The 57,233-nt window shown below is 64.8% G+C and carries 46 protein-coding genes (2 of these 46 only partly in view); 29 read left to right on the plus strand and 17 right to left on the minus strand.

Annotation, left to right across the window (positions count from 1 at the left end):
- Positions 1-28 carry the 5' portion of an MFS transporter gene (locus tag ACA097_RS24880; protein WP_371366632.1) on the minus strand. The gene continues 1,337 nt to the left of window position 1, outside the view, so the window shows 28 of its 1,365 coding nt (coding positions 1-28); the start codon lies at positions 26-28; the stop codon falls past the left edge of the window.
- Between the two features lie 268 nt (positions 29-296).
- On the opposite strand from ACA097_RS24880, the gene ACA097_RS24885 reads away from it, so the two are divergent.
- From ACA097_RS24885 to ACA097_RS24910, 6 genes are all read left to right on the plus strand, one after another.
- Positions 297-1,178 carry a LysR substrate-binding domain-containing protein gene (locus tag ACA097_RS24885; protein ID WP_371370572.1) on the plus strand — a complete coding sequence of 294 codons (882 nt, stop codon included), beginning with the start codon at positions 297-299 and terminating at the stop codon, positions 1,176-1,178.
- A gap of 306 nt (positions 1,179-1,484) precedes the next feature.
- Positions 1,485-2,942, plus strand: a complete 1,458-nt coding sequence (locus ACA097_RS24890) for a flavin-containing monooxygenase (RefSeq protein ID WP_371366634.1) — start codon at positions 1,485-1,487, stop codon at positions 2,940-2,942.
- A 101-nt stretch (positions 2,943-3,043) separates the two neighbouring features.
- The gene (locus ACA097_RS24895; protein WP_371366636.1) at positions 3,044-3,838 is read left to right on the plus strand and encodes an alpha/beta hydrolase; all 795 of its coding nucleotides are present in this window, start codon (positions 3,044-3,046) and stop codon (positions 3,836-3,838) included.
- 72 nt (positions 3,839-3,910) lie between these two features.
- Complete coding sequence (locus tag ACA097_RS24900; RefSeq protein WP_371366638.1) at positions 3,911-4,762, plus strand: SDR family NAD(P)-dependent oxidoreductase; 852 nt, start codon at positions 3,911-3,913, stop codon at positions 4,760-4,762.
- Positions 4,763-4,819: 57 nt separating this feature from the next.
- Positions 4,820-5,575, plus strand: a complete 756-nt coding sequence (locus ACA097_RS24905) for a hypothetical protein (RefSeq protein ID WP_371366640.1) — start codon at positions 4,820-4,822, stop codon at positions 5,573-5,575.
- A 275-nt stretch (positions 5,576-5,850) separates the two neighbouring features.
- On the plus strand, positions 5,851-6,489 hold the full coding sequence (locus ACA097_RS24910; protein ID WP_371366642.1) for a LuxR C-terminal-related transcriptional regulator: 639 nt from the start codon (positions 5,851-5,853) through the stop codon (positions 6,487-6,489).
- A 24-nt stretch (positions 6,490-6,513) separates the two neighbouring features.
- On the opposite strand, the gene ACA097_RS24915 is transcribed toward ACA097_RS24910, so the two are convergent.
- The 4 genes from ACA097_RS24915 to ACA097_RS24930 all read right to left on the minus strand — a co-directional run bounded on the left by ACA097_RS24915 (position 6,514) and on the right by ACA097_RS24930 (position 9,017).
- Positions 6,514-7,566 (minus strand): AraC family transcriptional regulator, encoded by a 1,053-nt coding sequence (locus ACA097_RS24915; RefSeq protein WP_371366644.1) that lies wholly within the window; start codon positions 7,564-7,566, stop codon positions 6,514-6,516.
- Positions 7,567-7,718: 152 nt separating this feature from the next.
- Positions 7,719-8,195 (minus strand): hypothetical protein, encoded by a 477-nt coding sequence (locus ACA097_RS24920; RefSeq protein WP_371366646.1) that lies wholly within the window; start codon positions 8,193-8,195, stop codon positions 7,719-7,721.
- The gene (locus ACA097_RS24925; protein ID WP_371366648.1) at positions 8,195-8,596 is read right to left on the minus strand and encodes a hypothetical protein; all 402 of its coding nucleotides are present in this window, start codon (positions 8,594-8,596) and stop codon (positions 8,195-8,197) included. The genes ACA097_RS24920 and ACA097_RS24925 overlap by 1 nt, the downstream gene beginning before the upstream one ends.
- 43 nt (positions 8,597-8,639) lie before the next feature.
- The gene (locus ACA097_RS24930) at positions 8,640-9,017 is read right to left on the minus strand and encodes a transcriptional regulator (RefSeq protein ID WP_371366650.1); all 378 of its coding nucleotides are present in this window, start codon (positions 9,015-9,017) and stop codon (positions 8,640-8,642) included.
- A gap of 1,316 nt (positions 9,018-10,333) precedes the next feature.
- Between ACA097_RS24930 and ACA097_RS24935 the strand changes: the two genes are divergently transcribed.
- The 6 genes from ACA097_RS24935 (at position 10,334) to ACA097_RS24960 (ending at position 16,139) form a co-directional block, all read left to right on the plus strand.
- The gene (locus ACA097_RS24935) at positions 10,334-10,795 is read left to right on the plus strand and encodes a fimbria/pilus outer membrane usher protein (RefSeq protein ID WP_371366653.1); all 462 of its coding nucleotides are present in this window, start codon (positions 10,334-10,336) and stop codon (positions 10,793-10,795) included.
- The gene (locus ACA097_RS24940) at positions 10,789-10,914 is read left to right on the plus strand and encodes a hypothetical protein (protein ID WP_371366655.1); all 126 of its coding nucleotides are present in this window, start codon (positions 10,789-10,791) and stop codon (positions 10,912-10,914) included. Before ACA097_RS24935 ends, ACA097_RS24940 begins: the two co-directional genes overlap by 7 nt.
- 147 nt (positions 10,915-11,061) lie before the next feature.
- Entirely contained in the window at positions 11,062-11,568 is a 507-nt protein-coding gene (locus ACA097_RS24945) for an outer membrane beta-barrel protein (RefSeq protein ID WP_371366657.1), read from the plus strand.
- Between the two features lie 304 nt (positions 11,569-11,872).
- Positions 11,873-12,688 (plus strand): EAL domain-containing protein, encoded by an 816-nt coding sequence (locus ACA097_RS24950; protein WP_371366659.1) that lies wholly within the window; start codon positions 11,873-11,875, stop codon positions 12,686-12,688.
- 41 nt (positions 12,689-12,729) lie between these two features.
- The gene (locus ACA097_RS24955) at positions 12,730-13,353 is read left to right on the plus strand and encodes a hypothetical protein (RefSeq protein WP_371370573.1); all 624 of its coding nucleotides are present in this window, start codon (positions 12,730-12,732) and stop codon (positions 13,351-13,353) included.
- A 413-nt stretch (positions 13,354-13,766) separates the two neighbouring features.
- On the plus strand, positions 13,767-16,139 hold the full coding sequence (locus ACA097_RS24960; protein ID WP_371366661.1) for an autotransporter outer membrane beta-barrel domain-containing protein: 2,373 nt from the start codon (positions 13,767-13,769) through the stop codon (positions 16,137-16,139).
- Between the two features lie 355 nt (positions 16,140-16,494).
- On the opposite strand, the gene ACA097_RS24965 is transcribed toward ACA097_RS24960, so the two are convergent.
- The 4 genes from ACA097_RS24965 to ACA097_RS24980 all read right to left on the minus strand — a co-directional run bounded on the left by ACA097_RS24965 (position 16,495) and on the right by ACA097_RS24980 (position 22,667).
- Entirely contained in the window at positions 16,495-17,889 is a 1,395-nt protein-coding gene (locus ACA097_RS24965) for a DUF1254 domain-containing protein (protein WP_371366663.1), read from the minus strand.
- Positions 17,890-17,921: 32 nt separating this feature from the next.
- Positions 17,922-19,376 carry a DUF1254 domain-containing protein gene (locus ACA097_RS24970; RefSeq protein WP_371366665.1) on the minus strand — a complete coding sequence of 485 codons (1,455 nt, stop codon included), beginning with the start codon at positions 19,374-19,376 and terminating at the stop codon, positions 17,922-17,924.
- 132 nt (positions 19,377-19,508) lie between these two features.
- Positions 19,509-20,876 (minus strand): DUF1329 domain-containing protein, encoded by a 1,368-nt coding sequence (locus ACA097_RS24975; protein ID WP_371366667.1) that lies wholly within the window; start codon positions 20,874-20,876, stop codon positions 19,509-19,511.
- A 15-nt stretch (positions 20,877-20,891) separates the two neighbouring features.
- The gene (locus ACA097_RS24980; protein WP_371366669.1) at positions 20,892-22,667 is read right to left on the minus strand and encodes a DUF1302 domain-containing protein; all 1,776 of its coding nucleotides are present in this window, start codon (positions 22,665-22,667) and stop codon (positions 20,892-20,894) included.
- Between the two features lie 393 nt (positions 22,668-23,060).
- On the opposite strand from ACA097_RS24980, the gene ACA097_RS24985 reads away from it, so the two are divergent.
- Complete coding sequence (locus ACA097_RS24985; protein WP_371366671.1) at positions 23,061-24,113, plus strand: helix-turn-helix transcriptional regulator; 1,053 nt, start codon at positions 23,061-23,063, stop codon at positions 24,111-24,113.
- Positions 24,114-24,212: 99 nt separating this feature from the next.
- Here the strand turns inward: ACA097_RS24985 and ACA097_RS24990 are convergent.
- Together ACA097_RS24990 and ACA097_RS24995 are read right to left on the minus strand one after the other, a co-directional pair.
- Positions 24,213-25,354, minus strand: a protein-coding gene (locus tag ACA097_RS24990; RefSeq protein WP_371365441.1) for an IS3 family transposase whose coding sequence is annotated in 2 segments (ribosomal slippage) — positions 24,213-25,102 and positions 25,102-25,354 — 1,143 coding nt in all. Because the reading frame shifts where the segments join, the coding sequence is not laid out codon by codon here.
- Positions 25,355-25,627: 273 nt separating this feature from the next.
- Positions 25,628-26,494 carry a LysR substrate-binding domain-containing protein gene (locus tag ACA097_RS24995; RefSeq protein WP_371366673.1) on the minus strand — a complete coding sequence of 289 codons (867 nt, stop codon included), beginning with the start codon at positions 26,492-26,494 and terminating at the stop codon, positions 25,628-25,630.
- A 144-nt stretch (positions 26,495-26,638) separates the two neighbouring features.
- Between ACA097_RS24995 and ACA097_RS25000 the strand changes: the two genes are divergently transcribed.
- The 7 genes from ACA097_RS25000 (at position 26,639) to ACA097_RS25030 (ending at position 35,100) form a co-directional block, all read left to right on the plus strand.
- Positions 26,639-27,754, plus strand: coding sequence for a 2-aminoethylphosphonate--pyruvate transaminase (locus ACA097_RS25000; RefSeq protein WP_371366675.1), 1,116 nt, complete (start codon positions 26,639-26,641; stop codon positions 27,752-27,754).
- A gap of 52 nt (positions 27,755-27,806) precedes the next feature.
- Positions 27,807-28,634: a phosphonoacetaldehyde hydrolase gene (gene phnX, locus ACA097_RS25005; protein ID WP_371366677.1), complete on the plus strand. Its 828-nt coding sequence runs from the start codon at positions 27,807-27,809 to the stop codon at positions 28,632-28,634.
- A gap of 257 nt (positions 28,635-28,891) precedes the next feature.
- Positions 28,892-30,550 carry an acyl-CoA synthetase gene (locus ACA097_RS25010; RefSeq protein WP_371366679.1) on the plus strand — a complete coding sequence of 553 codons (1,659 nt, stop codon included), beginning with the start codon at positions 28,892-28,894 and terminating at the stop codon, positions 30,548-30,550.
- A gap of 18 nt (positions 30,551-30,568) precedes the next feature.
- A complete protein-coding gene (locus ACA097_RS25015) occupies positions 30,569-31,339 on the plus strand; it encodes a 3-hydroxyacyl-CoA dehydrogenase (RefSeq protein WP_371366681.1) in 771 nt (256 codons plus the stop codon).
- A 13-nt stretch (positions 31,340-31,352) separates the two neighbouring features.
- A complete protein-coding gene (locus ACA097_RS25020; RefSeq protein ID WP_371366683.1) occupies positions 31,353-32,537 on the plus strand; it encodes an acetyl-CoA C-acyltransferase in 1,185 nt (394 codons plus the stop codon).
- Positions 32,538-32,547: 10 nt separating this feature from the next.
- Positions 32,548-33,675, plus strand: a complete 1,128-nt coding sequence (locus tag ACA097_RS25025) for an acyl-CoA dehydrogenase family protein (protein ID WP_371366685.1) — start codon at positions 32,548-32,550, stop codon at positions 33,673-33,675.
- Between the two features lie 447 nt (positions 33,676-34,122).
- Positions 34,123-35,100, plus strand: coding sequence for an IS110 family transposase (locus ACA097_RS25030; protein ID WP_371366687.1), 978 nt, complete (start codon positions 34,123-34,125; stop codon positions 35,098-35,100).
- 93 nt (positions 35,101-35,193) lie between these two features.
- On the opposite strand, the gene ACA097_RS25035 is transcribed toward ACA097_RS25030, so the two are convergent.
- Positions 35,194-36,132 carry a LysR family transcriptional regulator gene (locus ACA097_RS25035; RefSeq protein ID WP_160287455.1) on the minus strand — a complete coding sequence of 313 codons (939 nt, stop codon included), beginning with the start codon at positions 36,130-36,132 and terminating at the stop codon, positions 35,194-35,196.
- 168 nt (positions 36,133-36,300) lie between these two features.
- On the opposite strand from ACA097_RS25035, the gene ACA097_RS25040 reads away from it, so the two are divergent.
- Entirely contained in the window at positions 36,301-37,530 is a 1,230-nt protein-coding gene (locus ACA097_RS25040; protein WP_160287454.1) for an acyl-CoA dehydrogenase, read from the plus strand.
- Positions 37,531-37,591: 61 nt separating this feature from the next.
- On the opposite strand, the gene ACA097_RS25045 is transcribed toward ACA097_RS25040, so the two are convergent.
- The 3 genes from ACA097_RS25045 to ACA097_RS25055 form a co-directional block, all read right to left on the minus strand.
- Positions 37,592-37,774 (minus strand): hypothetical protein, encoded by a 183-nt coding sequence (locus ACA097_RS25045; RefSeq protein WP_160287453.1) that lies wholly within the window; start codon positions 37,772-37,774, stop codon positions 37,592-37,594.
- Positions 37,743-38,783, minus strand: a complete 1,041-nt coding sequence (locus tag ACA097_RS25050; protein WP_043253055.1) for a TerC family protein — start codon at positions 38,781-38,783, stop codon at positions 37,743-37,745. The genes ACA097_RS25045 and ACA097_RS25050 overlap by 32 nt, the downstream gene beginning before the upstream one ends.
- A 214-nt stretch (positions 38,784-38,997) precedes the next feature.
- Positions 38,998-40,380, minus strand: coding sequence for a phosphate ABC transporter substrate-binding/OmpA family protein (locus ACA097_RS25055; protein ID WP_371366691.1), 1,383 nt, complete (start codon positions 40,378-40,380; stop codon positions 38,998-39,000).
- A gap of 219 nt (positions 40,381-40,599) precedes the next feature.
- Between ACA097_RS25055 and ACA097_RS25060 the strand changes: the two genes are divergently transcribed.
- The gene (locus ACA097_RS25060; RefSeq protein WP_371366693.1) at positions 40,600-44,196 is read left to right on the plus strand and encodes an ATP-binding protein; all 3,597 of its coding nucleotides are present in this window, start codon (positions 40,600-40,602) and stop codon (positions 44,194-44,196) included.
- Here ACA097_RS25060 and xthA read toward each other — a convergent pair whose 3' ends face one another.
- Positions 44,197-45,009: an exodeoxyribonuclease III gene (xthA, locus tag ACA097_RS25065; RefSeq protein ID WP_160287450.1), complete on the minus strand. Its 813-nt coding sequence runs from the start codon at positions 45,007-45,009 to the stop codon at positions 44,197-44,199.
- A gap of 144 nt (positions 45,010-45,153) precedes the next feature.
- Here xthA and ACA097_RS25070 point away from each other — a divergent pair, with 144 nt between their 5' ends.
- The 4 genes from ACA097_RS25070 (at position 45,154) to mgtA (ending at position 54,081) form a co-directional block, all read left to right on the plus strand.
- Positions 45,154-45,810: an N-acetyltransferase gene (locus tag ACA097_RS25070; RefSeq protein ID WP_043253051.1), complete on the plus strand. Its 657-nt coding sequence runs from the start codon at positions 45,154-45,156 to the stop codon at positions 45,808-45,810.
- Between the two features lie 73 nt (positions 45,811-45,883).
- On the plus strand, positions 45,884-47,617 hold the full coding sequence (locus ACA097_RS25075) for an autotransporter assembly complex family protein (protein WP_371366696.1): 1,734 nt from the start codon (positions 45,884-45,886) through the stop codon (positions 47,615-47,617).
- Entirely contained in the window at positions 47,614-51,279 is a 3,666-nt protein-coding gene (locus tag ACA097_RS25080) for a translocation/assembly module TamB domain-containing protein (RefSeq protein ID WP_371366698.1), read from the plus strand. Before ACA097_RS25075 ends, ACA097_RS25080 begins: the two co-directional genes overlap by 4 nt.
- Positions 51,280-51,378: 99 nt before the next feature.
- Positions 51,379-54,081, plus strand: a complete 2,703-nt coding sequence (gene mgtA, locus ACA097_RS25085; RefSeq protein ID WP_371366700.1) for a magnesium-translocating P-type ATPase — start codon at positions 51,379-51,381, stop codon at positions 54,079-54,081.
- A 108-nt stretch (positions 54,082-54,189) separates the two neighbouring features.
- Here the strand turns inward: mgtA and ACA097_RS25090 are convergent, their stop codons facing one another.
- Positions 54,190-54,651: a thermonuclease family protein gene (locus ACA097_RS25090; RefSeq protein WP_371366702.1), complete on the minus strand. Its 462-nt coding sequence runs from the start codon at positions 54,649-54,651 to the stop codon at positions 54,190-54,192.
- Positions 54,652-54,830: 179 nt separating this feature from the next.
- On the opposite strand from ACA097_RS25090, the gene tpx reads away from it, so the two are divergent.
- From tpx to ACA097_RS25105, 3 genes are all read left to right on the plus strand, one after another.
- Positions 54,831-55,331, plus strand: coding sequence for a thiol peroxidase (tpx, locus tag ACA097_RS25095; RefSeq protein WP_371366704.1), 501 nt, complete (start codon positions 54,831-54,833; stop codon positions 55,329-55,331).
- 301 nt (positions 55,332-55,632) lie between these two features.
- Positions 55,633-56,940: an MdtA/MuxA family multidrug efflux RND transporter periplasmic adaptor subunit gene (locus ACA097_RS25100; RefSeq protein ID WP_371370574.1), complete on the plus strand. Its 1,308-nt coding sequence runs from the start codon at positions 55,633-55,635 to the stop codon at positions 56,938-56,940.
- Positions 56,937-57,233, plus strand: partial view of an MdtB/MuxB family multidrug efflux RND transporter permease subunit gene (locus ACA097_RS25105; RefSeq protein ID WP_160287446.1) — the 5' end (the start) only. The gene runs 2,829 nt beyond the window's last position; the window shows 297 of its 3,126 coding nt (coding positions 1-297); it begins with the start codon at positions 56,937-56,939; its stop codon lies beyond the right edge, outside the window. Before ACA097_RS25100 ends, ACA097_RS25105 begins: the two co-directional genes overlap by 4 nt.

Here is a 57,233-nt window from a genome sequence, read left to right on the forward strand (position 1 = left end):
CGGCGGCCGTGCCGGGGGTATGGGACATGCTCTGACCTCTGTTGTTGTGGGTATGTGCCGGCAGTCAGTCGTTGATTTTTTATTGTTGTGATGGACGCGCCGTCCCATGGGGGCGCGGGTCAGGAGTGGACGAAGGTGAGGTCCGCGGCCAAGGGTGGCGGCGCGGTGAAACAGATGGAAGCAATTTCGAATAAATAAATGAAATCGATTTATCAGATTTTAAAAATAAGTCTGACTTGTAAGTCATGCGGGCCGATGGAATAGTCGTCAGCCACGCCCTCGACCCGGTCCGCGCCATGCAGGTTTCCCATTCGCAGCTCAAGGCTTTCCACGCCGTCGCGGTGCACGGCAGCTTCACCCGCGCCGCCGAGCGCCTGTTCCTCACCCAGCCGGCGGTGTCCGACCAGGTGCGCAAGCTGGAAGAGCGCTACGGCGTGCTGCTGTTCCACCGCAACAAGCGCTCGGTGCGCCTCACCGAACTGGGCGAGCGGCTGCTGGCGGTGACTCAGCGGCTGTTCGTCGTCGAGGCCGAAGCGCAGGAATTGCTGGAGTCCTCCAGCAGCCTGCAGACCGGCAGCCTGACCCTGGCGGTGGATGCCCCGGTGCACGTGCTGCCGCAGGTCGCGCGCTTCTGCCAGCGCTACCCGGGCATCCGCGTGCGCATCGAAACCGGCAACACCGACGAATGCCTGCAGCGCCTGTTCGACTACCAGGCCGACCTGGCGCTGCTCGGCCGCCCACCGAGCGACGAGCGCCTGCTGTCGATCACGTTGCGCAGCGACCCGATAGTGGTTTTCGTCTCGCGCAATCACCCCTGGGCCGCACGCGAATCCATCCGCCTCGCCGACCTCGACGACGCCCCGCTGGTCCTGCGCGAACAGGGCTCGGTGACCCGCCAGATGCTCGAAGCGGAAATGCAGCGCGCCGGCCTGAACATTCGCCCGGCCATCGAGGTGGAAGGCCGCGAGGCGTCGCGCGAGGCGGTGGTGGCGGGCATTGGCGTGGGCGTGGTGTCCTCCGCCGAATTCGGCGCCGACAGCCGCGTGCACGCCTTGCCGATAGTCGACTGCGACTGGCGCATGAGCGAAACGCTGGTGTGCCTGCGCGAACAGAGCACGCGGCGGATGGTGGCGACTTTCCTGGAACTGGTGAATGAGGATCTGGACGCCGCAGACTGATGCGCGGAGCGGATCTCATCCGCGAAAATCCCCGCACCGATCTCCTCGTAGGGCGCATAACCGCGTTCGCGGTTATGCGCCGTCTGGCCCGAAAACGGCGGATAACCCCTTCGGGGTTATTCGCCCTACGGGTTCGGCATTCGTGCCATGCCGTTCGCGAGCAAGCTCGCTCCTACGAAGATTAAATGCACGACCTCATCAGGCCTTGGCGCACCCTGCCGTGTTGTTGGCGCGTGATGTCAAATATTGCTTGAGCCATGAAGAGATACTCCCGCTCACAACAGCAATAAGAGCGGGAAGTACCCCATGCATCAGCACTTTGACGTCTTGATCATCGGCGCAGGACTATCGGGCATAGGCACGGCCTGCCGGATGGCGAAGGAGATGCCTCACGCGCGGATCGCCATCATCGAACGGCGCAAGGCGATCGGCGGGACGTGGGACCTGTTCCGCTACCCCGGCATTCGCTCCGATTCCGACATGTTCAGCTTCGGTTACGCCTTCCGCCCGTGGAACGAGCTGAAGGTGCTCGCCGATGGCCCTTCGATTCGTCGCTACATCACCGATACCGCCCGCGAGCATGGCATCGACCAGAAGGTTCGCTTCGGCCTGAAGACGACCCGGGCGTCCTGGTCCAGCGAGCGGCAGCGCTGGTCGGTCGAATGTCGCGAGGAGGAGAGCGGTGCGCTCGTCGAGTTCAGCTGCAACTACCTGGTGAGTTGCACGGGCTACTACGACTACGATCAGGGCTTCCTGCCCAGCTTCCCGGGCGAAGAGCGCTTCCAGGGCCAGCGCGTCCATCCGCAGCACTGGCCGGAAGGGCTGGACTACAGCGGCAAGCGTGTCGTGGTGATCGGCAGTGGGGCGACCGCCGTGACCCTGGTACCGGCGATGGCCAACAGCGCCGCGCACGTCACCATGCTGCAGCGTTCTCCCAGCTACATCTTCTCCGTTCCGGGCTATGACAAGCTTTCGGCCGTTTTGCGGCGCTTCCTGCCGAACGCCCTGGTTTACGGCCTGGCGCGCAAGCGCAACATCGTCCTGCAGCGCTTCATCTACAAGGCCTCGAAACGCTGGCCCGATCTTGCCCGCTCGTGGCTGCTGTCCGGCGTGCGCAAGCAGTTGGGCAAGGACTTCGACATGCGCCACTTCACGCCGAAGTACCAGCCCTGGGATGAGCGCATCTGCGCCGTGCCGGATGCCGACCTGTTCAAGGCGCTGCGCGAAGGCAGGGCCTCCGTGGTCACGGACACCATCGAGTCCTTCACCGAGAACGGCATCAAGCTCCGCTCGGGCCAGGACCTGCAGGCCGACATCATCGTCACCGCCACCGGGCTGAACTTGAAGACCTGCGGCGGCATGGACCTGCTGGTGGACGGCGAGCCGCGAGCGCTGAACAAGCTGATGACCTACAAGGGCTCGCTGCTGCAGGACGTGCCGAACATGGGCTTCGTCTTCGGCTACACCAATGCGCCCTGGACGCTCAAGGCTGACATGACGGCGAGCTATCTCTGTCGCCTGCTCAACTACATGCGCGCGCGCAACCTCGGAGTGGTCACGCCCAGGGCTCCGGCGGGGGAAATGCAGGAGCAGGAAACCGTCCTCGGCTCGTTGCAGTCGGGCTACATCAGACGCGGCGAGTCGACCCTGCCGCGCCAGGGTCGCAGCTCGCCGTGGCGCGTCCTGCATGACTTCGAGCGAGATCAGCGGCTGCTGCTGGGCGAGCCGGTCGAAGACGCCGCCCTGGAATTCAAGAGCGCCTAGCGCCCGCTCGCACCCGTCACAGGTAACGCCTTCCCCTGTGCCCCCGCATGTACTTGGGGCACAGGGGACGCCATTGTCCGATCGACTTTCTGGTAGTCCCCATGAGCGTGAAGCCCGATATCGTTTTCATCCACGGAATGTGGTCCCGCCCCACCGTCTGGGCCCAATGGCTGTCGTTCTTCCAGCGGCTTGGGTACAACTGCCACGCCATCGAACTCCCCGGTCACGACGCCTATGTCTCGGATAGCCTGCTGCGGGGCAAGTCGATCCAGCACTACGTCGATGCCGTGGCCTCGCTTGCGATGCGCCTGCCGCGGCCGGTTCTGGTCGGCCATTCGCTGGGCGGGCTCATCGGGCAACGGGTGGCGCAACAGACGGATGTTGCCGGCCTGGTCATGATCAACAGTGCAGCGCCCGGGCAGGTATTTCCGCTGCGGCCGTCGATGTTGCCCGGGCTCATCCGTCACTTCAGCAAATGGGCGCTCTGGCGCGGAACCTTCCGGCTCTCGCCCTGGGAGGCGAACTACCTCGTGTTCAACCGGGTAGCGCCAGCCGAACGCGATACCCTGTATTCCCTGCTGATCGCCGAGTCCGGCCGGGTGGCCTACGAGGTCGGCTTTGGACGCTTGAACCCGTCGCACTCGAATCGGGTGAAGAGGGAGTCGATCACCTGCCCGATGCTGGCCCTGGCGGGCGGCAAGGACAGGATCATCCCCCGCTCGGTGAGTCGCCGCATGGCGCGCTGGTACGGCAGCCAGCTGGACTACCGCGAGTACCAGGCCCAGGGGCACTGGCTGCTCGGCGAGGTGGGCTGGAACCTGCGTGCCAGCGAGGTGGCCGACTGGATCCTGGCCAAGTGCTCGGCGCCGAACAACGCCGCTTGCGAAACCCTCTAGCTCGAAACCACACCGGGCTCGGCACGGCAGGGCTCCGGGACTTACCCAGTCGTTCATTCTGGAACCGCTTACATGAAGTCATTCAAGAACAAGGTTGCCGCGATCACCGGGGCAGGATCGGGGATCGGCCGCGCGCTGGCGTACGAGCTGGCCGCGCACGGCTGTCACCTCGCGCTGTCCGACGTCAACGCGGCGGGGCTCGAGGAAACCCGCAACGTGCTGGCCTCGCGTTTCGACAACATCTGCGTTTCAACCGAGGTGGTCGATGTCGCCGAACGCTCCCAGGTGCATGCCTGGGCCGAAAGGGTGGTCGGGCAGCATGGCCGTGTGAACCTGATCTTCAACAATGCCGGCGTCGCCCATGCGGGAACCGTCGAAGGCAGCGGTTACGACGAGTACGAGTGGATCACCAACATCAACTTCTGGGGCGTGGTGCATGGCACCAAGGCGTTCCTGCCGCACCTCAAGGCGTCGGGCGATGGGCATGTGGTGAACATCTCCAGCATCTTCGGCTTGTTCGCCCAGCCCGGTATGAGTGCATACAACGCCACCAAGTTCGCCGTGCGCGGCTTTACCGAGTCCCTGCGCCAGGAGCTGGATCTGGAAGGCTGCGGGGTATCGGTGAGCTGCGTGCATCCGGGCGGGATCAAGACCGACATCGGAAACCGCGCCCGAATGAACGACAGCATGGCGAGCATCACCGGTCACAGCACCGGCGCGACACGCAAGTTGTTCAACGAGCAGATGCTGCGCACGACACCTGAGAAAGCCGCCCAGGTCATCCTTCGCGGTGTGCGGCGCGACCGTCGACGAATCCTCATCGGCGCGGACGCCCGAGTGGTCGAGATCACGCTGCGCCTGTTGCCGGCGCTCTACCAGCGCGTGGTAACGACGAGCATCCGCCTGGCGGCGCGCTTCGCCTGATGCGAGCGCCCTCGCTCAGGAACCCCGGTGATTCGTTTGAAGAATAGGAACGCCCCGATGAAAGCTGTCCAGGGTCTGTTTTGCTTGTGCGCCGGAATAGTGCTTTGCGCTCTGCCAGCGATGGCGGAGGAGGGCAGCTGGCAAGTCGACGCCTCGACCTACATGTGGTTTCCGCAGACCACGACCCGCGTCGATACGCGCTTCGGAACGGCCGAGTCCACGCTCAGCGCGAGGGATGCCCTCGACGCACTCGATGCCGGCGTCATGGCAGGGATATACGCCCGTCGGGGGCCGTGGTCGCTGGTCGGCGACCTCTTTTATCTCGACCTGTCCTTCCACGAGCGAACGCCTGTCGGACGCGTGTTCTCCTCCATCGACACACGGACACGATTGGCCTCGCTAGCCGGCTATGGGCTTTACAGCCTATACGAGAGCGACCGCTTCGCCGTCGATGCGGGAGCAGGCCTGCGCATGATGTCGAGCGAAGTCGACGTGACCCTTCAAGGCGTTGGCCGCGCGGACAACGACACCAACATCAGCGACACCTGGCTCGACCCCTTGCTGGCCCTGCGCGTCAGCGCAAATCTCGGCGAGCGCTGGCGTGCCATGCTCTGGGCCGATGGCGGTGGCTTCGCTATCGACCAGGCATCGGACAGAACCTGGCAGGCCACCGCCTCGCTCACCTGGCGCATCAACGAAAGTTGGTCGGCCAGCGGCGGCTACCGGCACCTCTACTTCGAACGAGAGAGCCAGGGCGTGCCCTATGAGCTGGAGCTCTCCGGCCCGTTGATTGGCGTGGGTTATCGGTTCTGAGCTGCAGCCCGAGGCGTGAAGAAACCTGCATGTCTTGCGGGTTTCGGCGAGTGCGCCATGCCCGGCTGCGTGGTTCCGCAGCCCGGGGCTTTCCACTCCCCTCGGGTCGATGCCGAGCGGCGCGCGAAGTCAGGCTTCTGTCGGGGAGTGTCAAGTTTGCCATGGGCGGGCCTGTGTAAGGTTGCGCTGGGACTTCGAAAGGGCCTGCTGGCGTGCCTTTGGCGCCACAGACAGGCTGTAAGTGGCTATTTCAGTGCTGTAGAGGTCGCAAGTGAATGCAAACAAGTTCAATCATTCGCGTAGTTTTGATCGGCCCTCTGGATTCACCGACCACCGAAGTGTGCTTAATGGCAGCTTCGGCGAAGTGCGAGATAGCCGTCGTCACCTTTGACGAAGATTTCGAGCGTCAGATCGAACAGCACCAGCCGCATGTCTTGCTGTTGGGCTCGGACGCGGTACAAGACTCGATTCTCGCCGTTATCGAAACACTGAGCGCTCGCTGGCCGGTATTGCTGGTGGCCAGGCACCGGGCCTTGCACAGCGTAATGCAAGCCTTGCTGGCGGGGGCATCGGGATACCTGCTTGGGGGTGGAATTCAACACGAACTTCCGCTGGCCCTGCGTACTGTCCTTGAAGGCTATCGCTACCTCAGCCCGTGCGTACTCGACCCATTGCTGAACAGGATAATGAGCGGCGTCAGCACTGATCATGCGGGGCTTACCGAGCGCCAGAGCGAGGTCCTCTATTGGCTCGCTCGAGGTCATAGCGTCAAGGAAGTCGCCTTCCTGATGAACCTCAGCATCAAGACGGTAAACTCCCACAAAATTCGCCTCATGGCACGCCTCGGCATCCGCGACATGACAGGGCTCGTACTGTACGGGTTGAGGCAGGGCATCATCGATTTGCCGGCCTGATCGTCCGGTCGCCCGTCAAGCGCCCTAGGGGCGCTTTCTCTGGATGTGCCCTATCAAGCGGCGAGTCTTGCCCTGTCCCTGTTGTTTTTTCCATTCCCGGGGGCTGACACCGAACCAGCGGTTGAAGGCCCGCGAGAAGGCGCTCAGCTCGGAGTAGCCGAGGATTTCCGCGAGTTGCGTCAGGTTGATCTCGGAGTCGTTGAGGTAACGGCTCGCCATGGCCTTGCGGGTCTGGTCGAGAATCAGGTTGAACGACGTGTCTTCTTCCGCGAGATAGCGCTGAAGGGTGCGGGGGCTGAGGGAGAGGTAGTTGGCGACCTGCACGATGGCCACCCGTCCGTTCGGGAGAAAGTTGCGGATCACCTGCTGGACGTGGCTGGGGAGGTCCTGGATGGTCGCCTGCCCCAGGGACTCGAGGTGCTGCTGCACGAGGCGCTTGAGTTCGGGGTCGGCCGAGCTCAATGGCACGTCCAGCAGTTTGGTAGCGAAAACCCAGGCATTGATCGGGGCGTTGAACTGCGGCACGAGGCCGAGCAGGCGGCTGTAGCTTTGCAGGTCCTTGACCGGGGCATGCTGCAGGAGCAGGGCCTGCGGCTGCCAGCGATGCCCCAGGAGCAAACGCAGGAGTTGCAGGCCGCCACCGAGGACCAGTTCGACGATGGGACGCGTGCTCGCGATCTCTTCGCCTTCGCTCGGGTCGTAGTGGAACAGGGTCAGATCGCCTTCGATTTCCAGGCGAATCCGCACCGAGCTGGCATGCACATGGAAGTACTTGCCCACCTCGCGCAAGGCTTCGCCAACATTCTTCGAGTTGCGTGCCAAATACAGCAGGGGGCCGATGGTGCCGGCGATGCTTTGCTGCAGGCCGAGCTCTAGCCCAAAAAGCGGGTTGCCAGAACGCTGTGCGCCAAGCTCCACGACCTTGGCCATCTTCTGATAGGGCACGAGGCTTTCGGGGTGGTCGAGCAGGTCACTCGGCAGCCCGGCGTCCTTGAGCAGAGCCAATGTGTCCACCGCTTGGCTGGCCGCATAAGCGGGTAACCCGTGCAGGCCTGAGGCACGTGCATAGTCAGTCAAAGGGAGTGCTCCTAACCTGGCGCCGGTGGGGTCAGGATACTCATGGGATTGGCGCGTAGTGTCAACTTTATGCAGGGGCAACCTGCGGAAACCGAATGCATTACCAGGCTGAAGGAGGGTCGAAATCGAGCGACAGCAACGTCGTGCTCTCCTTAGTCGGGGATTGCGCCAAAGCAGTGCACCGCGCGCGCCAGATAGAGGTAAATGCAGACGCCTTTGTCGTCACTCTTGAGAATCTTGATGTTCAGTGTCGAGCCCTTCGCCAGGACCTGTGTCAGGTTGAAGAACGTGTCCTGGTTGAATTTGTTGGCGTTGGCGTGCAGCTCGTTGCTGGTACTGCGATCGTCCACGGTCATGCTGCCGTGTTTGCGCCCATCGAAGAGCACCTTTCCGGAAATCTGGAAAAATGCCCGGTTGTCGTCGATATCCCAGGTGCGCGTATAGACGAAGTGGTCGTGGGAAAAATTCATGCGCTCCTGATGAGACAGTTGAGTGCCGTCTTTCAGCAGCATGTTTTCCATTCCTAGCAAGGGAATCGTCGGTATCGAGGGCAACGAGGCCAGAAACCACAGTCCGGATGCCATCAGCATCAAGATGCCAAGCGATGCCAGGGTTTTGGTTCTTGTCATCACTTATTCCTCTGCATCGCTGCTTGGCATAGCTGCAAAGACTGGCTCAAGGGAATCTCCACGCTTACTTCCTCGGTCACGGCCGGTCCATTCGACGTCAGGCAACTGATCCTGTAGCGGTCCACATGGACGGTAAGCCAGGCTTCGCCATCGAACCCCAGATCCATCTCCATTGCCTGTTTGGCAATGCTCTCGTAGGCGGGGCTGTTGGGTGAGTTCTTCAGGGTGAGCAAATGGATGGTCGACTTTTCTCGGGAGATCGTCTTTTCCTGCAAAGGGTCCCGCAGGGCGCTGGCTATTTCGCGATACGCCAATAGGCCAACTGCAATGAGTCCGGCTGAAAAGAGAATGACGCCATAGAGACCTCGAAGTTTCCAGCGAGGCGCTGCTGGAACTTCCATTGGCGATTCCACGGCTGCTGGTACAGGCGAGATATCCGGCTCGTCATCGGCAGCAGTCCCAGGCAGGTACTCGGAATTGAGCCGATATCCTCTTCTGGGTACGGTCTGGATGATGTCGTGCTTCTTGTTGTCGCCGAGAATATTGCGCAGGTTGAATATGAGCCTGGCTCAAGCTGCCGGGCGCGACAACCCGATCATTCCAGGCGAAATCCGTTATCTCTTCGCGAGCAACAGGCTCGCCGTGGTTCTCGATCAGCATCTGCAGAATTCTGTTTTCCGCATAGCCCAGCGAAATGATCTTTTCGACCCCGCTCGCCTGGTTAAGGCGAAGTTTGTTCTCGGCCGGCGTGAAGGTCGCCGTTTTCGCATCGGGAGAATTCAACTTTAGTGTGAATATTTTTTCGGGTTGATCGTCGGTCATTATGCGAAGGTATTAGTAGTGGGCAATCCCTATATTGTAGTTGAGCGGGGCAGGCACGACAAACGCCAAGTAAGCATCTTGAAGTGAGGTAGGGCTTAAAGATGGAGCGTTATACCACTCTTGAACGCGGCGAAAATCCATTGCGATGGAATCGAAAGAATCGTTCGACAACTCTCCTGTTTCGAATGAAAAAGCGGAATATTCCGTGCACTGCAGCTCCAAGATTTACGATTCTGCACTTCGTTCACTTAATGACTGCGAGTTGAGGCCGGTTGAAGAGGGCGAGAGTCGACTCGATTCGGCGCTTCCCTGGTAAGTCGCCCTATGTGACGGGCATGGCTGTCTATTGGCCAATGGCTGCACAGGAGTCAATCGATGTATGCCGATAAGAAACTATGCAATGTCTCGATTGCGGGAAAATGAACTCCAGGAAAGGGCGCACTTGCCAAAGCGCTCCATGAATGGGCATCGCAGGGTTCCAGGGCATGGGATGAGTCGCTGTGGGCTTGTGATTGATCGCTCGGCTTAGTGGGTAAATGGCCAATGTCGGATAGGCTTCTTGCGGGCGAGCGCTTTAAAGCAGCTGGCTGAGGGCTTGGAAAAAAGTCTTTAGTAAATCAGGAGGGAGTCGCGCGCCGTGTTGCATTCCGAATTTAATAAAAAGAACCGGCCCTGGCGGGCCGGTTGAACGCACCAATTTGCATGGTGCGGAAGGAGTCTGGTGGCTGGATACAGCAGCCAGTTACTGGAGCAACGTACGGCTCCTTCGCCGAACAAGTGAAAACCTGGTCATGCCGGCGCGATTCACGCTGATCATGCATTCCATGATGCTGCATCTCGCCGTTCGATAGATATCAATAATTAATATTTGAAGTCCGACTCGATATTGGGTGCATAACGCTCGTTGCGAATGCGGATCTGCCCTAAGGTTGAGGTCAGTGCGAAGTGGAAATGAAGATTTTTGATTCGCATTTGCTGGGGGTGACGACAATGTATCCGTGGTTTGGCAAACGTGAGAAAAGCTATTTTGCAGTATCGCTCGTGGCGGGCTGGAGAAGTGAGTGGTCACTGTTGGAGGCGAGGCAGAGCAGGGAGTTGTGAGTTTTTTAGGAATCAATTATCGATGCGTAATTCACGATTGCGCTCGAGTCGGAGAGTCAGGTCGTCGATATGGGGTGGTAAGTATGAATGAGTTCGTCTCTGTCAGTGGAGGCTCCACTGCGAAAGTCTCCTTGTCCTGTGCCGTTTTCGATAAAGTTGAAGAGCTGTTCTGTCGCTGTGGTCCAGAGTGCAAATGTAACCTTTAATGGAACTGCGTGGCAGCTTTTGTTTCGTTTTGCAGGTGGTCGGCAACGAATGGACGGATTCATATTCGGGATTTCAAGGGGGATAGCATACAGCCTGGATCTATTGGGACTAATGCAGTTGATTTGGTTGATGGCGATTTACAAAGAATCAACAGGCCGGGAGAAAGCCGAGTGTTGGTGAATACGAATGGCGTTTCCGGAGCTCCGGTCAAGTGCAACGGAGCCCTGACGCATACCAACTTGCAGGGTAGGGCTGTCGTTGCCGATGCTAGTGATCATTATCGTAATAAAATTAGTATCGATCTGGATGCGCCTCCGAAAAAGGCCGAGGCCATCCGTTCGATCCAGCAAGCGACCCTGACCGAGGACATGATCGGATATCGCAAGTTGGAAGTCGTAGCCGGGGAGAAGGTCATGGCGCTCATCATTCTGGAAAGTGGAGGAAAGCCCCCTTCGGCGCCGTGGTGTTAAGTAATAAAAGCCGTCGTGAGATCGGTGTTGTCAATGATGATGGCAGCGCCTATCTGAGTGGTGTCGAGTCAGGTGACCGAAGCGCTTCATCGTGGTCGCTGCAGAGCGAGTGCCGCTGATACCAGGGGGGCAGGGTGGCCGCCCCGCCAGTAATGACGATTATTGAACGCGGTTTTCCGGCCCACTTCCTTACTGTTGTGACGCGCTGCGGCATTGGCTGCAGCGTGGGAATCGCAACAGTTGAAGGAATTCGAGGTGTTTGGGAAATGCAGTTGAATATCGGGCGGGCAATTGCCGCTATCGCAGTTTCGATGTTGGCGACGAATGCGCTCGCGGATGACCGCGGACTCTACCTGGGGCTGGGTGCCACTCGGATCGAGGCGGACGATTCGGTGCTGAGCGATAGCGACAACACGTACAAGGCTTACCTGGGATACCGCCCGGGCGGGATGTTCGCGTTCGAGGGGGCTGTCGTCGACTTCGGCGAGTTGCGCGACGACGGGCACAAGCTGGACGGGCGCTCGCTGCAGGGGGCTGTCCACGCCGGTTTCCCCATCGGGCAGCGACTCCGGGCATACGGCAGCCTGGGTGGGCACATGTGGGATGCCGATGGGGATGCGGCCGGAAGCGACAATGGTGTGGGGCTCACCTACGGTGGTGGCGTCGAGTTCGATCTGCTCGGCAACCTGGGCGTCCGGGCCGAGTATGAAATCCTCAAGCTCGAGGATGTCGATCTGCAGCAGTCCACGCTGTCGGCATTCCTGCTCTTTTAAGTCGTCGCTCGAGCATGGGGCGTTTTGACCGGCTCGGGAGATGACCAGCGAAGTCTTTTCCTGACGCCGTCAAGGGTCGCGCCTCTTGCGCGGCCCTTTTATTTTCTGTCGTGTTCAGCGCCGGGTGCCCTCCAGAGTGAAGGAGTTTCCGGGTCGAAATCGCCGCCCTTTCATTTGCTCGCATCCCGGCGCAGCTCAGTGCATAAGCCTGAGCAATAGGCGCCAAATGAAGATTCTTGATTTCCCTCATGGCCTGCGTGGCGCCTAGGTTTGCGGCATTCCCGGATTGCAGGAGTCGCCTTCCATGAACGCCCCGCTCAAGCTCGATTGCTCGCCCCTTCCATATCGTGGCTCCGTGCCTACTCGCTATCACCGAGGCGGACCGCAGATTGTCGGTTTCAGGCAGCAGGCGATCGTCGACAGGCAACAGCAGGTGATCGGCTTCGAGACACTCGCGGCATTGAGCGCCCAGGTATCAGGCGATGCCTCCGATGAGCTCATTGCGCAGCTTTCCATGTACGACCTGGAGCGCCTGACCAGCGATTTGCTGCTCAGGCTGCGGATTCGTTGCCTGGCCGAGCAGAACTACGAGGCCCAGGTCCGTCATGAGCAAACCTCCAGGTTGCCGATGCAGTACTTCGTCAATGTCGAGAAGAGGAGCCTGACGGCGCCGGCGCTGGTCGACGAGTTGATCGAGGCGTCGGCCGATATGGACCATGCCGGCTGCCAGCTGGTCGTCGAAGTCACCGAGCGTCCACTGACGAGCGCAGGACAGCTCAGGGCCTATATCAAGGGGATGATGCGACTGAAACAGGAGGGCGTGTTAATCGCGCTCGACGATTACCCACTCGATTGCTCTGTGCACTGGGAGCTCGATCTGGGACTGGGCGACTTCGTCAAGCTCGACATCCATAGTCTGGGGCTTGTCGAGACTGTGGACGCCGAGCTGTTGTCTGCACGCTATCCGGTTCTGGCGGCGCAGTTGTACGAGTTCGTCCATCGCTATCGCGTGGCTCTGATCGCCGAGAAGGTTGAGACCAGCTGGCAACACGGGATCGCCAAGATCCTGCCGTTCAGTCTGTTCCAGGGCTACCTGTTCGGTCGCCCCGAGCTGGTTTGAGCGCGCCTACCCTTTCGCTCGCCACTGGAGAGTTGCAGCGGATGGAGCCCGGTGTCGTTCTGCATGCTTCTTACGCCTTGCTGGCACTTGCAGTGCTCGCTCTGGGCGGCTGTGCCAACGCGCCGCCGCGCAGTCCGGACGATCTGTGCGCGATCTTTCGCGAATATCCGGACTGGTACGAAGACGCACGGGACATGGAGTCGCGCTGGGGCACTCCGATGCACGTTGCCATGGCCATCATCAAACAGGAGAGCAGTTACCAGCACGATGCGCGACCGCCGCGCTATTACGCCCTTGGCTTCATCCCCTGGGGCAGGGTGAGTTCCGCCTATGGCTATGCGCAGGCGCTGGATTCGGCATGGGGAGACTTCCAGCGTGCGACGGACGAAGGAGGCTCGCGAACCCGTTTCGCCGATTCCCTCTCGTTCATCGGCTGGTACACCGATGCCACCCAGCGACAACTGGGTGTCTCCAAGTGGGATGCCTTCAACCAGTACCTGGCGTACCACGAAGGCAGGGGAGGGTTCAGTCGTGGCACCCATCGACGCAAGCCATGGCTCGTTCAAGTGGCGCGCAAAGTCGATCGGCAGGCCAGATCTTATGGTGGGCAGTTGCAGGGTTGTCGCGCTGAACTGGAAAACGATCGTGGCTGGTGGCCCTTCTGAGTGGGCTCATGTACGCCATCGGGCAAGTGGGCTGGGGGCAGTCATCGTGTTGAGGACGGTGAGACTTTCTGGCGTAGGGGAGTGGGTGACCCGGACAGACTGTCTCTGCGCCTTCCACCTGGCATTCCCCGCGCCAGGAACTTCTCCCATTACTCGGGCCGCCACTGCTCGGTATCCCTTGCTGCTGTGAACTGCGCACATCGGGAGGTCGAGGGGCAATCGAAATTTCAAGTGTGGCGCATAGTGTCTATTTGTTGGCGCAAGATATCAAATTAAGTGTCGCGGCATATTGGAACATATCATCATTGTGATTTATGTCGATTCATTATCGCCAAGATTGATTGGTGCTGTTGCCTAGTTGGTCTGGTGGCTCAAATGGCGCTGTTGGATAGCGCTTTGAAAGAGGTTTGTAAATGAAAAAAATTCTCCCGATGGCTTCTCTCGCTATGTTGGTATCGCCGGTCTCGAGTGTGTTCGCTGAACCTCTTATATTGGTTGATGGGGAAGAGCCGAAATATATTTACGACGATCGTCAATATGAATGGGTGTCGATTGAGCGGGCGGTGCTGATCATTGACGGGGGCAAAGTTAGTACCCCGGCAATTGTTGAGGTTCAGGGGGATGTAAATGCTCCGGGCGTTCTCCAGGTTATTGGTGGGGGGGAGTTAAATGCGGCTGTTGTATATGTTACCAGTAGTCGCGGGAAGGGTAGTGCGGCGATTTTGAAGGTTGATGGTCAAGGTTCTGGCTTGACTTCGGTGGTGGGTGTCAATATTGGTGGTGATGGAGGGGTGGGTTTTTTTGATTTATCCAACGGGGCTCGCGCAAATACGTTTACGAGTCCATTAGGGGACTATATAGGTATTAATGGAGGGACCGGAATTGCATTCGTGTCTGGCGATGGGACGATATGGAATTCAAGTCGGATAGTCCTGGGGGATGTGGGGGAGGACTCTAGGTCTGTCTTGAAAGTATTCGATGGGGCTCTCTTGAAGGCCGATTACATCGAGGCTAAGGATAATAACTCCGCTTGGATCATTGTTGGTGATTTCAATAGCCCCACTCGCCCTGGTGAGATCGATGTCGAGGATATTAAGCTGGATTCGTCGAATTCATACCTTATCCTGAATCATCTGGATTATAACTATTCCGCTGACTGGAATGTGACCGGGGCGGGTGGGCTTTACTCGTACAGTGGTACAACGGAATTAGGTGGCATTAACGACTATAGTGGCCCGACTGTAGTTGCAGGGAGTTTGCTTCGTGCCGGCGCAGAAGGCGCGTTCAGCCAGAACTCTCACTTCTACTTGAGTCAGACAGGCGGGTTGGATCTCAACGGGATCAACCAGAGCATCGGCGAATTGAGCAGTGCGGGTCATATCTACCTGAACCAGAGTGGCAATTCCGCTGGTACGACACTGACTGTGAACGGCGACTATCACGGTGGCGGCGGGACACTGCATTTCAATACGGTTCTCGAAGGCGATGACTCCCGGACCGACAGCTTGCACATCACCGGGAATGCGGATGGCGGCACCAACGTCGTGGTCAATAACCTCGGCGGACAGGGCGCGCAAACCATCGAAGGTATTCGACTGATTTCGGTCGATGGCAGCATTGCTCCGGATACCGAGTTCCGTCAGGTGGGGCGCATCGTTGCGGGAGCGTATGACTACCGTCTGGTGCAGGGTGGGAACGGCGGCGATAGCAACAGCTGGTACCTCACCAGCGGGCTCGAGCCGGTCGACCCAACTGATCCGATTGACCCGACTGATCCCGAACTCCCTGCGCCTCCCGCACCGCCGACGCCGCCGGAAGTCAGCACCTCGCGTCCCGAGGCTGGTAGCTATATGAGCAACCTGGCCGCCGCCAACGAGATGTTCATGCATCGTCTGGAGGATCGCACCGGTGAGCGCCTGTATACCGATCCGGTCACCGGCGAGCAAAAGCTGACCACGCTGTGGGCGCGAGTGGACGGTCGCCATATTCGCAGCCGGGACCAGGGCGATCAGCTGGAGAACAGCGAGAATCGCTACGTGGTCCAGCTGGGTGGCGAAGTAGCCCAAGGCAGCTTCGATGGCGGGAAAGATGGCTGGCATCTGGGTGTGATGGCCGGTTACGGCAACAGCAGCAGCGACTCCAGTTCGAAGCTGACCGACTTCAACGCCAAGGGCAGCGTCGATGGCTACAGCGTTGGCCTGTACGGGACCTGGTTCCAGGAAGAGCACTCGCGCAAGGGCGCCTACGTGGACACCTGGGTGCAGCACGCCTGGTTCAAGAACAGCGTTGAAGGCGAAGGCTTGGCCGAGGAGAAGTACGACTCGAAGGGGCTGCAGGCCTCTGTGGAGAGCGGGTATACCTTCGAATTGGGCAAAGAGGAGAGCTCCGGCGTCTTTATCCAGCCGCAAGCGCAAGTGATCTGGAGCGGCATCAAAGCGGACAAGCACCGCGAAGATAACGGCACTGAGGTCTCCCCCGTGGGAGAGGACAACATTCATACCCGTCTGGGGGTGAAGGTCTTCAAGGAGATGGCCACCGACGACACCGGTTCGCGCTGGGCGCCCTACGTAGCTGCCAACTGGCATCACAACACCAAGGTCTACGGGGTAAAGATGGATGACGTTACGCAGTCCATGGCCGGCATTCGCAATACCGGCGAAGTGAAGCTGGGGGTGGACGGTGCACTGAGCAAGAATCTGAGTGTCTGGGGTTCGGTCGGCGGGCAATTTGGCGAAGATAGTTACAGCAATGCAGGCGCTTCGCTCGGTATCAATTACAAGTTCTAGCGGTGAGTTTATGAGGGCTGCATTTAATTAAGTAATGGAAGCTTTCTGTAAGGGGTTCAGGGTCTATATAGGGGCATAATATTAATGCTCAAAATTCTATTGATAATAAATATAGCTGCACTATCTGCATTCGCATTTTCTCTCTCCTTGGCAATAGCGGCTTGGTCAAAGCCGCTGCAAATCGCTCCTTGCCTGCGAAAAGAGGTGGAGCAGAAGTTGGGACCCAATATCTGCTCGTCGTTGATGGTTGTCGCTCAAGTGCGTTCGGGAGACGAGTATGCCGCCGAATAAGCTGGCAGCCGGACCCGCGCTTTCGAACCCAACCGGCGCCAGGCGCCGGTTGGGTTCGCGAGGATCAATCGACGCGCTTGACCGCCGGCGCCGTCCAGCGGCCGTCCAGTGCTTCGGCCTTGGGCCAGTAGAGGCGCAGGTTCATCGAGAAGTCGCCCTGCGCCGGCGCGGGGAGCCAGTTGGCTTCCTTGTCCTTGCCGGGCGTTTCGCGCTGGATGTAGAGGGTGAGCGAGCCGTCGCTGCCGAACTGCAGCTTGTCGCGGTCGCCGATCGCGTAGCGCTTGATCGGGTTTGCCGCGAACAGCTGGTGCTGGTTGTACATCGTCAACGACCAGAAGGCGCGGACCGGCGGGATCTGGCCTTTGTCGAAGTGCACGACGTAGCGCTTGTCGCTGCTCAGCGGCTTGCCCTCGGCATCGCTGAAGACGGTGGGGTAGATCGCGTCCTCGATGACGTTGGCGCCCAGCGCCGCGTAGGCCACGCCGGCGCGGTGCAGGTAATCCGCGCCGTAGGTGCCGACGGCGGTCATGTTGGTGCGCCAGCCGTTGGCCTGGGTGCCGGAGCTGCGGAAAGCGCTCTTGATCTGCCCCAGAGCACTGGCGGGAGCGGCATCCAGGGCGTCCTTGATGGCCTGGGGTGCCGCAGCATAGGAGAAGTCGGCACCGGGCACTATGCCGATGCGCTTCAGGCGATCGAGCATGGGGTAGTCGTTGGCGTGCGGCGGGTTGACCTTCATCAGCCGCGCGAACAGCTCGAAGAACTCGGCGCCGCTCATGCGATCGACCTGCTCGGGCGGGGCCGTCTTGTCCTGGTTGGGGTTCACCACGCCCTTCGGCGGCACGTATTGAGTGCCGTGGGCACTCAGGGGATAGGCGTGGATGTTGTCCTGGAAGGCGTGCACCGCCTGGTAGTCCGCCGGCCCGTTGGTTTGCACGCGGCCGATCAGCAGGCCGTTCGCCGTGGGGCTGCGGTACTCGGTGATGCCGGCCGGCAGGCTGCCGTGCCAGTTCGGTCCGACGATGGCGAAGGTCTGCGCGGCGCTGCCGGTCGTGCGGGTGCCGGGCGCGGCGAAGATGTCGGTCCAGGCGTCCAGCCACGGCATCAGGTAATAGCGCCCCGCCGACTCCGGCACCTCGACCACCAGCGGTTCCTTGGCGACGTCGAAGTTCAGAGCCGTGTAGAGGGTGTCGGCATTGGGCCTGACCACGACAGTGAAGTCGGGGTCGGGAAAGGCCCGGGCATGGGCCAACTGGTTGACCGGCGCGTTGAGCCCGATGGGGCGCTCGACGTTGCAGCCCACGTTCTTGGTCACCTTCATGAGCACCAGCGGGTAGGCGTAGATGTAGGCCTCGCGGGCGATCTCCTTCGCTTCGTCGGCCGACAGCGATTGCCCGGCCTGTGCCCCGAAGGGCAGCGCCAGCGCCAGTCCCAGCGCGGCGAGGGTAGCTCTCTTGTTCATCTGGTCACTCCCATGGCGGTCGTCCGCCTCGTTCAGTTGATCTTACGGATGGCCGGCGGCAGCCATTGGCCGTTGGTGACCGCGGGCTTGGGCGAGTACAGGCGGAGCATCACCTGGAAGTCGCCGCTGGGCGCCGGCAGCCAGTTGCTCTCCAGGTCCTTGCCGGGGGATGTGTGCTGGATGCGGATTTCCAGCGACCCATCGGCGCCGGGCTTGAGGGCGTCATGACTGCCGAGCGCGAAGCGGTCCAGCGGATTGGCGACCTGGAAGCCTTCCTTGTCGTACAGGGTCAGCGACCAGAACGCGCCCACGGGCGGCAGCTGCCCCTTGTCGAAGCGCAGGACGTAGGCGTTGCCGCCCGAGAAGGGCTTGCCGTCGGCATCGGTGAAGGCATTGGGGTAGATGGCGTCTTCGGGCAGGTTGGCGCCCAGCCCACCCAGCGCCACGAGGGCGCGCTTGCGGTACTGGGTGCCGTAGCTGCCCAGCGAGTCTGACCAGTTCCAGCCGTTCAGACGCGTGCCGATCGAGCCGCTGCGTATCGCCTGGATCAGGTCAAGTTGCGCTTCCTTCGAGGCGGTATCGATGAGCTTGCGCTGCTCGGCTCCGAGCGCAGCCGGATCGAAGTCCTTGCCCGGCTCCAGGCCCAGGCGACGCATGCGCTGGAGGATGGGATAGTCGGTGGCATGCGGCGGGTACTGTTTCAGCAGCCGGGCGAAGCGGGTGAGCACTTCGGTGCCGGTCATCTGGTTGATCTGCCGCAACGGTGGCGTCACGTTGTCCACCGTCGGGTCGACGGGCAGGTGCGCAGGCGGCTTGTAGTCGTGCCCCCACTGGCTCAGGGGGACCAGGCGGTACTGGTCCTGCAGCTTGCGCACGCTGTCGTAGTCCGCCGGGCCGTTGGCCTGGGTGCGGCCGAGGATCCAGAACACCGGCGTCGGCGTGCGGATCAGCTCCACGCCCTTGGGCAGTTCGCCTTTCCAGTCCGCGCTGGCGAGGGCGAAGTTGCCCGCCTTGTTGCCGGTGGTGCGCGAGCCGGGCACGGCGAACACGTCGGTCCACATGTCCAGCATCGGCATCAGGTAGTAGCGCTCGTCGGTATCGGGCAGCGACAGGATCATCGGCTCCTTGCCGACATCGACCCAGGCCATGGAGTAGAGGGTGTCGAAGTTGAGTCGCACCACATCGCGGGAGTGGGCGTCGGGGTAGGCGCGGTAGTGGGCGAACTGGTTGATGGGCGCGCGCTGCGGCACGCTGCTGGCATCGGGCACATTGGTCATCTGCTGCCGGGTGATGTCCATCAGCACCAGCGGGTAGGCGTACTGGTAGGCGTCGTGCACGAGCGCGCGGAACTCGTCCGTCTGCTCGGCCTGGCTGGCGGCGGGCGTGGCATTGGCCAGAGCACTGGCCAGCGGGACCATGGCCAGGCCGCCGAGCAGCAAGGCGCTGGCAAGCACCCTGGCGGTCCAGGGGGTGGGGCGAATACTCATGGGCACTCCTGGTTTCTTCTTGTCGATCGGCGAAGGGCGCTTTCCCGGCCTTGGCCGGGTGGACGCGGAGAGCGGCTGACGCCAGGCGGCAGCCGGGCTTCGCGCGCCGGCTGCCGCAGGTCTGGAGACCGGTCAGCGCACGCCGGACGTGCGCAGCGCCGCCGGGGTGTATTCGTTCACCGAGGCCGGGATGCCGAACTTCACCCAGGTCTTCTCTTCGTTCATCAGGCCGTACACGCCGTAGCGGCCGGAGATCAGGTCGTAGAGCGCCTCGAACGCGTACCAGGGGGCCTGCGCGTGGTACTCGTCCATGAGCATGGCCTGGCCGACGCGCCAGAGTTGGCCGCGACCGTCATAGAGCTCGGAGGCGGCGATGGTCCAGGAGTCTTCGTCGACGTAGAAGCGACGCTTGGCGTAGACGTGGCGCATGCCTTCCTTGAGCGTGCCTTCCACGACCCAGACGCGGTGCAGTTCGTAGCGTGCGAGGTCCTGGTTGGTGTGCCCGGCCTTGAGGATGTCGGCGTACTTCACTTGCGGCGAGGCCAGGCGGTAGTTGTTGTACGGGATGTACATCTCCTTCTTGCCCACCAGCGTCCAGGTGTAGCGATCCGGCGAGCCGTTGTACATGTCGTAGTCGTCCGAGGTCCGCGTGCCGTCGGCGTTGCTGCCGGGGCTGTCGTAGGCGATCTGCGGGGCGCGGCGCACGCGGCGCTGGCCGGCGTTGTACTGCCAGGCCATGCGCGGCTCCTTCACCTGATCCACCGTGTCGCGCACCAGCAGCACGTTGCCGGCCAGGCGGGCGGGCGCGGTGGTCACCGACTTGAACATCAGCAGGGTGTTGTCGGCCTGTTCCTTGGGCAGGTCCGGGACGAAGGCGGGGAAGGCGACCTGGTCTTCCATCTGCACCGGGGTGTAGTCGCCGTTGCGCTGCGGGAAGGCGTTGGCCGAGGCGCGGAACACGTTGCCGCCCTTGTAGCGGGTGATGTGGTTCCACACCACTTCCAGGCCGTTCTTGGGAATCGGGAAGGCGATCACCCGCGAGTCGGTGAAGCCCTGCAGGCCGTTGCCGCCCTCCACGAGGCTGACCTTGGCGGCGCTGGTGTGCACGGCCGCATAGATTTCCTTCGGCATGCCCACGGTCCGGTGGCTCGGGTACACCGGCATCCGGTAGGTCTCGGGGTAGCGCTTGAACATCGCCAGCTGGCCTTCGCTCAGGCGTGCCTTGTACTGCTCGGCGTTCGCGGCGGTGATCACTAACAGCGGCTTTTCGTTGGCGAAGGGATCGGCGAGGTAGCCGTTGGCATCCACCGTGCCGGCGTTGGGCGGCAGGCCGCCGGTCCATTCGGGAATGCTGCCGTCGGCATTGCCGGCCTTCTCGGCGCCCAGGGGCGTCAGGCTGGTGCCCAGGGTGGCCAGTTCTTGTGGGGTGGCGGCGGCGAGCACGCTGCCGGACAGCAGGGAAAGGGCGAAGGCCCCGAGGAGTCTTGTGGTCGTTTTCATCGAAGCGGGTCCTTCTTAGAAATTCACGCCGAGGCTGAGTGCGAGGAAGTCGCGGTCGATCTGGTTGTTGTAATCACCGCCGAAGTAGTTGGTGTACGAGAGGCTGGCGGTGTAGGTGCTGCGGTAGTCGGCATCCAGGCCGAGGCTGACGGCCTTGGCGCCTTCGTTGAAGGTCGGGCCGTAGCCTTGCACGTCGTGGGACCAGGCGAGGTTGGGCTTGAGGTTGACGCCGGCGATGACGTCGCTGTAGTCGAGGATGCCACGGGCGCGGTAGCCCCAGGAGGTGCTGGTGTAGAAGCCTTCGTCATTGGTCGCGCTGTAGGCGCCCACCTCGGTGATGCGCCCGTAGCGCACCTCGTCGCGGCTCTCCAGGCCACCCAGGCGGGTGATACCGACCTCGCCCACCAGGGTCAGGCGGTCGGCGCCCAGCACCTGGTCGAAGAAGTGGGTGAGGGTGGTCTGCGCCTGGGTCATCTCCTTGCGCTTGTAGCCGCTCAGGTCGGTGTTGGCGGTGGCCAGCGCCCCGGGGCGGCCGCCGGTCAGGGCGCCGGTGATCACATCGATCACCGGCGCATTGGTAACGTCGATGGCGTTGATCGCCAGCGGCATGTTCGGCCGGTAGCTGATTTCGCCGGCCCAGGCCGTGCCGCTGGGCAGGGTGGTGGCGAAACTCAGGCCGTACAGGTGGATGTCTTCCGGGTACTCGAGGAAGTAGTGGCTGTTGCCCAGCAGCGAGGTCTGGCTCAGTTGCCCCGCGGGGCCGCCGGGCAGGGTGAGCGCGCGCTGGATGGCGGCAGCGCTGGGCGTGGTCATGCCCTGGTAGGGGAGACGGCTGTGGATGTTCATCGCGTAGGCGCCGTACTCGGTGTCGTCGCCCATCCAGCGCAGCGCCAGGCCCCACTGGCCGCTGTCGCGCGGGTCCTGGTTGCTGCCGCGCGGCACGATCAGGCCTTCGGGCACGATGCTCACGCCCATCAACCCGGCGTAGGGCGTCAACGCCTTCACCCCGGCCGGTGCGCCGACGGTGAGGTTGTTGTCGCAGCCCTTGGCCGCGGTATCTGAGCCGAAGAAGGTGCCGCAGTTGTCGAGCACCGTCGGCGCCCACTCCAGCTGGTAGAAGGCTTCGGCGGAAAGGTGCTCGGTGAGCCCCTGGGAGGCGAAGGCCATGTTGACCGGGACCAGGCTTTCCTTGATCTCCGCGCCGGGGCGGCGCAGGGCGGAAACGTCGACCGGGTTGATCGAGTTGATGCTGTTGGGGATGAAGGTGCTTTCGCCCCAGCTGACCACCTGCTTGCCCAGGCGCGCACTGCCCGGCTGAGTGCCGATGGTGTAGTTGTGGTAGACGAAGGCGTCGAGCAGCTCCGCGCCCGAGGCCTTGGCGCCTTCCTCGCGGCCATCGTCGCTGATCTGCTTGAACGGGCGGCTCTCGTCCTTGAGCTCGAAGTCGTACCAGTACTTGCCGCGCAGGAACACGCCGGTATCGCCGTACTTCAGTTCGAGGTCGTGGACGCCCTTGAACAGCTTGGAGAAGGTTTCGCCTTGCTTGAAGTTCAGACGGCCGTCGTCGTTGGCGCTGGCGCTGCTGTGGCCGCCGTTGGTGGCGCCGACCAGGCTCTGGCTGGCGCTCTGCGTGGACCAGCTGGCGCCGATGGACAGCGCCGAGTCGAATTGCCCCTCGATCTCGCCGATGTTGAAGGTGGCGGCTCGCGCGTTCGGCACGAGGCCGCCCATCGCCACGGCCAGGCTGAGCAGGCACGGCGGGAAGCGTCGGAGCCCTGTTGTTATTGTCATGCGACTCTCCGGTCAGGGTGGGGTGGGAGCCTCACCTTAATCAGCGCAGCGGCGCCGCCAAACAGACGAAGGTTGCGATCTTCAACTCACACCAAACTCCTAAACCCCATCTGATCCAGGGGGTTCCGGCGATTCATCGACCTCATGAATGGCGCTGGATAGATCGAACCTTCACGACGCAAGGGCCTCGGATGGGTACTTGAAAAAGGGGAGCGTTCCCTGTTCGGGCGGCTGGCGCCTGATGTCAAGTATTGGGCGCTGAATGTCGAGTGGTGGGGCGTGCCATAAGGGATACTTCTCCCCGTGGGACGCACCGGTGCTGGATATGTGGACCACGCCCCACGCATTCGGCGCCGGTGTCCCGTCGCTTACGGAACCGCAGAGATCGTCAGCATGTCCTCCCAGATTTCCGAACCGCCCTTCCTCGACATTCCCTCCAAGAGCAAGGCGCTGCCCAGGCCGTTGCCCGGTGCCGTCTCGCGTCCGCACCTGTTGCGCTGCCTGCTGGGCGCGGACAGCCGGCTGACGCTGACCGTGGCTCCCGCGGGATTCGGCAAGAGTGTGTTGCACGGCGAATGCGCCCGGCTGGCGCCACCGGACACCCAGGTGATCTGGCTGGACCTGCTGGGCCATACGCCGCTGCCCAGGGAGTTACTGAGCAACATTGCCGAGGCATTGGGCGGGCGCGCGGCGACAGTGGAGGAGTTGTGCCGGCTGCTGGGGCGCATTCGCCACCCGGTGTGGCTGATGCTCGACGATTATCCGCGGCATGCCAGCCCGCTGCTCGACGCCTGCCTGGAAGACCTCCTGGAGCGCGCCCCGCAGCATGTGCGCTGGTGGATCAGCGGCCGGCTCCGGCCCGCCTGGAGCCTGCCGCGCCTGGTGCTGCAGGGCGATGTACTGGAGCTCGATGCAGCCGCACTGGCCTTCGATTCGCCGACGCTCCAGGGGCTGCTGAGCGCGCGCCGGATCGCCCTGACCGCCGAGCAGCGGGAGCAATTGCTGGAGGCGTGCGCGGGATGGCCGGCGCTGATCTGCCTGTTCCTGCGCGACGCCACGGCCGACACCTTGCCGCAGCTGCTGGCCAGCGGGACGCCGCTGCTGCTGAACTACCTGCAACGCGAAGTGCCGCCCGAGCAGCTGCGCGACAACGGCTTGCTGAACGCGCTCTTGGAGCGTCAGCCGCAGTGGTTCGAGTCAGCCGCCGCGAACCCGCCCGCTCGCCAGGTGTCTTCCCCGTCCGCACTCAGCGCGCTGCTGAGCAAGCGCGAGCTGGCCATCCTGCAACTGATCGCCTCGGGGCTTTCCAACCAGGAAATCGCCGACCAGCTCTGCCTGTCGGTCAACACCGTGAAGTCCCACGCCTGGAACATCAACGGCAAGCTCGGTACGGAGCGGCGCACCCAGGCGGTCGCTCAGGCGAAGCTGCATGGGTTGCTGGGCTGACCCGGCGACTACTCCCTGTAGGAGCGAGCTTGCTCGCGAACGATGCATCCCGGATGCGCTGGTTGAAGTGGTCAAGTAAAACTGGACACTGGTTTAGGTCTATCCAGCCAGCTCTTCACGCCGTGCCGGTGTCTGGTAATCGTTGTGACTGTGTGGCCGTTGGTGGTTGTAGTAGTCGGTGACGTAACGCAGCACGTCGGCTTCCGCCTGGGGCTGATCGACGTAGCCGGAGGGCGGTATCCATTCCGACTTGAGGCTTCTGAAGAATCGCTCCATCGGCGCGTTATCCCAGCAGTTTCCTCGACCGCTCATGCTTTGCCGAATGCCGTAGCGCCAGAGCATTTGGCGAAATTCGAGGCTGGTGTAATGACAGCCCTGGTCGGAGTGAAACATCAGTTGCTGTGGCATGCCCCTGGCTTCGTAGGCCACCCGCAGAGCGCGCCCGGTGAGTTGTGAGTCGGGCCGGTTGGACATGGCCCAGCCGACGATCCGACGTGCATACAGATCCATCACGGCGGCCAGGTAGATCCAGCGGCCACCGGCCCAGATGTACGTCACATCCCCGCACCACACCTGGTTGGGGCGGCTCACATTGAACCGGCGCGCCAGCTCATTGGCCGCGATGGCACTGTGCTCCTTGGCAACCCGGTAGCGATGTTTACGGCGTTGTGTACTGACGAGCCCGGCCTCTTTCATCAACCGGGCGGCAAGGTAACGGCCTGCAGGAAAGCCCTCGTTGCGCAAGGCGGCCGATAGCGTTCGGGCACCGGCCGCGCTGCGGCTCTGGGCATGCAGTTCCACCACGCGCTGGCGTAACGCTTCTCGTCGACTGCAGACGCGTGCCTGCCGCTTTCGGGCCGCATAAACACTGCTGCGATTTACCTGGAATAACCGGCACAGTTCCGTACGCGAATACTGCTCGCCCAATGCCTCGACCAGCCTGACTAGTCGAGGGCGTCCGACATCAAGAGAGCGGTAGCCTTTTTTAGAATCTCTTTCTCCCGCTCCAAGCGGCGGACTTGCGCCTCCAACTCCTGAATGCGCCGCTGATCCTCTGTCAGCGCCTTGCTATGCGCAGGCGTCTGGCCGCCACGCTCCAGTTGCAACTGCGCCACCCAGCGACGCATCGCCGTGGGCCCCACCCCCATCGCCTTGCAGGCGGCCGGCACCGTATAGCCTTGATCCACCACCAAGCGGGCGGCTTCCAGTTTGAAATCTGGACTGAATGATCTTCTGCTCATGAACACCTCAGCTGTGGGCGAAGCTTAACGCCCTATCGGGGTGTCCAGAATCATTAGGCCACTTCAGGTGCACTCTTTTCCCTCCCCCGCACGCGGGAGAGGGGGCTGATCGGCATCATCCTGCAGGAGCGGATTCATCCGCGAGAATCCCCGCGCCAATTTCGACCTGTAGGAGCGCGCCATGCGCGCGATTCGCGGCCATGGGCCGCTCCTACAGGGAAACACCCAGCCGTGCGGTTCGCGAGCAAGCTCGCTCCTGCGAAGAGGCGTGGATCAGGCGCTGTCTTCCGCCAACTCCATGAACGCACTCACCACCCGCAACCCCCGGCGCCGTTCCAGGCAGCCGATGGAGTGGTGGTTCACCAGCCCCTCGCCGAGCAGCGGCAGCGCTTTCACACGCGGATCGCGGCTGACTTCCAGCGACGACACGATGCCTATGCCTAGTTCTGCCGCCACCGCCTCGGTCACCGCCTCGCGGCTGTCCAGCTCTAGTTGCACCAGGGGCTGCACCTGCCGGGCCTGACAGGCGCGGTCGAAGGTGCGGCGGGTGATGGAGTCGGGTTCGCGCAGCACCATGATCTGCTGGTCGAGTTCTTCCAGCGGGATGCCGTCGCTGCGCTCGCACCAGGCGTGGCCTTGCGGCAGCAACGCGCACAGGTGCGACTCCACCAGCTCGCGCAGGTGCAGGCCGGGGCGTTCGTCCACTTCCGTCACCACGGCTATGTCCACGTGCTCGCTGAGCAGTGCGTTCAGGGTTTCCTGGGCGTTGCCCAGGCGCAGGTTGACGGTGATGCCGGGATAGCGTGCGCGCAGGCGGGCGAGCATCGGCATCACCAGGTGCGGGCCGTCGGCGGCTACTTCGATGCGTCCGCTGAGCAGCTTGCGGTTGGCGTCGAGGAGGGTCTCGGCCTCTTCCTCCAGGGCGAACAGGGTGCGGCTGATGGCAGCGAGGCGGCGGCCTTCTTCGGTCAGTTCCACGCTGCGGGCGGTGCGGCGGAACAGGTTGACCTGGTAGTGCTCCTCGAGCTGCTTGACGTGCCCGGTCACCGCCGGCTGGCTGATGAACAGGCGCTCGGCGGCGCGGGTGAAGCTGCCTTCGCGGGCGACGGCGTCGAAGGCGCGGAGCTGGAAGAGGTTCATGGATGTATATGTCCGACTTATGCCTGGGATCGTGATAAACAATTTGAGCGATAACAGGGCGCTTGGCAACTTATGTCCAGGCCCGGCGACGGGCTCAAACAAGAATCTCCCCCGCACAGGTCTTCCCTAGAAGAGGAACCGAGCATGAGCACTGCCGAGCGCGCGCCCATCCTGCTGACCCCCGGCCCCCTGACCACCTCCCCGCGGACCCGCCGCGCGATGATGGTCGACTGGGGTTCCTGGGACAGCGATTTCAACGCCCTGACCGCCGACGTCTGTTCCCGCCTGCTGGCCATCATCCATGGCGAAGGCACCCACACCTGCGTGCCGCTGCAGGGCAGCGGCACCTTCTCGGTGGAGGCCGCGGTAGGCACCCTGGTGCCGCGCGACGGCAAGGTGCTGGTGCTGATCAACGGCGCCTACGGCAAGCGCCTGGCGAAGATCTGCCAGGTGATCGGCCGCGAATTCAGCACCTTCGAGACCGAAGAGGACGTGCCGACCACCGCCGCCGACGTCGACCGCCTGCTCAGCGCCGACCCGAGCGTGACCCACGTGGCGCTGATCCACTGCGAGACCAGCACCGGCATCCTCAACCCGCTGGAGGAGATCGCCAAGGTCATCGAGGCCCACGGCAAGCGCCTGATCATCGACGCCATGAGCTCCTTCGGCGCGCTCGACATCGACGCCCGCAAGGTGCCCTTCGACGCGCTGATCGCCGCCTCCGGCAAGTGCCTGGAAGGCGTGCCCGGCATGGGGTTCGTCTTCGCCCGCACCAGTTCGCTGGCAGCTAGCGCCGGCAACTGCCACTCGCTGTCGATGGACCTGCAGGACCAGCAGGCCTACATGGCCAAGACCGGCCAGTGGCGCTTCACCCCGCCCACCCATGTGGTCGCCGCACTGCACGAGGCGCTGACCCAGTACGAGGAGGAGGGCGGCCTCGCGGCCCGTCACAAGCGTTACGCAAACAATTGCCAGACTCTGCTGGCGGAGATGGCGAAGCTCGGATTCCGCAGCTTCCTCCCGGCGGCGATCCAGGCACCGATCATCGTCACCTTCCATGCACCGAAAGACGCTCGCTACAACTTCACCGAGTTCTATGGCCGGGTGCGCGAGAAGGGCTACATCCTCTACCCGGGCAAGCTGACCCAGGTGGAAACCTTCCGCGTCGGCTGCATCGGCCAGGTCGACGCCCAGGGCATGCGCGAGGCGGTGGCGGCGATCGCCCAGACCCTGCGCGAGATGGAAGTCTTCGAGATCTGAACCCCATTCCCGGCGTCGCCAGCGGTGGCGCCCGACTACAGGATTTGACGCGATGAACTACGAACAACCCCAGCAACTGCAAGCCGCCATCCTCGACTGGGCTGGCACCGTGGTCGATTTCGGCTCCTTCGCGCCGACACAGATCTTCGTCGAGGCCTTTGCCGAATTCGGCGTGCAGGTTTCCCTGGAAGAAGCGCGCGGCCCGATGGGCATGGGCAAGTGGGACCACATCCGCACCCTCTGCGACATCCCGGCCATCGGCGAACGCTACCGGGCGGCGTTCGGACATCTGCCCACCGACGACGACGTCACCGCCATCTACGAACGCTTCATGCCGCTGCAGATCGAGAAGATCGCCGAGCACTCGGCGCTGATCCCCGGCGCGCTGGAAGCCATCGCCGACCTACGCAAACAGGGCCTGAAGATCGGCTCCTGCTCGGGCTACCCAGCGGTGGTGATGGAGAAGGTCGTGACCCTGGCTAAGACCAACGGCTACGTCGCCGACCACGTTGTCGCCACCGACGAAGTACCGAATGGTCGCCCGCACCCGGCCCAGGCCCTGGCCAACGTGATTGCACTGGGCATCGACGACGTGGCTGCCTGCGTGAAGGTCGACGACACCTGGCCAGGCATCCTCGAAGGCCGCCGCGCCGGCATGTGGACCGTGGCCCTGACCTGCTCGGGCAACGCCCTGGGCCTGACCTGGGAACAGTACAAGGCGCTGCCGCAGGAGAAGCTTGCGCAGGAGCGCCAGCGCATCGGCCAGATGTTCGAAGGCTCGCGCCCGCACTACCTGATCGACACCATCGCCGAGCTGCCAGCCGTGGTCCGCGATATCAACGCCCGCCTGGCGCGGGGCGAGATGCCGCAGGCCAGTTAAGCCCCCGGCTCTTCGTAGGAGCGAGGGGGACGCCTAGTTCTTGCTCGCGAATGGCTCTGCACAGAGCTGTTCGTGGGCAGGCTCTTTTTTGTTGGGTCCCCGCGTTCGCGGGGATGACGAGTTGCCAATTCCTCCAGGACAAAACGCCCGCGGCTGTCCAATCCGCTCAGCCAATTTGGAGCCTTTCGACATTGCCGGTTCAGGGCAGTGGCGCGAACATCGCGGAACTCCCGACAAGAACAAACAGGAGTTCTGCGATGCGCGATTACGCTGCCGCCGTAGCCGAGTTCGACTACGCCGCCACTGCCAGGGAACAGCTCTCGGGGAGCCTCGATGCTCTCAACGCCTGCGTCGAATGCTGCGACCGCCATGCCGCCAGCGGGCGCACGGCACTTTATTGGGAAGGCCGCAACGGCGAACGCGCCGAGTACAGCTTCTCCCAGCTGCAGGCACTGTCGGCGCGCTTCGCCAACCTGCTGCACAGCCTCGGCGTACGCCCCGGCGACCGCGTCTCCGGCATGCTGCCGCGCACCCCCGAACTGCTCGTCACCATCCTCGGCACCTGGCGCCTGGGCGCGGTCTACCAGCCGCTGTTCACCGCCTTCGGTCCCAAGGCCATCGAGCATCGCCTGGGCATCGCCGGCAGCCGCGTGCTGGTCACCGACGCCGGCAACCGCGCCAAGCTCGACGAAGTGCCGAACGCACCGCAGATCATCACCGTCAGCGGCGGCCAGGCGATCCCGGCTGGCGACCTCGATTTCCATGCTTCCCTGGACGCGCAATCCGAGCAGTTCGAGCCGGTCATGCGCAACGGCGAAGCCCCCTTCCTGCTGATGTTCACCTCGGGCACCACGGGCCTCGCCAAACCGCTGGCGGTGCCGTTGAAGGCGATCCTGGCGTTCGCCGGCTACATCCGCGATGCCGTGGACCTGCGCGCCGACGACCGCTTCTGGAACCTCGCCGATCCGGGCTGGGCTTACGGCCTCTACTACGCGGTCGCTGGGCCGCTGGCGCTGGGCCACGCCACGACTTTCTACGAAGGCGCATTCACCGTGGAGAGCACCTGCCGGATCATCCGCGAGCAGGGCATCACCAACCTGGCCGGCTCGCCCACCGCGTACCGCCTGCTGATGGCCTCCAGCGAAGAAGTGGAGCGCGAGCTCAAGGGCCGCCTGCGCGCAGTCAGCAGCGCCGGCGAGGCCCTGACTCCGGAGGTGATCCGCTGGTTCGCCGAGGGCCTGGGCGTGACCATCCACGACCACTACGGGCAGACCGAACTCGGCATGGTCCTGGCCAACCACCATGCCTTGAAACATCCGGTGCACATGGGCTCCGCCGGCTACTCGATTCCCGGCCACCGCGTGGTGGTACTGGGCGAGAACGGCGAAGAACTGCCGGCCGGCCAGCCGGGCATCCTCGCCATGGACCGCAAGCGCTCGCCGCTGATGTGGTTCGCCGGCTACGACGGCATGGAAACCAAGGCCTTCGTCGGTGACTACTATCTCAGTGGCGATACCGTGGAGCTGAACCCCGACGGCAGCATCAGCTTCGTCGGCCGCTCCGACGACCTGATCACCACTTCCGGCTACCGCGTCGGCCCCTTCGACGTGGAGAGCGCGCTGATCGAACACCCGGCGGTAATGGAAGCAGCGGTGATCGGCAAACCCGATCCGGAGCGCACCGAAATCGTGAAGGCCTACGTGGTGCTCTGCCCGCGCCACCAGGCCAGCGCCGAACTGGCCGAGGAACTGCAGCAGTACGTGCGCAAGCGCCTGTCGGCGCACAGCTACCCGCGCGAGGTGGAGTTCATCGCCGAACTGCCCAAGACCCCCAGCGGCAAGATCCAGCGCTTCCTCCTGCGTAACCAGGAGATCGCCCGGCAACGCGAGGCGGCCGAACGCGCGGCCGCCCGGTAATTCGACGGAGACAAGACGATGCACATCCAGGACAAGGTTTTCCTCATCACCGGTGGTGGTTCCGGGCTTGGCGCGGCGACCGCGAAGGCCCTGGTGGAAGCCGGCGCCCGCGTGCTGCTGGCCGACGTGAACGTCGAAGCCGGCGCCGCCCGCGTCGCCGAGCTGGGCGAGGAGCGCGCGCGCTTCGTGCGCACCGACGTGACCAGCGAGGTCGATGGTCGCGCCGCTGTCGAAGCCGCGTTGGAGCGCTTCGGCGCGCTGCACGGGCTGGCCAACTGCGCCGGCATCGCGCCGGCCGACAAGGTCCTCGGGCGTAATGGTCCGCACGCTCTGGAGAGCTTCTCCCGGGCCATCAACATCAACCTGATCGGCAGCTTCAACATGCTGCGCCTGGCCGCCGAGGCCATGGCGCGCAACGAGCCGGACGCCGGCGGCGAGCGCGGCGTCATCGTCAACACCGCCTCGGTGGCGGCTTTCGACGGGCAGATCGGCCAGGCCGCCTATGCCGCCTCCAAGGCCGGCGTGGTCGGCATGACCCTGCCGATCGCCCGCGAACTGGCGCGCCACGGCATCCGCGTCATGACCATCGCCCCCGGCATCTTCGAGACGCCGATGATGGCCGGCATGCCGCAGGAGGTACGCGACTCGCTGGGCGCCAGCGTGCCGTTCCCGCCGCGCCTGGGCCGTCCGGACGAATTCGCCGCGCTGGTGCGGCACATCGTCGAGAACAGCATGCTCAACGGCGAGGTGATCCGCCTCGACGGCGCCATTCGCATGGCCGCGAAGTAACAGGAGTACAGACATGAACGATCCCGTAGTCATCGTCAGCATCGCCCGCACCCCCATGGGCGGCTTCCTCGGCGACTTCAAGGACGCCAGCGCCGCCACTCTCGGCGCTGCCGCGGTTCGCGCCGCTGTGGAGCGCGCGCACCTTGGGGCCAACGAAATCGACGACGCCATCCTCGGCTGCGTGCTCTCCGCCGGCCAGGGCCAGGCCCCTGCGCGCCAGGCGGTGCTCGGCGCCGGCCTCGACCGCGGCACGCCCTGCACGACGATCAACAAGATGTGCGGCTCGGGCATGAAGGCCGTGATGCAGGGCCATGACGCGCTGCTCGCCGGCAGTGCCAGCGTGGTGCTGGCGGGCGGCATGGAGAGCATGTCCAACGCCCCCTATCTGCTGGAGCGCGCGCGCAGCGGCTACCGCATGGGCCACGGCAAGGTGCTCGACCACATGTTCCTCGACGGCCTCGAAGACGCCTACGACAGGGGGCGCCTGATGGGCACCTTTGCCGAGGATTGCGCCGAGGCCTATGGCTTCACCCGCCAGCAACAAGATGACTACGCCATCGCCTCGCTGACCCGCGCGCAGCAGGCCATGAGTGCAGGGCGCTTCGCCGCCGAGATCACCCCGGTGACAGTCAAGGCCGGCAAGGAAACCCGTGAGGTGAGCCAGGACGAACAGCCGCCGAAGGCGAGGCTGGACAAGATTCCGACGCTGAAACCGGCGTTCCGTGAAGGCGGCACCGTCACCGCAGCGAACTCCAGTTCGATCTCCGACGGCGCCGCCGCGCTGGTGCTGATGCGCCTGTCCAAAGCCGAGAAGCATGGCCTGAAGCCGCTGGCGGCAATTCGTGGACATTCGTCCTACGCCGCAGCGCCGAACCTGTTCCCGACCGCACCGGTCGGCGCCATGCGCCGCCTGCTGCAACGTACGGGCTGGGCCTTGGGCGACGTGGACCTGTTCGAGATCAACGAGGCCTTCGCCGTGGTCGCCATGGCGGCGATGCGCGAGCTGGACATTCCCCACGCAAAGCTCAACGTCCACGGCGGCGCCTGCGCCCTGGGCCACCCGATCGGCGCTTCCGGCGCGCGCATCCTGGTGACCCTGCTGTCGGCGCTGCAGCAGTACGACCTCGATCGCGGCATCGCCTCGGTGTGCATCGGCGGCGGCGAAGCCACCGCCATCGCCGTCCAGCGCCTGAGCTAAGGAGCGCAGCATGATTCCCAGCGAAGAAGAACTGCAGATCCGCGACGTTGCTCGCCAATTCGCCCAGGAACGCCTGAGACCCTTCGCCGCCGACTGGGACCGCGAACACCGCTTCCCGGCCGAGGCGCTGAAGGAAATGGCCGACCTCGGCTTCCTCGGCATGCTGGTGGCGGAGGAGTGGGGCGGCGCGCAGACCGGCCACCTGGCCTACGCCATGGCCCTGGAAGAGATCGCCGCCGGCGACGGCGCCTGCTCGACCATCATGAGCGTGCACAACTCAGTGGGCTGCATGCCCATCGCCAAGTTCGGCAGCGACGAGCAGAAGCGCCAGTTCCTGGTGCCCCTGGCGCGCGGCGAGATGATCGGCGCCTTCGCCCTCACCGAACCGCAGGCCGGCTCCGATGCCAGCTTCCTGAAGACTCGCGCACGCCGCGACGGTGATCACTACGTGCTGAACGGCAGCAAGCAGTTCATCACCTCCGGCAAGCACGCGGGGTTGGTGATCGTCTTTGCGGTGACCGATCCGGCGGCCGGCAAGAAGGGCATCAGCGCCTTCATCGTGCCGACCGACACGCCCGGTTACCGCGTGGTCCGCGTCGAGGACAAGCTCGGCCAGCACGCCTCGGACACCTGCCAGATCGCCTTCGACGATGTACGCATTCCCGCCAGCTACCGCCTGGGCGAGGAGGGGCAGGGCTACAGCATCGCCCTGGCCAACCTGGAGGGCGGCCGCATCGGCATCGCCTCGCAGGCAGTGGGCATGGCGCGCGCCGCTTTCGAGTACGCCCGCGACTACGCCCACGAGCGCGAGACCTTCGGCAAGCCGATCATCGAGCACCAGGCGGTGGCCTTCCGCCTCAGCGACATGGCCACCGAGATCGCCGTGGCGCGGCAGATGGTCCACCACGCCGCGAGCCTGCGCGAAGCCGGCCTGCCATGCCTGACCGAAGCCTCGATGGCCAAGCTGTTCGCCTCGGAAATGGCGGAAAGGGTGTGCTCGGCGGCGATCCAGACCCTGGGCGGCTACGGCTACCTGCAGGACTACCCGGTGGAGCGCATCTACCGCGACGTGCGCGTGTGCCAGATCTACGAAGGCACCAGCGACGTGCAGCGCCTGGTCATCGCCCGCAGCCTCTGAGCGGGCCAAGCGTTCGCGGGCAAGGCCCGTTCCCCGTGTTGGACAGGCACTTCGCGGGGCGGGCCGTGCCGGCGGAATGCGCGGAGATGAGGCCGCTTGTAGGAGCGGATTCATCCTCGAAGCCCCCTCGTAGGGCGCATAACCGCGTTCGCGGTTATGCGCCGCCGCCCAGCACGAAAACGGCGGATAACCCCTCCGGGGTTATTCGCCCTTGTATGTCGACGCCCCGCCAGATTGGTGGGTAGTCTCCGGCTGATCCCCGGAAGGAAGGCCAGGAAGACGAATTCGCCCTTAAGCCTCGAGCTTGCAATGTAGATGGTCTCCTGCCTTCCCACCCCACTCACGAATCCGAACGGTATCTAGAGCCCACCGCAGGTGAGAGCTCGCATAAGCAAGGTTGGATGGAGTGGTGTTCTGGGACAGCGGCTACATCGGGGGTAATCGAATATGACCATCGTCGTTGGCGTGGATATCGCCAAGAAAACGTTCGACATCGCGGTACTGCAAGGCAATGGCAAGTACCGCACCAAAGGGAATCTGAGCAACGACTCCTCGGGCTTTAGGGCCTTTGAGCAATGGTTGCAGCAGTATGCCGAGCCAGGGGCCTGGATCGTGGTGGAGGCGACCAACATCTACCACGAAGCGTTGGGCGACTTCCTGCTGGCCAGGGGGTACCGGGTTTGCGTGATGAACCCGGCGCGCATTGCCAGCTACGCGCAGAGCCAGATGCAGCGCGTGAAGACCGACAAGGTCGACGCCAAGCTAATTGCACTGTACGGCGACCGGCATGTCGGCGACCTCCAGCCCTGGCAGCCGGAGCCGCTGAGTGTGCGCCAGCTGCAAGCCCTGGTACGCCGCTACGAGGAGCTCAAAGAGCTGTTCCAGATGGAGATTAATCGGCTGGAAACGGCGAAGGCCGACCCGGTCAAGGAATCGATCCTGTCGGTAGCGGCACATCTGGAACGGCAGATCGAACAGACTGCGAAGGCCATCCGAGATCACATCGACGATGACCCGGATTTGCGCGGCAAGCGTGATCTGCTCAAAAGCATCGACGGCATCAGTGACCAGACTGCCGCGCTACTGTTGGCCGAGCTCGGCACGATCAGCCGCTTCGACAGTGCTCGTGCCGTCGTGGCCTTTGCCGGGCTCAATCCAAGGTTGCGCGAGTCCGGCCAGCACAAGGGCCAGACGAGCATTTCCAAGATGGGTTCACGGCTCCTGCGAGCCGGCCTGTTCATGCCCGCCATCAGCGCCATGCGCCACAACGCGCCGATTCGAGCACTGCGGATACGGCTGAAAAAGAACGGCAAAGTCGGTAAGCAAATCATCTGCGCGGCGATGCGCAAGCTGCTGCAGATCGCCTACGGCGTCCTCAAGTCGGGCCAGCCCTTCAATCCGGAACTGGCCCTTGCTCGGGGGTAGATGACACGGTATCTACATGGATCCGGGCTTCACAGTGACCATAAAGAACAAGGCCCGCATCTGCGGGCCTTGAGTCATCTGCGAGCCTGAATCTCAGGCCTGCTGTTGCTGCTGCGCCTCCCGCGCCTCGCGCGCGGCGACCTGCTGGCACAGCTCGATCAGTTGCTCGCGCATCCAGCGGTTGGCCGGGTCCTGGTCGGTGCTTTCATGCCAGTAGAGGTGGGTTTCCAGCTTGGGCACGTCGCTGACCGGCAGCTCCACGAAATGCAGGTTGTGGTGGCGGGCGAAGCGCTCCGGCACGGTCACGACCATGTCGGTCTGTTGCACCACGTTGGAGGCCATCAGGTAGTGCTGCGAGCGCAAGGCGATCTTGCGCTGCAGGCCCATCTTGCCCAGCGACAGGTCGATGTAGCCGAGGCCGCTGCGGCGGGTGGAAATCTGGATGTGGGTCAGCGACAGGTATTCGTCAACGCTCAACTTCGCCTTGGCCAGCGGATGGCCGTGGCGCATGGCGCAGACATAGCGGTCTTCCATCAGCTTGACGTGGCGCACCTGGGTATCGGTGTTCAGCGGCGCGTCGACGGCGAAGTCCAGGCGCCCGGCTGCCAGTTCCTTGGTGGTTTCGCGGCGCTTGGCGAGGAAGCTCTCGATATGCACGTTCGGGGCCTGGCGACGCAGGCGCTGGAACAGGGGAGGCAGGATTACCGCCTCGATGAGGTCGGTCATGCTGATGCGGTAGGTCTTGTTTGCCTGGTTGGGCGTGAAGGTGCGGCTTTCCTGCACCGAGACGCGCAGCAGCTGCAGGGCATTGCGCACCGGGCCGATGATGTTCTGCGCCATGGGCGTGGGCACCATGCCCTGCGCGGTGCGCACGAACAGCGGATCGTTGAAGGTCTCGCGCAGGCGGGCGAGGGCATTGGACACCGCAGGCTGGGTGATGCCGACGATCTGTCCGGCTCGGGTGAGGTTGGCTTCGGTGTAGATGGCATCGAAGACGATGAACAGGTTCAGGTCGACCTTGCTGAGGTTCATCCCGGGGCTCCGCTTGTCATTGTTGTGGCCGCTCATAGCGCCGGAGATGGCGGACCATCATGCGGGTTATGAATGTTCATTGATTCGGATAATAGGCTAGGTAAATCGTGTTGCCTGTTCTAGCATCTTCCTACACACAAGACAAACCCCTGCCAGAAGGTAGCCCCCATGGATTTCGCCTATTCCGCCAAGGTCCAGGACCTGCGTGAACGCGTCACCGCGTTCATGGAAGCCTACGTGTATCCCGCCGAGAGCGTCTTCGAGCAGCAGGTGGCCGAAGGCGATCGCTGGCAGCCGACCCAGGTGATGGAAGACCTCAAGGCCCGCGCCAAGGCCGAGGGCCTGTGGAACCTGTTCCTGCCCGAATCCGAGTACGGCGCCGGCCTGACCAACATGGAATACGCCCCGCTGGCGGAGATCATGGGCCGCTCGCTGATCGGCGCGGAGCCGTTCAACTGCTCGGCGCCGGACACCGGCAACATGGAAACCATCGTCCGCTACGGCAGCGAAGAGCAGAAGCGCACCTGGCTGGAACCGCTGCTGGCCGGCGAGATCCGCTCGGCCTTCGCCATGACCGAGCCGGGCGTGGCTTCGTCCGACGCCACCAACATGCAGGCCAACGCCGTGCGCGACGGTGACGAGTGGGTCATCAACGGTCGCAAGTGGTGGACCTCCGGTGCTTGCGATCCGCGCTGCAAGATCATGATCTTCATGGGCCTGACCAACCCGGACGCGCCGCGCCACCAGCAGCACTCGATGATCCTGGTGCCCACCGACACCCCCGGCGTGAAGATCCTTCGCCCGCTGCCGGTGTTCGGCTACGACGACGCCCCGCACGGCCACGCCGAAGTGCTCTTCGAGAACGTGCGCGTACCCTATGAGAACGTTCTGCTCGGCGAAGGCCGCGGCTTCGAGATCGCACAGGGCCGCCTCGGCCCAGGCCGTATCCACCACTGCATGCGTTCCATCGGCATGGCCGAGCGCGCGCTGGAACTGATGTGCAAGCGCGCCGTCAGCCGCACCGCCTTCGGCAAGCCGCTGGCGCGCCTGGGCGGCAACATCGACCACATCGCCAACTCGCGCATCGAGATCAACCAGGCCCGCCTGCTGACCCTCAATGCCGCGTACATGATGGACACCGTGGGCAACAAGATCGCCCAGAGCGAAATCGCGCAGATCAAGGTGGTGGCGCCCAACGTCGCCCTGCAGGTGATCGACCGCGCCATCCAGATGCACGGCGGCGCCGGGGTCTCCAACGATTTCCCGCTGGCCTACTGGTACGCCATGCAGCGCACCCTGCGCCTGGCCGACGGCCCGGACGAAGTGCACCGCGCGGCCATCGGCAAGTTCGAGATCGGCAAGTACGTGCCCAAGGAAATGCTGCGCAGCGGTCGCTGATCCCTGGCAGAAATGAAGAAGGCCCGCATCACAGCGGGCCTTCTTCATTCAAGGGGGACGTTCAGGGACACTCGGCGGACGGACCGCCCTGCTCCTTCAGCCACTGGCGGCGAGCGAAGAGCTGCGCGGCAAAGGCGCGGGCCAGGTCCTCCTGGGCGAAGCGCAGGCCACGATGCCCCAGGCGCACCTGCCAGCAGGCGCGGCCCTTGTGCTCAATGGCTTCGATCCTCACTTCGTTGGGCATGCAGCGTCTCCTGGCTGACGATTTCCAGCGGCTCCTCGCCTTCCTTGCGGGTCTTCAGCAGTGAAAGCAGTATGCCACCAGCGAGGAGGCCGAAGGTTACCCCAAGCGATAGCGCGGCGGGAACCTTGCCGATGAGACCGTGCGCAAAAATCTTCATGCCGATGAACACCAGCACCAGGGCCAGGGCGTACTTCAGGTAGACGAAGCGGTGGATCATCGCCGCCAGCGAGAAGTACAGGGCGCGCAGGCCGAGGATGGCGAAGATGTTCGAGGTGTAGACGATGAACGGGTCCTGGGTGATGGCGAAGATCGCCGGCACGCTGTCCACGGCGAACACCACGTCGGCCAGCTCGATCAGGATCAGCGCCAGGAACAGCGGGGTGGCGAAGCGAACCACCTTGCCGTTGGCATCGGGCAGGTGAACGAAGAAGTGGTGTTCATGCAGATGCGGCGTGACCCGGATGTGCTTGCGCAGGAAGCGCAGCACCGGGTTGTTGGCCAGGTCCGGCTCGTCCTCGTGCTTGGCGAAGAGCATCTTCACGCCGCTGAACAGCAGGAAGGCGCCGAAGATGTACATCACCCACTCGAACTCGCGCACCAGCGCGGCGCCCAGGCCGATCATCACCGCGCGCATGACGATGGCGCCGAGGATGCCCCAGAACAGCACCTGGTGCTGGTAGCGGCGGGGGATGCCGAAGAAGCCGAAGATCATCGCCATGACGAACACGTTGTCCATCGACAGCGATTGCTCGACCAGGAAGCCGGTGTAGTACTCCATGGCATGGGTGGCGCCGAACGCGTACCAGACCCAGCCGCCGAAGGCCAGGCCGCAGGCGAAGTAGCCGGCGGAGAGCAGCAGGCTCTCGCGCACGCCGATTTCATGGTGATCGCGTTGCAGCACGCCGAGGTCGAGGACCAGCAGGACGAGGACGATGGCCAGGAAGACCAGCCAGAACCAGGTGGCGGTGCCGAGGAAGGGAGCGTTGAGGAAATCCAATAGGGGTGCCATGTGGGGGCCCTCTCTGATGTCGTTGTCGAAAGTGACTCCGACATGGCGGTCTAGCTGACCGTCAGAGGGGCCCGGCGTCACGGCGGGAAAAATACCAGAGCGCGGTCGCGCGGCAAGCGGCAGAAGGTAACAAGTTCCTACCGCTTAGGTGGTGCTCCAGCCTTGAGTCTAGGCAAGCTGCGCCGCGCCGGGATTGTTGCGGGTCAAGCGCGGCTCAATACACCCAGACTTCGACGCGGCGGTTCTTGGTCCGCCCGTCGTCATCGTCGTTGGCCGCCACCGGCAGCGCCGCGCCCATGCCTTCGATGGAGCGGAACATCACGCCTTCCTTGGCCAGCTCACGGCGCACAGCCATGGCGCGCAGCTTGGAGAGCAGCACCGCGCGCTGCGGGTCCTGCTTGGCGTCGCCGAAGCCGACCAGTACTGCCTGGCCGTTCATCTTGCCGTGCTGCTGGAGGTAGCCGACCAGGCGTTCGACGTCGCGTTGCGCCTTGTTGTCCAGGGTCGCGCTGCCTTCGTGGAAGCGGAAGTTCACCGACAGCCGCTGGGCGTCGCGTGCCAGGGCCTGGTAGTCCGTGGGCATGCTGGTCTTGGGCTGCAGGCGCACGGCCTGCACGCGTTGACCGACGAAACCGTTGGTGCTGACCAGCGTCTGGCCGCGATCGCTTTGCACGAACTGCACCAGGGCATCGACCCAGGCGTTGTGCTGGGTGGGTTTGACGTACAGGAACAGCCGGCGCGACAGCGGGTAGTCCTCGGTGGCGATGCTGGTGGCGGCGGGCAGCATGGCCAGCGACTCGCCGTCGGCGATCGCCAGCGGCTTGGCCTTGAGCACCGAAGACAGGCCGACGAAGCCGATGGCCTGCGGGTCGGCGGTTACCTGGGCAGACAGCTTGTCGCTGGATTCGAAGCGCTGCGCGCTTGCCGCCAGGGGCTTGCCGTGGCTGGCCAGCACCAGCTCCTTGAAGGTGTCGAAGGTGCCGGAGTTGTCGTCGCGAGCGTACAGGTGGATGGCGCCGCCGCGGCCGCCCAGGGCTTCCCAGGTGGTCACTTCGCCGGCAAACACGCGGGCGAGCTGGTCGGTGGACAACTCGCCCAGTGGGTTGTCGCGGTTGACGATGATCGCCAGGCCGTCGATGCCGATCACCTGCTCGGCCTTGGCGCTGCGCAGATTGCCGGAGGCGGAGAGGCCGGCGGCCTCGGCGTCCTTGATCGGCCGCGAGGCGGCAGCGATGTCGGCGGTGCCGTCCTTCAGCGCGGCGAAGCCAGTGCTGGAGCCGTGCGCGGCGATTGTCACGCTGACCTCGCGGCCCTGGGCATCGCGGCCATGTACACGCTGCTCGTTGTCGACCTTGCCCGCTTCGCTGCCGATGTCCTTGTAGCCCTGGTCCAGCAGCAGGCCCTTGACCAGCTCCGGCAGCAGGTGCGCGCCGATGGTGTTGGAGCCCTGGATGCGCAGCACCGGCTCGCCGTTGGCGGACGGTGGCAGCGCCGCCAGGACGTGCTGGGGCAGGGCATAGCAGACGAAGGCGATGATCAGCCAGGCGAGGGTAATCGGCCAGGCGTCGGCATCGCGGCGCGGCGAAGAGGGCGACATGGTGAGGGGCGTTCCGAAGGGCGAATGGCAGGCTCGCAGCCTAGGTGGAAAAGGTTTCAGAACGGTGACGGTTTGTCGCACGATGGCTCTGGAATGGGCCTTTTGCCGGTCAAAGAGAGGTTTTCCTATAGTGGTTTGCCGGCAACCCCGGTAGAGTCCTGCCCCCACCGCCAAGGCCGTCGTAGAGCGGTGCGGCGGCCGCCGACCCATCGAGGCGCCATGGACTTGATACGCAGACTCTGCCTTTTCTCCGCCGTGCTGCTCTGCTCGCTGCTGCAACCGAGCGCGGCCCAGGAACTGACCCTGAACGGGTACAGCCCGCCTCTCGCCGATGGCTGGATGACCACGTCGGAGCGTGACTGGCTGCAGCGCCGCGGCCCGCTGCACGTGGCGGTCGCGCCGGCCGAGCGGGCGCCGTTGCAGATGATCAATGGCGACCGCTTCGAGGGCGTCAGCGCCGACTACCTGGCGCTGCTGCTGGGCGAGCGCGTACACGTGCGGAGCTATCCGAACCGCCAGGCCGCGCTGGACGCCCTGCGCCGCGGCGAGGCAGACCTGGTCGCCGGCGGCAGCCAGGCCGAAGCGACGGCCAATGGCCTGCTGCGCAGCCGCAGCTATGTCACCGACCCGCCCGTGCTGGTGGGCGACGAGGCGCGCCCAGGGCTGGCCGCAGGACCAGGCGGCAGGCTGGCGGTGGTCGCCGGCTACCTGAGCGCGGCGCAGGTGCGCGCGGCCTATCCCGACAGCCAGGTGCAGGTTTTCGACAGCACCCTGGGTGCGCTCGATGCGCTCAGCCTGGGCAGCGTCGACGGTGTGCTCGACGACGCTCTGTCGGTGCATTACCTGATCAACATGAACTACCTGTTCGACCTGCGCATCGCCAACTTCGCCCCCGTCGAGAGCAGCGGCTTCGGCTTCCTGGTGCGCGAGGGCGACGAGCGCCTGCGCGACCTTCTCGATCACGGCCTGTCCCGTGTCGGCACCTTGCGCCGCGAGGAAATCCTGCGCCGCTGGAGCGCCGGCGAACGGCTGCGCCTGGAGGGCCTGCAGGTCGGCCTGACGCCACGCGAACGGCAGTGGCTGGATGCCCACCCGCGGGTGCCGGTGGTGGTCAACCGCTTCACCGGCGTGCTGGCCCAGGTCGATGCAGACGGGCATGTCGGTGGCATCCTGCGCGACTACCTGGACCTGCTGGGGCAGCGTTCCGGGCTGCATTTCGACTATGTCGCGGTCGACGACTACAACCAGATGGCGGAGACGTTCGCCACCGGCCAGGCGCTGCTGACCCCGGCGGTGACACCGGGCATCGACGGGGTAGACCTGCTGCCGCCCTACCTGCGCGCCAGCGTGGTGCTGGCCGTCGCCACTGGCGAGCAGGACATCCATTCCCTCGCCGACATGCCGGGTCGGCGCCTGTCCAGTGCCGCCGGCAGCGCGTTCAACCAGATGCTGCGTGAGCGTTATCCGCAGGTGCCGCTGGTGGAAGCGACGAACCAGCACGAGTCGCTGCGCAACGTCGCCGAGGGCCGTGCGGATGCCGCCATTGGCAGCCTTTTCAGCATTCGCCCGATGATCGCCGGCGAGTTCCACCGGCAGCTGCGGTTGGCGGGCATTCTCGAAGACCTGAGCACGCCGTTCAGCATCGGTGTGCTGAAGGGGCAGGCGGAGCTTTATTCGATTCTGGAAAAGGCCCAGCTGACCGTCGACCCGGAGGAGTTGTCCGACATCGTCGAGCGCTGGGGCGCGCGCCAGGACACGCCGGTCAGCTTCTGGCAGATGCACCGTCAGCTGCTGCTGCGCATCCTCGCCGGCGCCGGCCTGCTGATCGTCCTGTCGCTGGTCTGGGGCTTCTACCTGCTGCGCCAGGTGCGTCGCCGGCGGCGCGCCGAGCGGCGCCTGAGCGGGCAACTGACGCTGCTCAGCGAACTGATCGAGGCCATTCCGAACCCGGTCTACCACCTTGACCACGAAGGCCGCCTGAGCCTGTGCAACCGCGCCATGCTGGAACTCTTCGACTGTCGGCTGGAGGACTGCCAGGGGCGCGCTATCGACGAACTCGGCTGGTTCGCCGAAGACGAGGCGGCGAACCTGATGCAGGAGTATCGACAGCTGGTCGCCAGTGGCCGTTTGCCGTTGGCGGGGGATAGGCCGCTGCGCCTGGCGGGGCGAGAACTCTTCGCCTATCGCTGGGCAGTGGCGCAGCGCGATGCCGGGGGCCGCGTCCAGGGGGTGATCGGCGGTTGGGTGGACCTCACCGAGCGCCATCGGCTGATGCGTGAGCTGGAGTCCGAGCGCAAGCGCGCCGACGCCGCGAGCGCGGCCAAGAGCCAGTTCCTCTCGGCCATGAGCCACGAGATCCGCACGCCGATGAACGCCATCATAGGCCTGCAGGAGCTGGCCCTGGAGAAGGCCCGCGACGGGCAAATCGACCTCGGTTCGCTGGAGGTGGCCCAGGACGCCGCGCGCACGCTGCTGATGCTGATCGGCAACGTGCTGGACATGGCGCGGATCGAGTCCGGTCGCATCGACTCGACTCCGTCGCCGGTGCAACTGTTGCGGCAAATAGAAGGCAGCGTCTCGCTGTTCCTCGGCCTGGCACAGCAGAAGGGGCTGCACCTGGAGCTGGTTGCCGAGGCGGGGCTTGAACATTGGGTGCTGCTGGATGCGCTGCGCTTCAAGCAGGTGCTGTTCAACCTGCTCAACAACGCCATCAAGTTCACCGAATTCGGCGGAGTGACCGTGCGCGCGTCGGCTCGCCGCGAGGGCGAGCGGCTCGATCTGCTGATCGAGGTGAGCGACACCGGCATTGGTATCAGCACAGCCGATCAGGCGCGCCTGTTCCGTCCCTTCGCCCAGGTCGAGAGGCCGGCGCAGCAGGAAGGCACCGGTCTGGGCCTGCACATCAGCCGGCGGCTGGTCGAGCTCATGGGCGGCCGCCTCGAACTGCACAGCGAACTCGGACAGGGTTCGCGCTTCAGCATCCGCCTGCCCTTGGCGCTGAGCGCTGCGCCGGAAGAGCTACCCGAACAGGCCGGGCTGGCCCCCGCACGACGGTCGCTGCAGGTGCTCGCGGTGGACGACCATCCAGCCAATCGACTGGTCTTCCGCCAGCAGCTGGAGCACCTGGGCCATCGGGCGACGCTTGCCGCCGGCGGCCAGCAGGCCTGGGAACTCTGGTGTGCCGGCCATTTCGATGCAGTCCTGACCGACTGCCGCATGAGCGGGGGCGACGGTTACGAGCTGAGCCGACGCATCCGCGAACACGAGCAGCGCTCGGGCGGCCCGCGCTGCCTGATCGTTGGCGCCACGGCCAATGCCTGGGAGGAAGAGACCCAACGCTGCCTGGAAGCGGGCATGGATACCGTGCTGTTCAAGCCGCTGACCCTGGAGGCGCTGCGCCAGGCGTTGGTCGAGGCCGGTTGCGAAGAAGCCTCGGGCACCCACGGGAACGAGCCGCAAACGGCAGCAGCGATCTTCGAGCTCGAGGCATTGTTCGGTGCGGATGCCCTGCACAGCGACGCGGCCTGCGAGTTCGTGCGTACGCTGCTGGAAGCCAACGAGCAGGACATCGCTCAGCTGCGCGAGCTGTGGTGGGGCGCTCGTTGGAGCGAACTGGGCGAGCTGGCCCATCGCCTGGCCGGCGTCGCGGCGGTCATCTGTGCGCAGCGGGCGGAGGCGAGTTGCCGGGCGCTGCAGGGGCTTTGCGAAGAGCGGGAAGGGGATGCGTCGTTCGACGCGGCAGTGGAGGCGGTCGAGGTGGCCCTCGGCGAGCTGCAGGCCGGCCTGCGCCAGTGGCTGGCGCAGGCGCAGGGCTGATCAGCTCAGCTGCAGCCAGATGGGCGCGTGGTCGGAGGGTTTCTCCATGCCGCGGATGTCGTAGTCGATGCCGGCCGCGGCCAGGCGCGGGCGCAGCGCCTCGGAGGCGAGGATGACGTCGATGCGCAGGCCGCGCTTGGGCTCGTCCTCGAAACCGCGGCTGCGGTAGTCGAACCAGCTGAAGCGGTCGTTCACCTGCGGGTGCAACTGGCGGAAGCTGTCCACCAGGCCCCAGGCCTTGAGCTTGTCCAGCCACTCGCGCTCTTCGGGGAGGAAGCTGCATTTGCCGGTGCGCAGCCAGCGCTTGCGGTTGTCCTCGCCGATGCCGATGTCGCAGTCCTCCGGCGAGATGTTGATGTCGCCCATCACCACCAGGCGCTGGTCGGGCTTGAACTGCGCTTCCAGCAGTTGCTGCAGGTCGGCGTAGAAGCGCTGCTTGGCCGGGAATTTCACCGGGTGGTCGCGGCTCTCGCCCTGCGGGAAGTAGCCGTTCATGACGGTGATCGGCTGGCCGTCGCTGTCCTTGAAGGTGCCCCAGATGAACCGGCGCTGGGCGTCTTCGCCGTCGCCGGGGAAGCCGTAGCGGATTTCCACGGGTTCTTCGCGCGACAGCAGGGCCACGCCGTAGTGGCCTTTCTGGCCGTGGTAGTGCACGTGGTAACCCAGCGCTTGCACCGCTTCGAGGGGGAACTGGTCGTCGGCGACCTTGGTTTCCTGAAGGCCGATGACGTCGGGCTGGTGGCTCGCGATGATCGCCTGGAGCTGCTCCGGACGGGCTCGCAAGCCATTGATATTGAAGGAGACGATTTTCATCCTGGACGTCCTCGAAAAAGGACGATGCTAGCCGCTGCGCCAAAGGCGGGCAAATCCGCGCGGAGTCGCCGACGAGCTTCCTGGCGAGCCCCGGCGGGCCCTGCTAGGGTTCGCCAGGGGTGCAGAACAACAAGAGGTGAGCCGATGCCCGAGACCCGCGCCGAAGTCCGCATGCTGGGCGATTCCTATGCCCGCGAAATGCGCTCGCTGCTGTATCACGCCTACCGCCACGAACCGACCTTCGCCTACCTGCTGGAAAGCGACCGCCCCGGCTTCGACCAGCGCGTGCGCGCCACCATCCGCGAACTGACCCACCAGCACATGCTCGAACAGTTGCCGGTGCTTGGCCTGGTGATCGACGAACGCCTGGTGGCGGTGGCCCTGATCGCGCCGCCGCAGCGCCGCCTGGGCATCACGGAAAGCTGGGCCTGGCGCATGCGCATGCTGCTGACCACCGGCTTCCGCTGCACGAAGCGCTACCTGGAGTACCACGAGGCGGTGCTCGGCTGCTTGCCCCCGGGGCCGTATCACGTGTTGCCGCTGATCGGTGTGCATCCGGAGTTCCAGGGCAAGCACCTGGGCGAACAGCTGCTCGAAGCGCTGCACGCCTGGTGCGCCGAGGACGGTGGCTCGCAGGGCCTGGTGCTGGACACCGGGAACGCCCGCTACCTCGACTTCTACCGTCGCCACGGCTACGAGGAAGTAGGGGAGGTGGCACTCGGGCCGATCCGCGAGCACGTGCTCTTCCACGCCAACCCGCAAACGGAGGCGCAGCTGTCCCGCCAGGGCATGGGGTTATAGGAATTTTCCCTAAAGCCCCTGAGTTGAGAGCTTGCGTCTGGCGTGAAATATCTGTCGTGTTAGCATCCGCGCCATGAAATTCGTCCATGGATCACTTCGGCTCGCGCTGATCGGACTCTTGTGCTGGATCGGCACGGTAGCGGCAGCGGAAAGCCAACTCGAAGTACGCATCAACCCTTCCAATTCCGCGCTCAAGGCCAACATCGAAGCCTTCGTCGGTACCGTCGAGGGCCGCGACCAGGCCGCCTTGAGGCGCCTGCGGCGCACCACCCAGGAGCAGGCGCAGCAGGCTGCGCAGGCGCTGGGGTACTACCAGGCACGCATTCGCGTGCGGGTGCGCGGCGAGGACAAGGCGCCACGCCTGCGCATCGAGGTGGAACCTGGTGAGCCGGTGCGGCTGCGCAATGTCAGCATCGTCATCGAAGGCCCGGCGTCGAAGCTGAAGAGCTTCCGTGTACCGGGCGGCGATGGCCTCAAGCCCGGCGCCCAGCTCAACCACGGCACCTACGAGGATGCCAAGCGGCTGATCCAGAACCAGGCCTCGCGCTTCGGCTTCTTCCGTGGCCAGTTCACCAAGCAGTCGCTGCGCGTCGACCCCGAGGCCGGCGTCGCCGATATCGACCTGGACTACGTCAGCGGGCCGCGCTTCTACCTCGGCGCGGTGAGCTTCCAGGGCGACTTCCCATTCGACGAGGAATTGCTGCAGCGCATGGTGCCGTTCCAGCAGGGCGCGCCCTACGACTCGGAGCTGATCGCCGACCTCAACCAGGCCCTGCAATCCAGCGGCTACTTCGACGGCGTTCGGGTCGATGCCTCGCCGCTGCAGGCCAAGGGCGAGACCGTCCCGGTCGACGTCCACCTGACCGCGCGCAAGCCGCGCTCCCTCGGCGTCGGCCTGGGCTTCTCCACCGACGTCGGGCCGCGGGCGAAATTCAGCTGGACCCGCCATTGGGTCAACCCGCAGGGCCATAGCCTGGGCACTGAGGCCGAGCTGTCGGGGCCGCGGCAGAACGTCGGGGCCTGGTACGAAGTGCCGCTCGATCCGCCGCTGACCGACAAGTTGCGCTTCACCACCGGCTACCAGAACGAAGACCTGGTGGACACCGAGAGCAAGCAGTTCACCATCGGCGGCGAATGGCAGCGCAAGCTGCCCAACGGCTGGCAGCGTTCCTTCTCGCTGAACTGGCTGCACGAGGAGTACCTGCTAGGCGACGACTCGGGCAACAGCAGCTTCCTGATGCCCGGCGTCGGCTACTCGATCCTGGTCGCCGACAACAAGGTCGACCCCCATGAGGGCTATCGCCTGCAGCTGGACTCCAAGTTCGCCAAGGAAGGTGCGCTCGCCGATGCCGACGTCGCCTACGCCGCCGCCGTGGCCAGGGGCCTGACCACCTTCGCCGGCGGTCACCGTCTGCTCGGCCGCGTGCAGGTGGGCGGCATCGCCACCAACGACTACTCGAAGATTCCGCCGTCGCTGCGCTTCTTCGCCGGCGGCGACCAGAGCGTGCGTGGCTACGACTACCAGACGCTGTCGCCGAAGAACTCCGACGGCGACCGCATCGGCGGCCGCTACATGATCGCCGGCAGTGTCGAGTACCAATACCCGCTCGCCGAGAAATGGCGCCTGGCGACCTTCGTCGACCAGGGCAACTCCTTCAACTCGCTGGACTTCCCCTCGATCAAGACCGGCGTCGGTTTCGGCATCCGCTGGGTGTCTCCTGTAGGGCCTCTACGCCTGGACCTCGCCGACGGCCTGGACGATGGCGGTGGCTGGCGCATCCACTTCTCCATGGGGCCCGAGCTGTGAAGCGCCTGCTGAAGATTCTCCTGGCCGGCGTGCTGGGCTTGCTATTGCTGGTCTGTGTGGCGCTGTTCGCCGTGCTCGGCAGCGAATCCGGCAGTCGCTGGGCCTTGTCGCGTATACCGGGCCTGCAAGTCGATGACTTCAGTGGCCGCCTTGGGGGCGCCTGGCAGGCCAAGCACCTGGCCTGGAAGGACGCGTCTACCGAATTGGAAATCGACCAGCCGCAACTGGCCTGGTCACCGGCCTGCCTGCTGCAACGGACCCTGTGTGTCGACCGCCTGGTCGCTGAGCGTGTGCAACTGCGCCTCGCACCCAGCACATCCGAACCCAGCAGCGGGCCGATCGAACTGCCAGCCCTGAAGCTGCCGTTGGCCATCCGCCTGGGCGAAGTGCGCCTGGGCAGCTTCCTGCTCGACGGCAACGAGCAGGTCAAACAGGTACAGGCCAGCGCCCACTGGGAAGCGGACGGCCTGCACATCGACAGCCTCAAGGCCGCCCGTGATGACCTGGCTCTGGAGCTGCGCGGCCTGCTCACGCCCACTGGCAACTGGCCGCTGCAGGCCGAAGGCAGCCTGACCCTGCCGGCGCCCGGCAAGCAGCCGTGGAACCTGAAGCTGCAGGCCAAGGGCGAGTTGCTCGGCCATCTGGCGCTGGAAGCTGACAGCAGCGGCTACCTGAACGGCCACCTCAAGGGCGACCTGCAGCCCCTGGCGGACAACCTGCCGGCCACTGCCCAGATCACAGCCGATGGCTTCAAAGGCGCTGCCGAGCTGCCTGACACCCTGGTGCTGAACAAGGTGCTGCTGAATGCCAAGGGCGACCTTGCCAGCGGCTACCAGGTCGCCGGCTCGGCGCTGTTGCCGGGCGAGGGCGGCGACGTTGCCCTGGTGCTCAAGGGCCGCGTCGACGCCAAGGGCGCCGATATCGCCGGGCTCGACCTGAGCGCCGCACCGGAGCAACGCCTGGGCCTGAGCGGGCGCCTGGATTGGCAGGATGGTTTCGCCGCCGACGCGAAGCTGGACTGGCAGGACTTCCCCTGGCTGCGCCTTTACCCGATGGAGCCGCCGCCGGTGGTGTTGCACCGTCTACAGGTCGAACTGCAGTACCGTGACGGCGGCTACCTGGGCAACTTCGCCGCCGAAGCCAACGGCCCGGCCGGCGCTTTCCAGCTGAGCAGTCCGATCTCCGGCAACCTCTCCGAGGTACACCTGCCTTCGCTGCAGTTGAAAGCAGGGCAAGGCAAGGCCGAGGGCAGCCTGGGCCTGAAGTTCGCCGATGCCATCGCCTGGGACGCGCAATTGAAACTGAGCGACCTCGACCCCGCCTACTGGGTCGCCGAGTTGCCGGGCAAACTCGGCGGTCCGTTGAGCAGCCAAGGCAGCTTCAAGGATGGTGTGCTCGCGCTGCAGGCCAACCTCGACCTGCAGGGTCGCCTGCGCGGCCAGTCGGCGGTTTTCAAGACCGCTGCCGTTGGGCAGGGGCAGAACTGGAAGCTCGACGGCCTCGACCTGCGCCTGGGCGACAACCGCATCAGCGGCCAGGCCAGCCTCGACCAGCGCCTGGCCGGCCGGCTCGACATCGCCCTGACACGCCTTGGCCAGCTGTGGCCGCAACTGCAAGGGCAGATGGCGGGGCGCCTCGACCTCGCCGGCACGCTCAAGGCCCCGCAAGGCAAGCTCGACCTCAAGGGGCAGCGCATCGCCTTCCAGGACAACGGTGTGCGCGAACTCACGCTCAGCGCCGACCTCGACGCCGCCCAGCGCGGTCGCCTGGATCTGCTCGCCGATGGTCTGCGCGCCGGCGACACGAAATTCGGCCAGCTCAAGGCCAGCGGCCAGGGCAACCTGCAACGCCAGCAACTCGACTTGAGTTTGCAGGGCAAACCGCTGGTGCTGGCGCTGGGGTTCGACGGCAACTGGAACGGCCGAGACTGGCGCGGCCGCCTGGCCAAGGGTGAACTGCAGAGCGGCGGCCAGGACTGGCGCCTGCAACAGCCGGCGCGCCTGGAACGGCTCGCCGACGGCCGCCTGAACCTCGGCGCGCATTGCTGGGTGTCCGGTCCGGCGAGCCTGTGCGGTGGTGAGCAGCGCCTGCTGCCCGAGCCGAAACTGAGCTGGAAGCTGCGCGACTTCCCGCTGGACAGCCTGGCGCGCTGGCTGCCGGAAGACTTCGCCTGGCAAGGCAAGCTCAATGGCGACGTGCAGCTCGACCTGCCGGCGCGCGGCCCCAACGGCAAAATCGTTCTCGATGCCGGCAGCGGCACCCTGCGCCTGAAAGACCAGGACCAATGGCTCGACTTCCCCTACCAGAGCCTGCGCCTGGAGAGTCGCCTGACCCCCACGCGCATCGACAGCAGCCTGCAGTTCCACGGTGGCAAGCTCGGCACCCTCGACGCCCAGGCGACCCTCGATCCGCGTCCGAAGAGCAAGCCGCTCACCGGCAGCTTCCAGCTCAGCGGGCTCGACATTTCGGTGGCGCGGCCTTTCGTGCCCATGGTCGAGCGTCTGCAAGGGCACCTGGATGGTAGCGGTCGCATCTCCGGTGGCCTGCTTGCGCCGCACCTGGACGGCCAGCTGCAGCTGCGCGACGGCGAGATTTCCGGCGGCGACCTGCCGACGCGCGTGGAGAACCTCCAGCTGCTGGCGCGTATCGCCGGCGAGCGGGTCGATCTCGACGGCCACTGGAGCGGCGGTGCCAAGGGCAGCGGCAAGCTGGCCGGCTACCTGGCCTGGAGCCAGGGCCTGGACATGGACTTGAAGATCACCGGCGACAGCCTGCCAGTGGCGGTCGAGCCCTACGCCAACCTGGAAGTCAGCCCGGACCTGGCGATCCGCATGGCCGCCGAAAAACTCAGCGTCTCCGGCAACGTGCAGGTGCCGCGTGGCGCCATCGTCATCCGCCAGCTGCCGCCCTCTACGGTGAAGGTCTCCGGCGACACCGTGATCGTCGGCGCGCCGCCGAAGCAGGCGGGCGGGACCAACCTGGCGATGGATGTCGACGTCAGGGTCGGCCAGGAGAAGCTGACCTTCAATGGCTTCGGCCTGACCGCGGAACTGGCCGGCCAGGTGCACATCGGCGACAACCTCGACACCCGTGGCGAGCTCAGCCTGAACAAGGGCCGCTACAGCGCCTACGGCCAGAAGCTGACCATCCGCCGCGCGCGCTTGCTGTTCGCCGGGCCCATCGACCAGCCGTACCTGGACATCGAGGCGGTGCGCAAGGTCGATGACGTGACTGCCGGCCTGCGCCTGTCGGGCAATGCCGAGCAGCCGCGCAGCGAAGTCTTCTCGGAGCCGGCGATGAGCCAGGAGCAGGCGCTGTCCTACCTGGTCATGGGCCGGCCGCTGAACAGCGGCGAGGACAGCAACATGCTCGGCGAAGCGGCCCTGGCCCTGGGCCTGGCCGGCAGCGCGCCGGTCACCGGCGAGGTCGCCAAGCACCTGGGCATCCAGGACTTCCAGCTCGGCACCGAAGGCACCGGCAACAGCACCAACGTGGTCGCCAGCGGCCAGCTCACCGATCGCCTGAGCCTGCGCTATGGCGTCGGGGTGTTCGAGCCGGCCAACACGGTCGCGCTGCGCTACCTGCTGAGCAAGAAGGTCTACCTGGAAGCCGCCAGCGGCCTGGCCAGCTCGCTGGATATCTTCTACAAGCGCGACTTCTGAGCCGCGCGCCCGGCCGGGCGCGCGCCTTCATTACACCTTAAGGATGCCCGCAGAGACTCCCTGCGCCGCCAGTCGTGACGGTGGCGAAGGGGACTCGTCATGCACTTCGATCGACTCAGGGAAAACCTGCTCGATTTCTTCAACAAGGGCCAGCCCGCGCGCCAGCGACGGCGCCTGGCGCTGCCCGACTCGCCGCGCGGCGCGGCGGCGGAGCCGCTTGCCCAGGCATTGTTGGACTGGTCGGTGCTGGAGCCGCAGGTGCTGTTCGAGCGCCTGGGCAGCCGCCGCGAAGGCCTGAGCGAAGCCGAGGCTGGCGAGCGCCTGGGCGCCGGGCCGAACGAGATCGACCAGCAGCGCGCGCTGCCCTGGTGGGCGCACCTGTGGTTTTGCTACTGCAACCCCTTCAACCTGCTGCTCAGCGTTCTCGCGCTGATCGCCTGCCTCACCGGCGACCTGCCGGCCGCGCTGCTGATCGGCGTCATGGTGGGCGTTTCCACGCTGCTGCGGTTCGTCCAGGAAAAGCGCTCCAACGACGCCGCTGAACGGCTGAAGGCCATGGTCGGCAACACCGCCACGGTTTTCCGCGCGGACGAGGCCGAGTCGGGCCTGACGCGCCGCCGCGAGGTGCCGATCCGCCAACTGGTGGCCGGCGACGTGCTCTGGCTGTCGGCCGGCGACATGGTGCCGGCGGACGTGCGCCTGCTCAGCACCAAGGACCTGTTCGTCAGCCAGGCGGCGCTGACCGGGGAATCGCTGCCGGTGGAGAAGTTCGCCCAGGTCCGCGATGCCCGCCAGGACAACCCGCTGGAGCGCGACAGCCTGTGCTTCATGGGCACCACCGTGGTCAGCGGCTCGGCCCTGGCGCTGGTGGTCGGCACCGGTGCGCGCACCTTCTTTGGCGCGCTGGCTGCGCGAACGTGCATCGGCGGCCGTCCTTCCACCGCCTTCCAGGCCGGGATCAACAAGGTCAGCTGGCTGTTGATCCGCTTGATGCTGGCGATGGCGCCGGTGGTGCTGCTGCTCAACGGCTACACAAAGGGCGACTGGCTGCAGGCAGCGCTGTTCGCGCTGGCGGTGGCAGTCGGCCTGACTCCGGAGATGCTGCCGCTGATCGTCACCTCCACCCTGGCCAAGGGCGCGGTAGCGTTGAGTCGGCGCAAGGTGATCGTCAAGCGCCTGGACGCCATCCAGAACTTCGGCGCGATGAACATCCTCTGCACCGACAAGACCGGCACCCTGACCCAGGACCGGATCGTCCTGGAGCGGCATACCGACGTCTACGGCGTGGTCGACGATCGCGTGCTGCAGCTGGCCTTCCTCAACAGCTATCACCAGACCGGATTGAAAAACCTGCTCGACGTCGCCGTGCTCGAACACGCCGAGCTGCGCCAGGCGCTGCGTGTGGACAGCCGCTACCACAAGGTCGACGAGATTCCCTTCGACTTCGCCCGGCGGCGCATGTCCGTGGTGCTCGGCGAGCGCGACGACCATCACCTGCTGATCTGCAAGGGTGCCCTCGAGGAAGTGCTGGAAGTCTGCGCGACGGTGCGCCATCAGGCCTGTGCCGAGCCGCTGACCGGTGCACGCCTGGAACACATCCGTGCGGTGGCCGAGGCCCTCAACCGCGACGGCCTGCGGGTGGTCGCGGTGGCGACCCGGACGCTGCCGCCCAGCCGCGAGACCTACGGCCTGGACGATGAGCAGGGGCTGTGCCTGGACGGGTTCATCGCTTTCCTCGACCCGCCGAAGGAGACCACGGCGCCGGCCCTGCGCGCGCTGGCCGCGAACGGCGTGGCGGTGAAGGTGCTGACCGGGGACAACGAGCGGGTCAGCCTGAAGGTTTGCCGCGACGTCGGCCTGCCGGTCGAGGGCGTGCTACTCGGCCCGAAGCTGGATGCTTACGGCGACGCTGAGCTAGGCGAGCTGGCCGAGCGCACCACCTTGTTCGCCAAGCTGACGCCGGCGCACAAGGAGCGCCTGGTCCGGGTGCTGCGTGCGCGCGGCCACGTAGTCGGCTTCCTCGGCGACGGCATCAACGACGCGCCGGCGCTGCGCGGCGCCGATATCGGTATATCGGTGGATTCGGCGGTGGACATCGCCAAGGAAGCGGCCGACCTGATCCTCCTGGAAAAAAGCCTGATGGTGCTGGAGGAGGGCGTGGTGGAAGGGCGGCGCACCTTCGCCAACCTGCTCAAGTACATCCGCATGGCGACCAGCGCGAACTTCGGCAACGCGCTGAGCGTGCTGGCGGCCAGCGCCTTCCTGCCTTTCCTGCCGATGCTGCCGCTGCAATTGCTGCTGCAGAACCTGCTGTACGACCTGGCGCAGATCGCGATTCCCTTCGATGGCGTCGACGCCGAACTCCTGCGCCGCCCGCAGCAGTGGAACCCGGAGGGCCTTGGGCGCTTCATGCTGTGCTTCGGTCCGCTGAGCTCGCTGTTCGACATCGCCACCTTCCTGGTGCTGTGGTTCGTCTTCGAGGCGAACACACCGGCGCAGCAGGGGCTGTTCCAGTCCGGCTGGTTCGTCGAAGGCCTGCTCTCACAGCTGCTGGTGGTGCACATGATCCGCACCCGGCGCATTCCCTTCCTGCAGAGCCGTGCGGCCTGGCCGGTGCTCGCGGCCACCCTGGGCATAGGCGCGCTGGCGGTATTCCTGGCGCAAGGGCCGCTGGGCCATTCGCTCCGCATGCAGGCATTGCCAGCGGACTACTGGCCGTGGCTGGCGTTGATCCTGGTGGGCTACATGGTGATGGTGCAGGGCTTGAAGGGCTGGTTCGTGCGGCGATTCGGCTGGGCCTGAGCGTTCGGATCGGCCCCTGTGTAGGCGCGGATCTTATCCGCGAAATCTCGGCACGACGTCTCTTTGTAGGAGCGGGCCATGCCCGCGAATCGCGGCCATGGGCCGCTCCTACAGGTTGGTGTTCCACAGACCGACCTTCCGCGCCCGCGCTTCCTGCTCCTCGAAGCTGTATTGCACGCGCTCCTCTTCGCCCTGCGCGGCGTCGGGTTTCCAGCGGGCCAGGCCGACGCTGAGCAGGGCGCGGCCGACGTCCAGGGTGTGGCCACAACTCGGGCAGTCCGGCGGGGTGGCCCAGACGGCAGCGGTCAGCTGACCGGATGGCTGCGGCAGCGGTTGGCGCAAGGTCACCGAATGAGCGCCGACCAACTCGTCGAGACGCCGGTGCGCTGTTTCGGCAACGGCTGTCGGGATCTCGATACCGCGCAGTGCGACGCGCAGGTCGTGGCCTTCGCTGCTGCGGCAAATCAGGCTGGAGCCGCTGTCCACCGCAATGACGTGGCAGCTTTCGTCAGCCAGTGCCGACAACGACAACAGTGGAGTGACGATCAGGGCGAAGCGGGCGAGTCGCATGGGGCCTCCTTGAAGGGCGCCCAGCATAGCGCCGGGCGGCGTTGAAATCCGCTTTCCCGCTTGGCGCTTTTCCGACCGATTCACTCGGGCAAGTTCATGCTAGGATTTGCCTCGGCCCCGATTTCCCGGTCCCCGCCGGCTCTGCGGCGGGGCCTCCCCACGACAGAAGGAATACCGCAATGGCTCAAGTCACCCTCAAGGGCAACCCGATCAACGTCGACGGCCAGCTGCCGCAGAAAGGCCAGCAGGCTCCGGCGTTCAAGCTCGTCGGCGGCGATCTGGCCGATGTGTCCCTGGAGAACTTCGCCGGCAAGCGCAAGGTGCTGAACATCTTCCCCAGCGTCGACACCCCGACCTGCGCCACCTCGGTTCGCAAGTTCAACGTCGAAGCCAGCAAGCTGGCCAACACCGTGGTGCTGTGCGTTTCCGCCGACCTGCCGTTCGCCCAGAAACGCTTCTGCGGCGCCGAAGGCCTGGACAACGTGGTGAACCTGTCGACCATGCGTGGCGCCGAGTTCCTCGCCAACTACGGCGTGGCCATCGCCAGCGGCCCGCTGGCCGGCCTGGCCGCCCGTGCGGTGGTGGTGCTGGACGAGAACAACAAGGTGCTGCACAGCGAGCTGGTCGGTGAGATCGCCGACGAGCCGAACTACGCCGCCGCCGTCGCTGCGCTGAGCTGATCACGCTCGGGCGCCGGATAGCCCCGGCGCCGCTCCCCTCGATGCCGCCCGCGCCACTGGCCGGGCGGCATCGTCGTTTTCGGGGGCGACAATGGCAGCGGAACGTCCGCCGGCAAGTCGCGTCCAAGCGCTCTAACTCTCGGTAAACAAAGGTAAATAGCGGGTAAAGAGGCTTTGCCTGCAAGCTGCCAGTGATTATCGTTCAGGGCTGAATGTTTATCGGTGGAGCTACGCCCGTGCTAGCGGCGTTTCCCGCCGTGCCCCGCTATTCTCTAGGACCCTTGGCCGCCCGATGACCACTATGACCCCAAGCAACGGATCGCCCTCGAAACTGCGCAAGCTGCGCCCCTGGCTGATCACCGCGGCGGCCTTCGCCGGGGTGGTCGCGCTGAGCATGTGGTTGCACAGGACCAGCTCGGCGCCGGAGCCACAGGCCGGTGGCGGCGGGCGCGGTCCGCGCGCGGCCATGGCCGGCGGGGAGGGTCGCCAGGGCGGCGGTACGGCGATCACGGTCAGCGTGGCGCCGGTGCTGAAGGGCGACCTGCCGGTGCACTACCACGCGCTGGGCACGGTGACGGCCTACAACACCGTGAACGTGCGTGCGCGGGTCAACGGCCAGCTGCTCAAGGTGCCGTTCCAGGAAGGCCAGGAGGTCAAGGCCGGCGACGTGCTGGCGGTGATCGACCCGCGCCCTTACCAGGCAGCGCTGGACCAGGCGGTGGGCACCCTGCAGCAGAACCAGGCGCAGCTGAAGAACGCGCAGATCGACCTGGCGCGCTACAAGGGCCTGTACGCCGAGGACTCCATCGCCAAGCAGACCCTGGACACCCAGGAGGCGCTGGTGCGCCAGTACGAAGGCACCTTGCGCACCAACCAGGGCCAGGTCGACGACGCCAAGCTCAACCTCGAATTCACCCAGGTGCGCGCACCGATTTCCGGGCGCCTCGGCCTGCGCCAGGTGGACGTCGGCAACCTGGTGACGTCCAGCGACACCACGCCACTGGTGGTGATCACCCAGGTCAAGCCGATCTCGGTGGTCTTCGCCCTGCCGCAGCAGCAGCTGGGCACCGTCGCCCGCCAGCTCTCCGGCTCCCAGCCCGTCCCGGTGGAGGCACTGGACCGCAACCAGAACCGCACCCTGGCCAGCGGCGTGCTCAAGACCCTGGACAACCAGATCGACACCACCACTGGTACGGTCAAGCTCAAGGCTGCCTTCGCTAATGCCGACCAGGCGTTGTTCCCCAACCAGTTCGTCAACGTGCGCCTGCTCGCCGAGACCCTGCACGGGGTGCTGAGCATTCCGGCAAACGCCGTGCAGCGCGGTAACGATGGCACCTACGTCTACCTGGTGGACAAGGACGACAAGGCCAAGCGCCAGCTGGTCGAGCTGGGCACCAGCGAGAATGAGCGGGTGGTCGTCACCAAGGGCCTGGACGCTGGCCAGCGCGTCGTCGTCGAAGGCACCGACCGCCTGCGCGACGGCACCCGCCTGCACATAGTCGCCAGCGACGAAGAAGCCCGCGCCGATGCGAGCGCGGATGGCGAAGGCGCCTCGCCCAAGCCCTTCGGCTCGGACGCGCCCGCCCAGGACAGCGGTAAGAGCGAATGAACCCGTCGCGCCTGTTCATCCTGCGGCCGGTCGCCACTACCTTGCTGATGGTGGCGATCCTGCTGTCGGGGATCATCGCCTACCGCTTCCTGCCGATCTCGGCGCTGCCGGAAGTGGATTACCCGACCATCCAGGTGGTCACCCTGTATCCGGGCGCCAGCCCGGAGATCATGACGTCCTCGGTGACCGCGCCGCTGGAGAACCAGCTCGGGCAGATCCCCGGGCTCAACGAGATGTCCTCGACCAGTTCCGGCGGGGCCTCGGTGATTACCCTGCAGTTCAGCCTGCAAGTG

It is taken from the genome of Pseudomonas sp. QL9 (assembly GCF_041409665.1).
GTDB classification, from domain to species: Bacteria; Pseudomonadota; Gammaproteobacteria; order Pseudomonadales; family Pseudomonadaceae; genus Pseudomonas; species Pseudomonas knackmussii.

Excerpts from the sequence above, each read along its gene's own strand:
- ACA097_RS24885 (WP_371370572.1), top strand. The coding sequence starts at position 297 with ATGCAGGTTTCCCATTCGCAGCTCAAGGCTTTCCACGCCGTCGCGGTG.
- ACA097_RS24890 (WP_371366634.1), top strand. The coding sequence starts at position 1,485 with ATGCATCAGCACTTTGACGTCTTGATCATCGGCGCAGGACTATCGGGC.
- ACA097_RS24895 (WP_371366636.1), top strand. The coding sequence starts at position 3,044 with ATGAGCGTGAAGCCCGATATCGTTTTCATCCACGGAATGTGGTCCCGC.
- ACA097_RS24900 (WP_371366638.1), top strand. The coding sequence starts at position 3,911 with ATGAAGTCATTCAAGAACAAGGTTGCCGCGATCACCGGGGCAGGATCG.
- ACA097_RS24905 (WP_371366640.1), top strand. The coding sequence starts at position 4,820 with ATGAAAGCTGTCCAGGGTCTGTTTTGCTTGTGCGCCGGAATAGTGCTT.
- ACA097_RS24910 (WP_371366642.1), top strand. The coding sequence starts at position 5,851 with ATGCAAACAAGTTCAATCATTCGCGTAGTTTTGATCGGCCCTCTGGAT.
- ACA097_RS24920 (WP_371366646.1), bottom strand. The coding sequence starts at position 8,195 with ATGACAAGAACCAAAACCCTGGCATCGCTTGGCATCTTGATGCTGATG.
- ACA097_RS24925 (WP_371366648.1), bottom strand. The coding sequence starts at position 8,596 with ATGGAAGTTCCAGCAGCGCCTCGCTGGAAACTTCGAGGTCTCTATGGC.
- ACA097_RS24930 (WP_371366650.1), bottom strand. The coding sequence starts at position 9,017 with ATGACCGACGATCAACCCGAAAAAATATTCACACTAAAGTTGAATTCT.
- ACA097_RS24945 (WP_371366657.1), top strand. The coding sequence starts at position 11,062 with ATGCAGTTGAATATCGGGCGGGCAATTGCCGCTATCGCAGTTTCGATG.
- ACA097_RS24950 (WP_371366659.1), top strand. The coding sequence starts at position 11,873 with ATGAACGCCCCGCTCAAGCTCGATTGCTCGCCCCTTCCATATCGTGGC.
- ACA097_RS24955 (WP_371370573.1), top strand. The coding sequence starts at position 12,730 with ATGGAGCCCGGTGTCGTTCTGCATGCTTCTTACGCCTTGCTGGCACTT.
- ACA097_RS24960 (WP_371366661.1), top strand. The coding sequence starts at position 13,767 with ATGAAAAAAATTCTCCCGATGGCTTCTCTCGCTATGTTGGTATCGCCG.
- ACA097_RS24965 (WP_371366663.1), bottom strand. The coding sequence starts at position 17,889 with ATGAACAAGAGAGCTACCCTCGCCGCGCTGGGACTGGCGCTGGCGCTG.
- ACA097_RS24970 (WP_371366665.1), bottom strand. The coding sequence starts at position 19,376 with ATGAGTATTCGCCCCACCCCCTGGACCGCCAGGGTGCTTGCCAGCGCC.
- ACA097_RS24975 (WP_371366667.1), bottom strand. The coding sequence starts at position 20,876 with ATGAAAACGACCACAAGACTCCTCGGGGCCTTCGCCCTTTCCCTGCTG.
- ACA097_RS24980 (WP_371366669.1), bottom strand. The coding sequence starts at position 22,667 with ATGACAATAACAACAGGGCTCCGACGCTTCCCGCCGTGCCTGCTCAGC.
- ACA097_RS24985 (WP_371366671.1), top strand. The coding sequence starts at position 23,061 with ATGTCCTCCCAGATTTCCGAACCGCCCTTCCTCGACATTCCCTCCAAG.
- ACA097_RS24995 (WP_371366673.1), bottom strand. The coding sequence starts at position 26,494 with ATGAACCTCTTCCAGCTCCGCGCCTTCGACGCCGTCGCCCGCGAAGGC.
- ACA097_RS25000 (WP_371366675.1), top strand. The coding sequence starts at position 26,639 with ATGAGCACTGCCGAGCGCGCGCCCATCCTGCTGACCCCCGGCCCCCTG.
- phnX (WP_371366677.1), top strand. The coding sequence starts at position 27,807 with ATGAACTACGAACAACCCCAGCAACTGCAAGCCGCCATCCTCGACTGG.
- ACA097_RS25010 (WP_371366679.1), top strand. The coding sequence starts at position 28,892 with ATGCGCGATTACGCTGCCGCCGTAGCCGAGTTCGACTACGCCGCCACT.
- ACA097_RS25015 (WP_371366681.1), top strand. The coding sequence starts at position 30,569 with ATGCACATCCAGGACAAGGTTTTCCTCATCACCGGTGGTGGTTCCGGG.
- ACA097_RS25020 (WP_371366683.1), top strand. The coding sequence starts at position 31,353 with ATGAACGATCCCGTAGTCATCGTCAGCATCGCCCGCACCCCCATGGGC.
- ACA097_RS25025 (WP_371366685.1), top strand. The coding sequence starts at position 32,548 with ATGATTCCCAGCGAAGAAGAACTGCAGATCCGCGACGTTGCTCGCCAA.
- ACA097_RS25030 (WP_371366687.1), top strand. The coding sequence starts at position 34,123 with ATGACCATCGTCGTTGGCGTGGATATCGCCAAGAAAACGTTCGACATC.
- ACA097_RS25035 (WP_160287455.1), bottom strand. The coding sequence starts at position 36,132 with ATGAACCTCAGCAAGGTCGACCTGAACCTGTTCATCGTCTTCGATGCC.
- ACA097_RS25040 (WP_160287454.1), top strand. The coding sequence starts at position 36,301 with ATGGATTTCGCCTATTCCGCCAAGGTCCAGGACCTGCGTGAACGCGTC.
- ACA097_RS25045 (WP_160287453.1), bottom strand. The coding sequence starts at position 37,774 with ATGCCCAACGAAGTGAGGATCGAAGCCATTGAGCACAAGGGCCGCGCC.
- ACA097_RS25050 (WP_043253055.1), bottom strand. The coding sequence starts at position 38,783 with ATGGCACCCCTATTGGATTTCCTCAACGCTCCCTTCCTCGGCACCGCC.
- ACA097_RS25055 (WP_371366691.1), bottom strand. The coding sequence starts at position 40,380 with ATGTCGCCCTCTTCGCCGCGCCGCGATGCCGACGCCTGGCCGATTACC.
- ACA097_RS25060 (WP_371366693.1), top strand. The coding sequence starts at position 40,600 with ATGGACTTGATACGCAGACTCTGCCTTTTCTCCGCCGTGCTGCTCTGC.
- xthA (WP_160287450.1), bottom strand. The coding sequence starts at position 45,009 with ATGAAAATCGTCTCCTTCAATATCAATGGCTTGCGAGCCCGTCCGGAG.
- ACA097_RS25070 (WP_043253051.1), top strand. The coding sequence starts at position 45,154 with ATGCCCGAGACCCGCGCCGAAGTCCGCATGCTGGGCGATTCCTATGCC.
- ACA097_RS25075 (WP_371366696.1), top strand. The coding sequence starts at position 45,884 with ATGAAATTCGTCCATGGATCACTTCGGCTCGCGCTGATCGGACTCTTG.
- mgtA (WP_371366700.1), top strand. The coding sequence starts at position 51,379 with ATGCACTTCGATCGACTCAGGGAAAACCTGCTCGATTTCTTCAACAAG.
- ACA097_RS25090 (WP_371366702.1), bottom strand. The coding sequence starts at position 54,651 with ATGCGACTCGCCCGCTTCGCCCTGATCGTCACTCCACTGTTGTCGTTG.
- tpx (WP_371366704.1), top strand. The coding sequence starts at position 54,831 with ATGGCTCAAGTCACCCTCAAGGGCAACCCGATCAACGTCGACGGCCAG.
- ACA097_RS25100 (WP_371370574.1), top strand. The coding sequence starts at position 55,633 with ATGACCCCAAGCAACGGATCGCCCTCGAAACTGCGCAAGCTGCGCCCC.